Genomic DNA, 57115 nt, shown 5'->3' with positions numbered 1-57115 from the left:
CTGGAGACCTCGCAGCGCTTGCCGACGAAGTGCCGGTCGAACTGGTTCGCGATGCGGTGGACGGAGTGACCCTCGGGCATCGGTCCTGTCTACCCGGCCTACTCGTCGATCTGCCGACCGGCGATGTGCCCCGTCGTCTCGTACTCGGCCAGCTGGGCGATGCGGCGGGCGTGGCGCTCCTCACCGGAGAAGGGCTCGGCGACGAACAGGTCGACGAAGCGCATCGCCTCGTCCTCGGTGTGCTGGCGGGCGCCGATCGAGATGACGTTCGCGTCGTTGTGCTGCCGGGCCAGGAGCGCGGTGGACTCGTTCCACACCAGCGCCGCCCGGATGCCCGCGACCTTGTTCGCCGCGATCTGCTCGCCGTTGCCGGAGCCGCCGAACACGACGCCGAGCGCCGGGACGCCCGCGCGCTGGTCCTGCACGACCGCGTGCGCGGCGTTGATGCAGAACGAGGGGTAGTCGTCGAGCGCGTCGTACTCGGTGGGACCGTGGTCGACGACCTCGTGTCCGGCCTCGGTGAGGTGCTGGGCGAGGGTCTTGGTGAACTCGAGGCCGGCGTGGTCCGTTCCGAGGTGGATGCGCATGCCCCGATCATATTCCCGCGTCGCGGCCAGCTCCGCCGCCCGACGGACCGCCCGACGGGCCGCCGCTCCGCCGGTGCCGACGGTGCCGCTACGCCGCGCGGACCACCACCACGACGTACCGGACCGGCTCGTCACCGGGGTTGCGGTACACGACGTCGGCCGGGTCGCCGAGCTCGATGCGGTCGCCGGCCGCCAACCGGGTGACGTCACCGCCCGCGACGACCTCGAGCACCCCGTCGACGACCCAGATGCAGTGCCGCAGGAAGGCGTAGGCGCTCGCCGGGTACGCGACCTCGCGGCCGGCGGGCAGGCGGACCTCGGTGACGTCCGCGGGGAAGGCGGCGCTCGACACCGGGCGGCGGCGGTACCCGGTCTCCGGGTCGGTCCACGAGTCCGCGGTCGCCCCACGCTGCACACCCCGCGCGGCGTCGGGGTCGGCCGTGCGTGGGACGTCGTGCTCGAGGGACTCGTCGAGGAGCTGGGAGACGGTGAGCCCGAACGCGCCGGACAACCGCCCGAGGATCGTCGCCGTCGGGCTCGACACCCCGCGTTCGACGCGGTTGATCATCGCCCGCGAGACGCCGGACTCCTCGGCGAGCTCGGTGAGGCTCCACCGCCGCTCGGTCCGGAGGCGCTGCAACCGCTCCCCCAGGTGGCGCTGGGCGGCGTCGTCGGCGTTCTCGGACACGTCGGCGGGTTCCGTGGCCGACGCCGAGTCGTCTACGATCTGAGACATGACGACAGCATATGCGACGGACGGAGCAGCCCCGGCCCTGGTCCGCGAATGCACCCCGGCAGACCTCGACGTCGTCCACGCACTGCACGTCGACGCCGTGCTGCACTCGACGGCGATCTGGCAGGACGTCCCGCACCCGCGCGCGTGGTTCGACGGCTGGCTCGCCGAGCGGCAGGGCGACGGGTGGCCCGTGCTCGTCGCCGAGGTCGACGGCCGCGTCGCCGGCTACGCCACGTACTCGCAGTGGCGGCCGCACCCGGGCTACCGGCACACCGTCGAGCACAGCGTCTACGTCGTCGAGGACCTCCGTGGCCGGGGCGTCGCCTCCACGCTCATGGCCGCGCTCGTGGCCCGCGCTCGGAGCGAGGACCGCCACGTCATGGTGGCGGGGATCTGCAGCACGAACACCGGCTCGATCGCGCTCCACGAACGGCTCGGCTTCGCGACGGTCGCCGTGGTCCCCGAGGTCGGCCGCAAGTTCGACCGGTGGCTCGACCTCACCCTGATGCGGCTGCAGCTGGACTGACGGACCGCGGCGCGACCCCGCGACGCGCGCGCGGGTCGCGACGCGACCACGGGACGGACGGGAGGCGCGGTGCCGGTCCGCACCGCGCCTCCCGTCCGTCCGTGGGTCGCGCCGGTCAGCCGGCGGGCTGCTCGACCGTGTCGAAGACCGGGCCGACCGTGCGGGAGCGCTTCAGCTCGAAGAACCCGGGGACCTTCGCGACCGCGACGACGCCGTCCCAGAGGTCGAGCGCCTCCTGGCCCTTCGGTGCCGGCGAGATGACCGGACCGAAGAAGGCGGTGCCCTCGACCGCGATCACCGGGGTGCCGACGTCCTGGCCGACACGGTCGATGCCGTCCTGGTGGCTCGCGCGCACGGCCTGGTCGACCTCGTCGGTCCAGGCGTACTCGAGCAGGTCCGCCTCGAGGTCGAGCTCGCGGAGCACCGCGGGCACGACCTGCTCGGGGTCGGACTCCTGGCGGTGATGGACGTGCTCGCCGAGCGCGTCGTACAGCGGCTTCACGATCTCCTGGCCGTGACGGAGCTTCGCGGCGGTGACGATGCGCGGGTAGAGCTGCCCCTTCACGATCCGCTCGCGGTACTCGTCCGGGATGTCCTGGTCCTCGTTGAGGACGAACAGGCTCATCACCTTCCACGTCACGTCGAGGTCCCGGTGGCGGGCGACCTCGCCGACCCAGCGGCTCGTCATCCAGGCCCAGGGGCAGTTCGGGTCGAACCAGAACTCCACGGCGGTCGGGGTCGTCTCGGTGTTGTCCACAGTCGTCTCGGTCACGATGCGAGCGTACGCGCGCTCGCTAGGCTGATCCCATCGTCCCGACGGCGCACGACGCCGTGCCGGGACTCCCCACACCGCGGACATCGATCGTCCGCGCCGCCAGCGAAGTTGGAGCGTCCGTGCCCGGAGAGAACCTCACCAGAACCGAAGCCCAGGAACGTGCCGCGATCGTCGACGTGCAGACGTACGACGTCGAGCTGGACCTGACCCGCGGCGCCGAGAGCTTCGGCAGCACCACGCGTGTCCGGTTCACCGCGACGCCCGGCGCGTCGACGTTCATCGACGCGATCACGAAGACCGTGCACTCGGTCACCCTGAACGGCACCGCGCTCGACGTGGCCGCGGTCAACGACGGCGTCCGGATCCAGCTCGCCGACCTGCAGGAGCAGAACGAGCTGGTCGTCGTCGCCGACGCGCTCTACACGAACACGGGCGAGGGCCTGCACCGCTTCGTCGACCCCGTCGACGACGAGGTCTACCTGTACTCGCAGTTCGAGGTCCCGGACTCCCGCCGCATGTTCGCGGTGTTCGAGCAGCCCGACCTCAAGGCCGAGTTCACCTTCACCGTGACCGCACCGGCCCGCTGGCAGGTCGTCTCGAACGCGCCGACGCCCGAGCCGCACGTCGACGGCGAGGTCGCCACGTGGGCGTTCCCGCCGACGGCCCGCATCTCGAGCTACATCACCGCGCTCGTCGCCGGCCCGTACGAGGTCGTGCGCGACGAGCTGACGAGCCGTGACGGCCGGACGATCCCGCTCGGTGTCTTCGCGCGCCGCTCGCTCGCCGAGTACCTCGACCCCGAGTACGTGTTCGAGACCACGAAGAAGGGCTTCGCGTACTTCGAGGAGAAGTTCGACGTCGCCTACCCCTTCGAGAAGTACGACCAGCTGTTCGTGCCGGAGTTCAACGCCGGTGCGATGGAGAACGCCGGCGCGGTCACCTTCACCGAGACCTACGTGTTCCGGTCGAAGGTCACCGACGCGATCAAGGAGCGCCGGGTCGTCACGATCCTGCACGAGCTCGCGCACATGTGGTTCGGCGACCTCGTCACCATGAAGTGGTGGAACGACCTGTGGCTCAACGAATCGTTCGCCGAGTGGGCGTCGACCATCGCGACCGCCGAGGCCACCGAGTGGACCGAGGCGTGGACCACGTTCCAGGCGATGGAGAAGTCCTGGGCCTACCGCCAGGACCAGCTCCCCTCGACGCACCCGATCGTCGCGACGATCAACGACCTCGAGGACGTCCAGGTCAACTTCGACGGCATCACGTACGCGAAGGGCGGCTCGGTCCTCAAGCAGCTCGTCGCGTGGGTCGGCATCGACGCCTTCTTCGCCGGCGTCTCGGCGTACTTCAAGAAGCACCACCACGGGAACACCGAGCTCCGCGACCTGCTCGTCGAGCTCGAGGCCACCAGTGGCCGCGACCTGTCCGAGTGGTCGAAGCTCTGGCTCGAGACGGCGGGCGTGAACACCCTGCGTCCCGAGATCGAGGTCGACGAGGACGACGTCATCACGTCCTTCGCCGTGCTGCAGGAGGCCCCGGCCGACCACCCGACGCTCCGTCCGCACCGCCTGGCGATCGGCGTCTACGCCGTCACGCAGGACGCCACGGCTCCGTTCGGTGCCGACGCCGCGTCCGCCGGCGGCAAGCTCGAGCGCGCGCACCGCGTCGAGATCGACGTCGACGGCGCCCGTACCGAGGTCCCCGAGCTCGTCGGCGTGCACCGCGGCGACCTCGTGCTCCTCAACGACGACGACCTGGCGTACGCCAAGATCCGGCTCGACGAGCAGTCCCGCCGCACCGCGATCGAGCACCTCGCGGCGATCGCGAACCCGCTCGCCCGCTCGATCGTGTGGGGTGCGATGTGGGACGCCACCCGCGACGCCGAGTCCGCCGCGAGCGACTACGTCCGGCTCGTGCTCGGCAACATCGCGACCGAGACCGAGTCGACGACGATCCGCACCACGCTCTCGCAGCTGCTGCTGACCGCCCGCAACTACGTGGCGCCGGAGAAGGTCGACGCCACGGTCCGCACGGTGGGCGACACGCTCTGGCAGCTGGCGTCCTCGGCCGAGTCCGGCTCCGACGCGCAGTTCCAGTTCGTGAAGTTCTTCGCGCAGATCGCGTCCACGCCGGAGCACGTCGCGACCCTGCAGGGCCTCCGCGACGGGTCGGTCACGCTGCCGGGCCTCGAGATCGACACCGACCTGCGCTGGGAGCTGCTCGAGGGCCTGGTCCTCGCGGGTGCTGCCGGCGACGCCGAGGTCGACGCCGAGCTGGCCGCCGACAAGACCGCGTCGGGTGAACAGGCCGCCGCACGCGCCCGTGCGACGATCCCCACCGCCGAGGGCAAGCTCGCGGCGTTCTCCTCGCTGGTCGACTCCGACGAGCTGCCGAACGCCATCGTGCGCCAGACGACGATGGGCTTCCAGCACACGAACAGCCCGGTGGTGCTCGAGGGGCTCGTGGCGAAGTACTTCGACGTGCTCACCCGCATCTGGGCCGAGCGCAGCTACCACATGGCCGACACGATCGTCACCGGGCTGTACCCGGCACCGCTCGCCTCGGTCGAGCTCCGCGACGCCGCGACGGCATGGCTCGAGGCGCACCCGGAGACCCCGGCGCTCCGCCGCATCGTGACGGAGAACCTGGCAGGCACCGAGCGCGCGCTGCGCGTCCAGGCGGCCGACGCCTGACCTGCGTCGGACGACCACGCACGGGCGGGGCCTCGGTGATCCTCAGGGGTCGCCGAGGCCCCGCCCTCTAGCATCGATCGGATCATGAACCTGGCTGCGACCTCGACCGACGACGTCCCCAAGTGGATGTCGAACACCTTCACCCAGTTCGTCGACACCTGGCACGTGCCGATCGTGATCGTCATCACCCTGCTCGCGGCGGTCGTCGTCCGGCTCCTGCTGCGGCACACGATCAAGGGCGTCGTGGCGCGGGTGGTGAGCGGGGCGAAGCGTCGGCAGAACGTCGACGACACCCAGGCCCTCATCGCCTCCCCCGTGCAGACCGCCCGCGTCGTGCAGCGCACCCGCACGCTCGGCAGCGTGCTCGAGAACCTGGCGACCGTCATCGTCGTGCTCATCGCGCTCGCGATCATCATCCCGCTCGTGCTGCCGAACGCCGCGGTCGGCATCGTCGGTGGTGCGTCCCTCATCGCCGCGGGCCTCGCGGTCGGTGCGCAGAGCATCGTGAAGGACCTGCTGTCCGGCGTCTTCATGATCCTCGAGGACCAGGCCGGCGTGGGCGACGTCGTCGACACCGGCCCCGCCACCGGTGTGGTCGAGAACGTCGGCCTGCGGGTCATGCAGATCCGCGACGTGAACGGCATCCTGTGGTTCGTCCCGAACGGGCAGATCCTGCGCGTCGGCAACCTGTCGCAGGGCTGGTCCCGCGTGCTCGTGGACATCACCGTCCCGTACGACACCGACATCGACGCCGTGCAGGACGCCCTGCTCGCCGCCGCGGTCCGGATGTCGCAGGAGCCGCGCTGGCGCCAGCGCATCGTCGAGAAGCCGGAGATCTGGGGCCTGCAGTCGGTCAGCGACGCGGGCATGGTCTTCCGGCTCGTCGTCAAGACCCGCGCCTCCGAGCTCGACGTCGTCGGCCGCGAGCTGCGTGTCCGGCTCAAGCGCGCGGTGGACGAGCTCGGGGTGACGCTCCCCGCGATGGCGATGATCATGCCCGAGGGCTGGGAGAACGCCACCTCGATCAACGGGCTCCGCACGGTCCGGACGCAGCCGACGCCCGCGCCGACGAAGTCCCGCGGCAAGCGTGGCAACCTGTTCGGACGCGCGATCCGCACCGACGAGCCGGACGCCGGGAAGGACCACCAGTGAGCGAGCCCACACCCCCGACCGGAGGAACCGGCGGCCTGCCCCTGGCGGGCGGCGGCCCCGGCGGTGCCCTACCCGTGGCTGGCGGCGGCCCCGCGCAGCCGATCACGCTGCGGGTCGGGGAGCACGGGGCGTCGGCGACGGGCTCGCTGTACGAGCGGATCGGGGGTGCTCCGACGTTCGACCGGCTCGTCCGGCGCTTCTACGAGGGCGTCCAGCGCGACGACGTGATCTGGCCGATGTACCCGGCCGACGACCTCGAGGGCGCGATCTGGCGTCTGTCGGCCTTCCTGCAGCAGTACTGGGGCGGCCCCGGCACGTACAGCGAGGAACGCGGACACCCGCGGCTCCGGATGCGGCACAACCCGTTCCGCATCACGCCCGAGGCCCGCGAGCGCTGGCTGCTCCACATGCACGACGCCGTCGGGTCGCTCGACCTCGCACCGCTCGACGAGGCCGAGCTGTGGGACTACCTGGAGCGGGCCGCCCACGCCATGACGAACACGTTCGACTGACCTGCGGGCCGGTGTCGGGTGGCGACCCGAGGGGTCGCTCGCGGATCGCGACCCGACGGGTCCGCTCTCGCGTCGCGACCCGACGGGTCCGCTCTCGCGTCGCGACCCGACGGGTCGACCGGCTCACGTCGTCGACGCGACCGGTGACGGACGGGAGGCGCGGTGCGCGCCCGCACCGCGCCTCCCGTCCGTCGTCTCGTCGCGGTCGCGAGGGATCCGCTCAGCGCACGTAGGAGCCGTCGGTCAGGTCGTCCACGAGCGAGGGCCGCGTCGGGTGCCAGCCGTAGGCGGAGCGCGCGTGCTCCCCGGAGGCCTCCTGGTGCAGCAGCAGCGCGTCCGCGAAGTCGGCCCCGAGCCGCGCCCGCGACGCGTCGACGTCCTCGGCAACGACCGGCGAGCCGTGCGCGCCCGCCTCGGCGATCTCGCGCACGGTCGGGTTGTCCCCGGACGCCGCGACGACGTACCCGTCCTGCTCCGCGCGGTGGACGGCGAGCACGTACAGCTCGCCGAGGTCGTCGATGTGCACCGTCGTCCAGCGCTGCGAGCCGTCGCCGACCAGCCGCACCTCGTGCTCGCCGTCGCCGACGAACATCGCCGGGATGCCCGCGCCCCGGCCGTAGACGATGCCCGGCGCGACGATCGTGGTGCGTACCTCGCTCGCGCGGACCGCCGCCTCGATGGGCGCACGCCACGCTGTCAGTGCGGGTGGGGCGACCGGGGACTCCTCGGTGATCGTCGTCGATGCGCCGAACGTGAAGATGCCGCCCGTGTGCACGAACGGCTTCGGCGTGCCCGCGAGCGCCTCGAGGACGGTCGCGGTGAAGTCGGGGTCGACCCCGGACGCCGAGGCGGTGTGGACCACGGCGTCGGCCTCGTGCGCGAGCCGCCGCACGACGTCGGTGTCCGTCACGTCGCCCACGAGGGCGCGGCCGCCCGCGTCGCGGACGGCCTGCGCCTTCTGGTCGGACCGGACGAGGGCGGTGACCTCGTGCTCGTGTGCGACGAGCGCGCGCAGGACGGAGGAGCCGATGTAGCCGGAGGCGCCGGTGAGGAAGACGTGCATGGCGACACCCAACCACGGCAGCCCTGGGGCGTGGTGGACGGAGGAGCTCAGACGCTCAGGGACCAGGCGCGACGCTTCACGAGCACGTGGCCGCGGGAGGTCGTGAGGCGGCTCCACGGGCCGGTCTCGAACAGCCGGACGGGGTCGTGCCCGAGGAACCCGAGGCTCTCCCCCGCGAACCCGGCACCGGCCGGGACGTGTTCGATGCCGGGGACCGGACGGCCCCAGACCTCGGAACGGATGCGGCGGACGATCGCCTCGCCCGCGTTCGAGGGGACCGCGTCGGCCACCTCGGCGATGCCGTCACGGGCTGCCCGGCGGAGGAGCTCCGGGGAGACGTCGGGCAGCGGCACCCAGCCGCCACGGGGCGGGGAGATCGCCGCCCAGGTCACGGTGTGCACCTCGTGCGGCAGTTCCACCTCGACCGGGGTCGCGCGGGTCGGGTCGGCCCCTTCGGCCCGGTCGGCCTCGTGCTGCTCGCCCAGCAGTCGCAAGCGCTCCTGCAGCGAGGCGAGCGGGACCACCGCGTCGATGCTGGCCGTGCCGGCGAGGGAGAACGTGCGGAGCCCCAGCACCGTCGGCAGCTCGTCGAGGAGGCCGAGCGGGTAGAGGATCGCCGTGTAGACCGCGAGGACACCGGAGTCGGCGACGAGCCGGACGGATCCGTCCTCGATGCGGGCAGCCCGTCCGAGGTAGGTGCGGAGGTCGCCGAGCGAGGCGGCGTCGGGAAGCGTGAACGAGGTGCCCATGTCACCGCCGATCCTACCGGGGCGACGTTCGTAGACTGCGGGGATGCGCGGCGAACCCGACTTCCTCAGCACCCTCCGACTCCAGGACACCGGGGCCAGCACGGGCGAGACGATCCTCACCGGGGCGAGCCACTGGTCGCCCGGCGGCCGGGTCTTCGGCGGGCAGGTCCTGGCGCAGTGCATCGTCGCCGCGCAGCACACCATCGAGGGTCGGGACATCCACTCGATGCACGGGTACTTCCTGCGCCCCGGCGACACCGACGTGCCGATCACCTTCGGCGTGGAGACCATCCACGACGGCCGCTCGTTCGCCACACGACGCGTGCAGGCGTACCAGCGCGGGGTGCCGATCTTCTCGATGATCGCGTCGTTCCAGCGCCCCGACGAGGGCGTCGAGCACCAGGACCCGTTCCCGGTCGACATCCCCGATCCCGAGACCCTGCCGTCGGCGGCGTCGATCCTCGCGCCGATCGACGACCCGGTCGCGCAGGCGTGGGCGGAGCGGTCGATCGACCTGCGGCACGTCGAGGGTCCGGTGTTCGTCGACGTGCAGGGCGAGCACGTGGCGCACCAGGCCGTGTGGTTCCGGGTGCAGGGTGCGCTGCCAGACGAGCCGGCGCTGCACCGCGCGGTCCTCGGGTACGCGAGCGACCTGTCCCTGCTCGAGCCGATCATGCGGCGGCACGGGATGGCCTGGGGCACGCCGGGCGTCAAGCTCGCGAGCCTCGACCACGCGATGTGGTGGCACCGGGACGCCCGCGCGGACGAGTGGGTGCTGTACGCGCAGGAGTCACCGAGCGCGCAGGGCGGGCGGGGGCTCGCGTTCGGGCGGATGTTCGCGCGGGACGGGCGCCTGCTCGCGTCGGTGGCCCAGGAGGGCATGATGCGCGTGCCGCGGTGAGCGGCGGGGCGCGTGGGCGGCGGTGCCGGCGCGTGATTGCGCGGTGCGGTGTGCTCGCACACAACGGAAAGCACCTCGCGCCACGGCGTTCCGTGGCGCGAGGTGCTTTCCGTTGTGCGGAGCCGACCGGGCGCTCGGCCGCGAAGCCTGCGGCGGGCCGAAGCCGGACCGGGAGCGGCGGGCGGCGACCTACGGGCGGGCGAACTCGACCGGAGGCTCGGCGTACTGCTCGCACGCGGCACGCTCGGCGTCGGTGAGACGTCGCGGCCGGTTCGTCTCGGCGTCCACCATGACCAGGGCCGTGGTGGCCCGGGTGTACAGCACGGCCGGCTCGACGCCGGCGGGCGACCAGACCTCGTAGGACACGTCGAGGCTCGCACCACCGATGCGGCCGATCCAGAGGTGCACGTCGAGCGGTCGACGCAGGTACGGGATCGACGCGAGGTACTCGAGGCGCTGGGCCGCGATCACCGTCATCGTCCCGGAACCCGGGCGGCCGTCGATGATCGGATCCGGCAGCTCGCCCGACCCGTCGGCCTCGGACGGTTCGTGCCCCCAGAACCCCGCGATGCGCGCCTCCTCGAGGAGACGCAGCATCGCGGAGTTGTTCACGTGGCCGTACGCGTCGATGTCACTCCAGCGCAGACGGACCGGGACGTGCAGCCTCGCCACGGGTCAGTCGCGCGTGAGCTTGCGGTACGTCGCGCGGCCGGGCTTGGCCGCATCGGCACCGAGGCGCTCGATCTTGTTCTCCTCGTAGGCCTCGAAGTTGCCCTCGAACCAGTACCAGTTCGGCGTACCGTCCTCGTTCAGGCCCTCCCACGCGAGGATGTGCGTCGCGATGCGGTCGAGGAACCACCGGTCGTGGGTGATCACCACGGCACACCCGGGGTACTCGAGGAGTGCGTTCTCGAGGCTGCCGAGGGTCTCGACGTCCAGGTCGTTCGTCGGCTCGTCGAGGAGCAGCAGGTTGCCGCCCTGCTTGAGCGTCAGCGCGAGGTTCAGGCGGTTGCGCTCACCACCGGAGAGGATGCCGGCGCGCTTCTGCTGGTCCGGGCCCTTGAACCCGAACTGCGAGACGTAGGCACGCGACGGGATCTCGGTCTTGCCGACCTGGATGTAGTCGAGGCCGTCGGACACGACCTCCCACAGGTTCTTGTTCGGGTCGATGCCGCCACGGCTCTGGTCGACGTAGGAGATGTCGACCGTCTCGCCGATCTTCAGCGTGCCGCCGTCGAGGGGCTCGAGGCCGACGATCGTCTTGAACAGCGTCGTCTTGCCGACACCGTTCGGGCCGATGACGCCGACGATGCCGTTGCGGGGCAGCGTGAAGGACAGGTCGCTGATGATGACGCGGTCGCCGAACTGCTTGTGGAGCTTCTCGGCGTCGATGACCTGCGAGCCCAGACGCGGGCCCACCGGGATGACGATCTCCTCGAAGTCGAGCTTCCGGGTGCGCTCGGCCTCCGTCACCATCTCCTCGTAGCGGGCGAGACGGGCCTTCGACTTCGCCTGACGGCCCTTGGTGTTGCTGCGGACCCAGTCGAGCTCGGAGGACAGGCGCTTCGCGAGCTTGGCGTCCTTCTTGCCCTGGACCTCGAGACGGGCACGCTTCTTCTCGAGGTAGGTCGAGTAGTTGCCCTCGTACGGGTAGAGACGGCCGCGGTCGACCTCGGCGATCCACTGGGCGACGTGGTCCAGGAAGTACCGGTCGTGGGTCACGGCCAGGACGGCACCGTGGTACTGCTGCAGGTGCTGCTCGAGCCAGAGCACGGACTCGGCGTCGAGGTGGTTGGTGGGCTCGTCGAGGAGCAGCAGGTCGGGCTTCTGCAGCAGGAGCTTGCAGAGCGCGACGCGGCGCTTCTCACCACCGGAGAGGTGGGTCACGAGCTCGTCCCCCGGGGGGCACTGGAGCGCGGCCATCGCCTGCTCGAGCTGCGAGTCGAGGTCCCACGCGTCAGCCGCGTCGATCTCCTCCTGCAGCGTGCCCATCTCAGCGAGGAGCGAGTCGAAGTCGGCGTCCGGCTCGGCCATCAGCGCGGAGATCTCGTTGAAGCGCGTGATCTTGCCGTGGATCTCGCCGACGCCCTCCTGCACGTTCTCGAGGACGGTCTTCGACTCGTCGAGCTCGGGCTCCTGCATGAGGATGCCGACGGTGAAGCCCGGCGAGAGCTTCGCCTCGCCGTTGGACGGCTGGTCGAGACCCGCCATGATCTTGAGGATCGTCGACTTGCCCGCACCGTTCGGCCCGACGACGCCGATCTTGGCGCCGGGGAGGAACGACATCGTGACGTCGTCGAGGATCAGCTTGTCGCCGACCGACTTGCGGGCGCGGACCATCTGGTAGATGTACTCAGCCATATCGGAGTCAGTCTACTGATCGGGCGCGTCTCCGGGGACCCGTGCCGCGATCCGACCGGCGGAGCACCGAGCCCTCCCCGACCCGGGCCGCCGTGAGCACTGCGGCCTCGCGGGTGGCGGGACCCGCCGGCCGCCCGGACCGCCCAGCCGGATCGGGCGCGGCCGTGCACCCCGGTCCCCCCGGACCGCCCCCCATGATCGGGTGCGGCCGGGCGACCGGGGTCCGGGCGGCCGGGCGACCGGGGTCCGGGCGGCCGGGCGACCGGGGTCCGGGCGGCCGGGGTCCGGGCGAGCGGCCTCGGTTGCGTGATCGGTGCCGGAGGGTCGGCGCCCGATCAGGCCGCCGGACGTCCGGTGAGGTGGTCGACGCCGGGCGCTGCTCCGAGACCGCCGTCGGGGTACCCGGCGTCGTCGGGGTCTTCGCCGCCGGGCGGTGCGGACGGCGGCGCGAATTCCCCGTCGAGCGCGACCGCGGTGTGTTCCGCCGCCTCGGCCGGGTCGGGCAGGTCCTCACGGTGGGCGGGTCCGCCGTCGGCCTCGGCGCCGTCGACGGCACCTGCCTCGTCGTGGCCGTGCACCTCGCCCGTGGTCGGGTCGACGGTCGGCGACGTGCCGGGGGCGGCGGTGGTCTCGCTCGCGTGCCGCGGGACGCGGATCCAGTTGCTGATGCCCCACGCGAGGTCGTGGCCGATGCCCTCGGCGTCGATCTCCACCGAGGTGCCGCCGCGCCCGTCCCGCTCCCACGTGCGGATCCGCACCCGACCGGTGACGACGACGCGGTCGCCCTTCTTCAAGGACTTGTACACGTTGGCGGCGAGCGACCGGAACGCAGTCACGGTGAACCAGTTGGTCGCACCGTTGGTCCAGGTCGAGGTGGACCGGTCCCATCGGCGGGACGGAGAGGCCAGTCGCATGCTCGTGATGGCGATGCCGGTGTCAGTGACGAGGTGGCGGGGTTCGGTGGCGATGATCCCGCAGACCGTGATGGTGTCGTTCATGCGTCGATCGTGATCGAGCCCCGGGGCGCGGAAGCGCCCCGGGGCTCGATCTGTGACTGGTCAGTCTTCGGAGGTGACCTGTGGAGGAGAAGTCCCCCGCGCCTCCAGGCCGGTGGTCCGCGACGACGGACCGTTCGCGGTCAGTGCGCCCGGAACTCGGGCCGCTCCGCGAGCGGGCCGAGGGCGGCGTGGACCGCACCCTTCGCGGAGGCGAGGGACGGGTACGTCCCGCCGCCCGGACCGGATCGTCCGTAGAGCTCGACGTGGAAGCCGTCCGCCGCGCGGTGGATGCTGCCCACCGCGCCGGCCGGTCCGACCGCCACCCAGGTCCCGGTGTTGTCCATCATCGTTCGACCACCTCCTCGTGGCCCCGACGCCCGTGCCTCAGGACGCCAGGATGTACTGACTGTAAGCCTTGCGCACCTTGTTCACCTTGGGCAGCGCCACCGCCATGCAGTAGCCCTGACCGGGGTTCTTCGCGAAGAAGTCCTGGTGGTACTCCTCCGCACGGTAGAAGGTACCCAGCGGCTCGATCGTCGTCACGATGCCGCCGTCCCAGATGTCCGATGCGCGCTCGATCGCCCGCTCGAACAGGGCACGCTGCTCGTCGTCCGCGGGGAACATCGCGGAGCGGTACTGTGTGCCGACGTCGGCACCCTGGCGGTTGAGCTGGCGCGGGTCGTGGAGCGTGAAGAAGACGTCGAGGATGACCTCGGCCGGGATGACCGACTCGTCGAAGGTCACCGCGACCGCCTCGGCGTGGCCGGTGGCTCCGGTGCACACGGCCTCGTACGACGGGTTCTCCGTCGCGCCGCCGACGTACCCGGACACCACGTCCTGCACACCCTGGAGCGTGCGGTACACGGCGTCGAGACACCAGAAACATCCACCTGCGAGCACGAACGTCGTCATGGGGGTCAACCTACCTTCCTGGGCTCCGAGCGGAGCCGGTACCGGGGTGTACTTCCTCCACAACAGCAGGCGCGGCCGCACTGTTCCCCAGCTGTCCGCCCGGGGCCCGGCGTGTCGGTGGTCGCCCGTACCGTCGGAGCAGACCACGAACGACGACCACCTGGAGGCTCCCGTGCAGCGCACCACCGAACCCGTGTTCCGACTCCGCACGACGCCGGTCGCGCGGAGCCGTGGGGACCTCCGGGTGCTCGACGTGCGGGACGACCTCAGCCGGGTCACCCGCGCCAACGGCGAGATCGTCGGCTACGTGGACCGGCTCGACGTCGCCGGCGGCACCGCGTACCGCGCGCGCCGCTACGTGGCGACGGAACGCCGCTTCGTCGAGCTGCCCAACGTCTGGTCCGCGGACGACGCCGTCGACTGCCTGCGCTGGGGATGACCGCGCTGTCGCGGGTCGGGCGGAACGCCGTCCGGCCTCCCCGGAGCCTGACCGTTCCGTGAGTAGGGTTCGCGCATGGACTGGTGGAACGAGCTGACCGACTGGACGTCGTCCGACAACGGGTGGCGGGTGCTGTCCGGAGTGATCATCCCCTTCGTCGCCATCGTCGTGGCCGGCGTCATCGCCGCGCTGATCGGCCGAGGGGCGACCAAGCGGGTCGTGTCGCTGCACGAGCGCGAGAGCCGGTACGCCGCGGTCGCGGCCGTCGTCTCCGCGGCGCGCAAGGCCGCGCGCTGGGGGTCGCTCGGACACGACGAGCGTGCATACGCCGACCACCTCGCCGAGGATGCGGACCTCCGGCTCCGGATGCTCCCCGTCAGCGGCGCACCGCTCGCCGCCGACTGGGCACAGCACGAGATCGCCGACATCAAGAAGAATTCGTCGACGTTCACCTCGCAGGCCGGCCAGTCCCTCGGTGAACTCCAGGACCGCATGCTCGAGTGGCAGGCCCGCCCGAACCGCGCTCGCAAGCTGTTCAAGTCCGACCTCGAGCGGTGGAAGTTCGACTCCCCGGACCCCGATGCCGAGCTCATCGCGCGCCAGCAGGACTGGAACGCCGACCAGGTCGACCGGCGCGACGGCACCGCCGATCGCGGTTCCGACGGCCGTGGTGCACGCACCGCGTCCGCCCAGCAGGATCGACCCGCGCCCACCACCACCTCGCTGCGTCCCACCGCCCAGCCTGGAGGCACGGCCTCCCCCGTCACGCCGGCTGCGGCCCCAGCATCGTCGGCCGCTCCCCGCGAGGGTTCCGTCCCGTCGTGGAGCCGCGGTGCAGCGTCCGGCGACCGATCCTCGGAGGGGCGTTCCTCCGACCAGGACGAGACCACGCCGATCGGTGACGATTCCGGCAACGCCACCCGCGCGTACGGCGACGGTGCGACGACGCCGTTGTCGGGTGCTCCGGTCCGTCCGCCGCTCGGCTCGCCGCTCGCCTCGCGCTCCCGTGGGACCGACGACGACGAGTCGCGAGCCTCGACCGACGACGGCACGCGGGTGTCGAGTCCCACGTCGGCGGAGTCGCACGTCAACCGCGCCGCAACGCCCGGCTTCGGCGGCACCGGGACCGGGACCGGCGGATCGGATCGCGCCGGTGTGGGCGACCCTGCGTCGAGCCGTGCCGACCACGAGGACACTGACGACTCCCCCTACACGCAGCCGATCAGCGCGAGCGAGCTGCGTCGTCGCGCCGACGACGACGACTGAGTCCCCGCGAGCACGAACGAGAGAGGCCGTCATCCCCGGGATGACGGCCTCTCGTCGTCGGTGCCCCCGGCAGGAATCGAACCCGCGGCACGGTGGGTAGAAACCACCTGCTCTATCCACTGAGCTACGGAGGCGGACGGCGACGATCCTACCGCCGAGGTCCGCGGAGGCGCTGCACGAAACCGTGGAGCGGGAGCCGACGCAGCCGCACCGTACGGAGGTGCGGCGGTGTCCGGTGCTCGCGATGCAACCGTGCGGGCACCGGCCTTCGTTCGAGCAGCTCCCCCTTTCCGGCGGAGAACGCGGGCGGCCGGGACTCGGCGCTGCCAGCCGTGCCGATACGGTCCGCGTCCTCGAGTCCGGCTGGGCTCCGCCGCACGCGGCCCCGAGCGGGCGGAACCGGCGCGCTCCTGCACGCCGCTCGCGCTGGAAGAGCCCGCTCGCGGCACTCGACCTTCGCCGACGAGTCCCTGCCTCCGCCTCAGGATCCCGAGCGGGCGGAAATGGCATCAAGCCGCCGACGGCCTCGCGGAAAGAGCCCGCTCGCGGAAGCGGCACCACCTCCCCGGCTCGGACGCACCCCGAGCGGGCGGAACGGGCACGCGATCTGCCGCGGGGTGTGCACGAAGCGCCCGCTCGGGGTCCGGCGGAGAGAACGCCGCGGGCGTCGCGGGAGGAGCCCGCTCGGGGAAGCGGGTCCACCTCCCCGGCTCGGACACACCCTGAGCGGGCGGAACGGGCACGCGATCCGCCGCGGAGTGTGCAGGAAGCGCCCGCTCGCGGAAGCGGGCTCGCCTCCCCGGCTCGGACACACCCCGAGCGGGCGGAACGGGCACGCGATCCGCTGCGGGGCGTGCAGGAAGCGCCCGCTCCGGGTGCAGTGGGGAGCCGCTCGCCGCTCGCGCGCGTGTCGCCCGGGCCCGTGCGACGCGCGCCCGGCGCCGCGAACGCCCGGCGCCGCGAACGCCCGGCGCCGCGAACGCCCAGCGCCGCGAGCGCCCGGGCGGCGGACCTCCCGTTCCGGCGGGGTTCGGCGGGCGGCAGCCCCGAGTTCTCCTCCGGGACACCGGCGCTCCGTACCGTCCCGGACATGCGCTCCCCCGGAACCGTCGTCGCCGTGGTGCCGGCCCGCGCGGGGTCGAAGGGTCTGCCGGGCAAGAACCTCCGCACGGTCGGCGGGCGCTCGCTCGTGCGTCGCACCGTCGAGTCGCTGCTGCGCGCCGAGACCGTCGACCTCGTGGTCGTGTCGACCGACGGGGACGCGATCGCGGCCGAGGCGGAGGCCGCCGGGGCACGGGTCGTCCGACGTCCGCCGGAACTGTCCGGCGACGAGGCGTCGTCGGAGTCCGCGGTGCTGCACGTCCTCGACCTCCTGGCGGACGGCGCGCGGCGCGAGGAGAACACGGGCACGGGCGCTCCCGTCACCCGGGCGACGCCCCCGCCCTCCTCGATCCCGCCGGCCGTCGTGCTCCTCGTGCAGGCGACCTCGCCGTTCATCGACCCCGCCGACGTCGACACCGCCGTGCGCCGGGTGCGCGACGGTCACGCCGACGCGGTGTTCGCCGCCACGCCCTCGCACGCGTTCCTCTGGCGGACCGCCGAGGACGGCACCGCCCGCGCGGTGAACCACGACGCCGCTGTCCGACCCCGTCGCCAGGACCGGGAGGCCGAGTACCGCGAGACGGGTGCCTTCTACGCCCTCGCGCACGACCGGTTCCGTGCGACCGGCCACCGGTTCTCGGGCCGGGTGGAGTTCGTCGTGGTCGATCCTCGCGGCGCGGTCGACGTCGACGACGCGGCGGACCTGGAACTCGCGGCCACGCTCGCCGAGCGTCTCGACCGCCCCGACCCACGCGACGACCAGCACCGAGACCAGCTGCCCCCAGCCGAGCAGCACCGAGACCAGCTACCCCCAGCCGAGCAGCCCCGACCCGAACAGCACCGAGACCCGCTGCCCCCAGCCGAGCTGCCCCGGCCCGAACAGCGACCAGCCGGACAACCGCCAGCCGAGCAACGACCAGCACCCTCCGACCGCCCCGCCCCCGCGCGGTGGCCCCTCGCACCGACCCAGAACGGAACACCATGACCGTCACCATCGGCACGTCCACCATCGGCGCCGGCCACCCCGCGTACCTCATCGGCGAGATCGGCCTGAACCACAACGGCGACGTCGACATCGCCAAGCGCCTCGTCGACGTCGCCGCCGACGCAGGCCTGCAGGCCGTCAAGTTCCAGAAGCGCACCCCGGCGATCTCGACCCCGGAGCACATGAAGCAGACCCCGCGCAGCACCCCGTGGGGCGAGATGACCTACCTGGAGTACCGCTACCGCGTCGAGTTCGACCGCGAGCAGTACATCGAGATCGGCGACCACGCGACGATGCGCGGCCTCGACTGGTTCGCATCGCCCTGGGACGAGCCGAGCGTCGACTTCCTCGAGGACCTCAACGTCGTGGCCTACAAGATCGCGTCGGCGTCGGTCACCGACGTCGCGCTGCTCTCGGCCGTCGCGGCGACGGGCAAGCCGGTGATCCTGTCGACCGGCATGTCGACGCTCGAGCAGATCGACCGCGCGGTCGCCACGCTCGGCACGGACCGGCTGGTGCTCATGCACGCGACGTCCACCTACCCCCTCCCCGCCGAGGAGGCCAACCTCCGCATGATCGACACCCTCGCCGGTCGCTACGCCGGGGTGCCGGTCGGGTACTCGGGCCACGAGCCCGGCCTACAGATCTCGCTCGCCGCGGTCGCGCTGGGTGCCACCGCGGTCGAGCGGCACATCACGCTCGACCGCACGATGTGGGGCTCGGACCACGCGGCGTCGCTCGAGCCGCACGGACTGCAGACCCTCGCCCGCGACGTCCGGATCATCGAGACCGCGCTCGGCGACGGGGTCAAGCGCATCTTCCCCGGTGAGCGGGCTCCGATGGCGAAGCTGCGCCGCGTCGGCGCGTGAGCGGGGACGCGGCGGACGGGCCGGCCCCGGCGGTCGACCCACCCGACGCGCGTGGTGCGTCACGGGACGGACGGGAGGCGCGCCTCCCGTCCGTCCCGTCGGCTCGCCGACGGCGCGTGGTCGGCCTGGTCGACACCGACTCGTTCGCGAAGTGGGGCGCCCACCTGCTCGCGACCGCCCCCGCGCACTGGGACCTGGAGCTGCTCGTCGTCGACACTCCGCGCTCCGCGAGTCCCGGGCAGCTCCGGGCGGCGTTCCAGGGGCTCGACGGCCGACTCGCGCACCTCGCGGCCGAGCCGCCCCGGCCGGTGCCGGTCGCGGAGGTCGTCGCGCGAGTCCGGGCCGAGCCGCCGGACGCGCTGCTCGTGGCGTGCATCGGGCCGGTGGCGGAGCTCGTGATCGACGAGGTGGTCCGCCGGGTCCGTCCCCGTCCGGTCCTGCTGACGGGACTCCCGGGCATCTCGTTCCCGGCGAAGTGGAAGGGCGTGTTCTTCCGCGCCCGCGCCGACGTGTTCGTCCTGCACAGCCACCGCGAGGTCCGCGCCTACCGCGACCTCGCGCGAGCGGGCGGGATCCAACCGGCGTTCGCCCTCGCGACGTTGCCCTTCGCCCGCTCGCGGGGTGGGTCGTCCCGGACGCAGGACACGGACGTCCCCGCAGCTCCCCACGGTGGGGGCGGTCCCCGTCGGGACACCGTCGTCTTCGCCGCGCAGCCGAGCGTCCCCGCCGACCTCGACGACCGGCGCCGTGTGGTCGGGTGGCTCCTCGCGACCGCCCGGCGGCACCCGGAGTGGCGCGTCGTCGTGAAGGTCCGCGCGGCTGCCGGCGAGCACCAGACCCACCGGGAGCAGTACCCCTACCCGGAGCTGCTGCCCGACGACCGGCCGGCGAACCTCGTCGTGGCGAGCGGTCCGATGGCACGGCACCTCGACCGTGCGGTGGCGCTCGTGACGATCAGCTCGACCGCGGTCCTCGAGGCCGTGGCTCGCGGCGTCCCGGCCCTGACACTGACGGACTTCGGGGTGTCGCGGTCCCTCATCAACGAGGTGTTCGTGGACAGCGGGCTCGAGGGCGACGCGACCGACCTGGTGGACGGGCGGTTCGGGACGGTCCGCCCGGAGTGGTTGCACGACAACCACTTCCACCCGCCCGGCGACGACGACTGGTCCGACCGGGCAGAGGCGCTGATGACCGCACGCGACTCCGGTGGGCTGGTCGATCGTCCGGCGGCACGGCGGAGTCGAGGCGGGGCGCTGCGCCGGTCCTGGGAGCGGCGGCACGCGCTCGGGTCGGCGGACCGGTCGGTGGCCGGCCTCGTGGCGCTGCTCGTCGGGACGCCGGTGCGCGCGCTGAAGCGGATCGCTCGACGTGCGCGGCGGACGGTGGCGCCCCCGACGGTGCCGGTCGTGCTGCCGCCACGCTCCCAGCGCGAGCTGCGGGGCGGGGACGACCACGGCCCTGGGCCGGGCCGCACGGACGGGGCGAGCGATGCGGCGGGGGTGGGACGCGCCTCCCTACCGGCACCGCACGACCGGGTGACCGACGTGGCGGGGGCGGGACGCGCCTCCGGACCGGTCGTCGGCCGGACGACGGACTAGAGCGCCTTCGCGACCGCGAGCAGCAGCTGGTCGCGCGAGGGGACCCCGGGCGAGCGGAAGACCTCGGTGCCGTCGTCCCGTCGGACGATGATCGTCGGCGTCGACCGGATGTCGAGCGTCTCGGCGGTCTCGGGGTGCGCGGCCACGTCACGTTCGTGGACCCGGAGGCCGGGGACCAGGGCCGCGGCCTCACCGGTCACGCGACGGGCGGCCGCGCACGGCGCGCAGAAGGCGGAGGTCCAGAGGTCGAGCTGCACGCGGGCTGCAACGCGGCGAGCGCCGCGTGCACTCCCGATCGGCTCGGGGCACGCGGCGCTCGCGGGGTGGTGCGGGTGGGACTACTCGCGGTCGAACTCGCCGCTGCGGTCGCCGCGGTCCTGCAGGTCGTCGACCGGGTCGGAGTCTCCGGGGGCGTACTCGTACTCGACGGAGGTCTGGTCGAGGACCTGGCGGGTCTTCGTCGCCTTGTACGCGAAGGCGGTCTGGAGGCCCTCGAGGTCGGCGTAGACGGTGACCTCGTCGTCGATCGCGTCGCTCGTCGCGGTGCGGGTGTCGGTCGTCCCGTCGAAGGGCCCGCCGTGGAAGATCGCGGTGTACTCGTCGCCCTCGTGGATCGTGATGTCACTCATGCATCCCTTGTACCAGGGGGCGCCTGTTGACGGATGCATAGCCCGGCTATACAGTTCCGGCATGGAACAAGATCGGGCTGCCACGATCGAGACGCTGCTCGTGTCCGTGAACCGGCTCATCCGGGCTGCGGCGCAGGCGACGGGCAACCCCACGTCCGCCGCCGTGTGGCGGACGCTCGGGATCCTCGAGACCGACGAGCGACTGCGGATCGGCGAACTCGCCGCGCTGTCCCGCGTCGCGCAGCCGACCATGACGAAGCTCGTCGCGTCCATGCACGCCGACGGCCTGGTCACCCGGACCGTCGACCCCGACGACTCCCGCGGGCAGCGCATCGCGATCACCCCCGCCGGGCACGACCGGCTCGCCACCTGGCGCGCCACGATCACCGAGACCGTCGGGCCCGTGTTCGCCGACCTCGACGACGACGAGTGGGCCACCCTGCGGGACGCGGCCCACGTGCTCGCATCGCGCACCGCCGCCCACACCCTCACCACCACCAGAACGGAGACCACCGCGTGAACGCCCACGCACCCGCTGCGTCCGGCAGCATCCTCAAGCAGTCGTCCGCGGTCTGGGCGATCGCCTTCGCCTGCGTCGTCGCCTTCATGGGCATCGGCCTCGTCGACCCGATCCTCCCCGCGATCGCCGACTCCCTGCACGCCACCGCGGCGCAGACCGAACTGCTCTTCACGAGCTACCTCGCGGTCACCGGTGTCGCCATGTTCTTCACGAGCTGGGTCTCGAGCCGCATCGGCGCGAAGAACACCCTGCTCATCGGCCTCGCGCTCATCGTCGTGTTCTCGGTGCTCGCCGCGACCTCGGGCAGCGTCTGGAACATCATCGGCTTCCGCGCCGGGTGGGGCCTCGGCAACGCGCTCTTCATCTCCACCGCGCTCGCCACGATCGTCGGTGCGGCGTCCGGCGGGACCGCCTCGGCGATCATCCTCTACGAGGCCGCGCTCGGCCTCGGCATCGCGGTCGGCCCGCTCGTCGGTGGCCTGCTCGGCTCGGTGAGCTGGCGCGGACCGTTCTTCGGCGTGACCACCCTCATGGCGATCGCGTTCATCGCGGTGGTGGTGCTGCTCAAGTCCTCCGGCCTCGAGCAGCCGACCCCGACGAAGCTCTCCGCCCCGTTCCGCGCCCTCGGTCGGCCGGCGCTCGCCGCGCTCGCCGTCACCGCGCTCTTCTACAACATCGGCTTCTTCGTCCTGCTCGCCTACACGCCGTTCCCGCTCGGCTTCGGCGCGCTCGGCATCGGCTTCACGTTCTTCGGGTGGGGCGTCGGACTCGCGATCACCTCGGTCTGGGTCGCGCCGATGCTGACCGCGCGGATGCGACGCACGACCGTGCTCAAGATCGCGCTGCCGTTGCTCGCGCTCGACCTGTTCGCCGCCGCCGTCGTGGTGCGGTCCCAGCCCGGCCTGATCGTCTGCGTGGTGATCGGCGGACTCGTGCTCGGGGTCCTGAACACCGTGCTCACCGAGTGCGTCATGGAGGCGACGGACCTCCCCCGCTCGGTCGCGTCGAGCGCGTACTCGGCCGTGCGGTTCATCGGCGGCGCCATCGCCCCGCCCGTCGCGACCCTGCTGGCCGACGACTTCTCGCCGAGTGCGGCGTACGTGTTCGCCGGGGTCTCCGTGGCGATCGCGTTCGTTGTGGTCGCGCTGACCACCAAGGTGCTGCGGCGCGTGGACGAGGGCGCGGCGCCCGAGCCCGAGCGCGTCGAGGCCGAGGCGATCTCGGCGGGCGAGATGCTCTGACGCGGAGCGGCCCGGTCGGGCGGCCCGGGGTGCTTCGGCGCTCCGGGCCGTTCGTGTGTGGGCTGCGCTGAGCGCGAGCGGGAGCGCGAGCGCGAGCGGGAGCGCGAGCGGGAGCGCGAGCGGGAGCGCGAGCGGGAGCGCGAGCGGGAGCGCGAGCGGGAGCGCGAGCGGGAGCGCGAGCGGGCGATGTGTGCAGATCCCGCCCGGCATCAGTTGCCGGATTCGCCCGCTCGGCGCCGTGCGCCGTGCGCCGGAGCGGAGCGGGGCGCGGAGCACGGGGCACGCACGCGAGCGGGCGATGTGTGCAGGCCTTGCCCGTCGTTGGTGTGCGGATTCGCCCGCTCGCCCGGACCTGCGCGGGCGTCGGAGCGGAGGCGCAACTCACCTCCGCCTCACCCGTCACCGACCGCGGACTCCCGGCCGGACGCCTCCAGACAGGAGGCGCAACCCACCTCCGCCTCGCCCGTCACCGATCACGGGCTCCCGGCACGACGCCGCGAGCGGGCGAACTCGTCGCGCACACGCCGGACTCCGTGCACACATCGCCCGCCCGAGTCACCGCACCGGCCGATGCGCATGGCTGCCGGGCCGCCGGGCCGCCGGACTGATGGGCTGCCGGACTGCCGGGCCGCCGGACCGATGGGGCGGGCAGCGCAGCCAGGGGGGCGATGCCGAGCGGGGCGGCAGTCCACAGGGCATGCACCGGGCGCAGCAGCGTCACACCCGCGGAATAGGATCGTCGGCATGGCAACTGCGAACGACCGCCTCGTCTGGATCGACTGCGAGATGACGGGCCTCGACGTCGCTGTCGACGAACTCGTCGAGGTCGCGGTCGTCATCACCGACTTCGACCTCACCCCCGTGCACCCGGGCTTCGACATCGTCATCAAGCCCGACCAGTCCGCGCTCGACAACATGAACGAGTTCGTCACGAAGATGCACGAGACGTCGGGCCTCAGCGATGAGATCCCGAACGGCGTCTCGCTCGCCGACGCCGAGTACCAGGTGCTCGAGTACATCCTCCAGCACGTCCCGGCAGCCGGGACCGCGCCGCTGGCCGGCAACACGATCGGGACCGACCGCGCCTTCCTGGCCAAGTACATGCCGCGCGTCGACGGTCACCTGCACTACCGCAGCGTCGACGTGTCGAGCATCAAGGAACTCTGCCGCCGGTGGTTCCCCCGCGTGTACTTCAACGCACCGGAGAAGCACGGCGGCCACCGCGCCCTCGCCGACATCCTCGAGTCGATCCGCGAGCTCGAGTACTACCGCCGCGCCGGGTTCGTCGCCGAGCCGGGCCCGACCACCGAGGACGTCCGGGCCGTCGCAGCCGAGGTCGTCGAGCAGTGGGAACCGCGGCTCGCGCAGCCCGCCGCCGAGTAGTGGTCCACAGCGCCGCCAGCGTGTACTACTATTGAGTGGTCGCCCGGGTAGCCCCGGAGCGAACATGGTGGATATAGCTCAGTTGGTAGAGCGCCTGGTTGTGGTCTAGGAGGTCGCGGGTTCGAGACCCGTTATTCACCCCGTACGAGAAGGCCCCCGTCGCGAGACGGGGGTCTTCTTCGTTCGCCGCGAACCCGGGCCGATCCACGTTGCGCGCCACGCGGGCAGCTCGCCGACCCCACGGAACCGCGGCGCTCGCGCACCGGCCTCCCGACCAGCCCGCTGTGCGACGATCGACGCGTGATGGAGATGTCCGCCGACGAGTTCGAGCAACTCGTGACCGACGAGCTCGACCTGCTCCCCGACGAGATGGTCGACGGCCTCGACAACGTCGTCTTCGTCGTCGAGGACGAGCCCGAGGACGGTGCCGAGCTGTTCGGCGTCTACGAGGGGGTCGCCGCAACCGAGCGCGGCCAGTACGGCTTCGGTGAGCTCCCGGACCGGATCGTCGTGTTCCGGAAGCAGCACCTCGCCGAGTGCGACACCGTCGAGGAACTCCGTGACGAGGTGCACACCACCCTGGTGCACGAGATCGGCCACTTCTACGGCATCGACGACGAACGCCTCCACGAACTCGGCTGGGCGTAGCCCGACACCCAGGCACGACCGCAGCACGCCGGATGAACGACGAACAGCGCCGCACGCCGGACGAACGACGAACACCGCCGCACGCCGGACGAACGACGAACACCGCCGCACCCTGGACGCCTCAGGTCCGAACGACCACGTCCGCGAGTGACGCCGGGTCCTCCGCCGCGATGAACGCCGCCTCCTGCGCCGCCCACCGGTCCCACTCCCGCGCGAACACCTCGCCGTCGCGGCCGATGGCCCGCTCGTGCCGGACCGCGTCGTCGGCCTCGAGCCAGACACGCAGCGATGCCAGCGGAGCCGACCGCCGGGACAGGGCACCGCACCCCTCGACGATGAGCGGGCCGGCCGGGCCCACCGGCACCCACTCGGCCGGACGGGACGCTGCCCAGTCCCAGCGGCGGTACCCGGAGGGTGCGCCGAGGACCTGGTCGACGACCGCGTCCGATGCGGCGCGGAGACCGTCCCAGCCCGGGTAGACGTCGTCGAGGTGCAGGACGGTCGCACCGAGCCGCGCCCCGAGGGCTCGCCCGAGGGTCGTCTTGCCGGTGCCGGACCGCCCGTCGACGAGGACGACGAGGCGCCCCACCGGCCCGGTACCGGCCGCCGACGCGGCCTCGACGAGCTCGTCCACCAACCCGGGAACGGGCCCGGGTCCAGGTCCGGACCTCAACCCGGGAACGGGCCCGGGCCCAGGTCCGGACCCCAACCCGAGAACGGGCCCGGGTCCAGGTACGGACCCCACCCCGGGCACGGGCCCCGGCCCACGTACGGACCCAACCCCGGGCACGGACACCGACCCGGTCACGAGCTCCGACCCGATCGCCGACGCCGTCCAGCCCAGGGACGCCAGCGCATCCGACGCAGGCGCGCCGGACACCCCAGCCGCCCCACCCGCGACGCCCCGGACCACGTCCCCCTCAGACACGCCACACCCCCGCCGCGACGGACACCCCGATCGACACCACCCCGACCCCGGCGAGCACCGCCAGCATCGCCCACTCCGGTCCGGCGAACCGCGCCGCCCGAGCCCACGTCCGCCGACCCGGCGCGCCGAACCCCCGCGACTCCATCGCGACCGCGAGGGTCGTCGCACGCCGCAGCGCCAGGACGAGCAACGCGAACGCCATCGACGCACCGCGTCGCAGCCGCCCGGTGTCCGCGACCCCGCGGGCACGCCGCGCGGCGCCGAGCTGGCGCCAGTCGTCGCCCAGCAGCGTCATCATCCGGATCGCGGCGAGCGCGCCGAGTACGAAGCGCGCCGGCAGCCGGAGGAGCTGCGCGAGCCCGTCCGCCAGGTCGGTGGGGTCGGCCCGGACGAACAGCGCGACGGCGGGCAGCCCCACGGCGAGGACCCGGAGGGCGGTCGCGAGCGCGAGTCCGAGCGACCCGTCCGTGACGTGCGCGAAGCCGAGGTCGAACCACTCCCGCCCCGACGGCCGTCCGTACAGCGCGATGCTCAGGGCGGTCAGCGGCACGGCGGCCAGGAGCGGCGCGGTCCGCAGCAGCAGGGTCCGCCAGGGCAGGCGGAGGAGCGGGAGCAGCAGGACCTCGAGCGCGAGGGCGACCGCCGCCGACACCACGTCGAGGCTGAGGACCAGGCACGTCCCGAGTGCGAGCACCCCGAGCAGCGACGCGACGGGCTGCACCCCGCGGATGCCGCGGGGTCGGACGGGAGGCGCGGCTCGCGTCCCGGACACCGGCTCGCCGCCGCCGGTGGTCGCCCCCACCGCCGTGCCCACCTCGTCCGCGGAACGGCCGGGAGCGCACAGGGGCGCAGCTGCGGACGCGGGTGCCTCAGCGGCACCGGCACCAGCACCGGCCACGCCCTCGGGCTCCGCCGTCCCGAGGCCGGCCGGTCGCAGCCCGTCCTCCCGGAGCACGACCTCGTCCGCGTCGAGCGCCCGGACGAGGTCACGGTCGTGCGTCACCGCCACGATCGCGGTCCCGGCGTCGGCGAGCGCACCGAGCCGGTCGACCACGGCCTGCCAGGTGGCCCGGTCCTGACCGGACGTCGGTTCGTCGAGCACGAGGACCGACGGCTCCGCGGCGAGCACGGTGCCGATCGCGAGGCGCCGCTGCTCACCACCCGAGAGCGTGAACGGGTTGGCGTCGGCGAGGTGCTGCAGCCCGAGGTCGTCGAGGACCCGCTGCACCCGCTCGTCGACGTCCGTCCGGCCGAGGGCTCGCGGACCGGTGGCGAGTTCCTCGCGGACGGTCCGGGCGACGAACTGGTGCTCGGGGTCCTGGAACACGGTGCCGATGCGGGCGGCGAGCTCGCGACTGGTCCACGCCGACGGAGCGGGACCGACCGCGCCCTGCCCGGCGCTGTCGCCGCCCCGCAGCGTGTCGGTCGCGGCGAGCGACCCGGCGGCCGGCGGCAGCAGGCCCGCGAGCGTCAGCCCGAGCGTCGACTTGCCGACGCCGTTCGGGCCGGTGATCGCGAGGACTCGTCCGGCTCGGACCTCGACGTCGATGCCCGTGCCGACCGGGTGGTGTCGGCCCCGTGCGGTGCCGAGGTCGCGCGCGACGAGCAGCGGCGCACCGAGGACACCCCCGGAGGCTCCCGCCCCGGACAGCCGGAGCACCGCGCCACCGGACCGCGCCGCGTCACCGGACCGTGCCGATCCCCGCGCCGGCTCCGACCCGGGCACCCACACGCCGGCCGCGCCGAGCGCCGCACCGTGCTCGGCGAGCACCTCCGCGGGCGGCCCGTCGGCGACGACCCCGCCCTCGGGCTCGAGCAGCACGAGCCGGTCGACCAGGTCGAGCCACGTGCCGATCCGGTGTTCGACGACGAGCAGGGTGGCGCCGGTCTCGTCGAGCACGGCCCGGACCGCGTCGTGGACCTGGGCGACCCCCGCGGGATCGAGGTTGGCGCACGGCTCGTCGAGCACGAGGGCGCCCGGACGCATGGCCAGCACGCCGGCGAGGGCGAGCCGCTGCCGCTGCCCGCCGGACAGCGCGGTCGTCGAGCGATCGAGCGGCAGGTCCAGTCCGACGACGTCGAGCGCGTGGCGTACCCGGCGCCAGGTCTCGTCCCGCGGGACACCGGTGTTCTCGCAGCCGAAGGCCACGTCGTCCCCGACCCGCGACATCACGGTGTGCGCCTCGGGGTCCTGCATGACGAGCCCGACACGCCCGCGCACCGATCCGGGCGGCCGGTCGTCGACGAGCACCGTGCCCTGCACCGCGGCGGCGGTGTCGTCGTCGGGGTCGGGTTCGTCGGGCAGCACGGCGGCGACCGCACGCAGCAGCGTCGACTTCCCCGCGCCGGACGGCCCGACGACGGCGACCCGCTCCCCCGGGCGGACCACCAGGTCGACGCCGCGCACGGCCCACCTGTCGCGCGCCGCGTAGCGCCAGCCCCAGTCACGGAACTCGATGCCGGCCGCGCCGCTCGACCCGGAGGGCGCACCCACGGCCTCGACGGCGCCGGCGTCCGCGGGCCCCGCCGCGGTGTGACCGGCGCCCGCGGACACGGTCGTCACGCTCGGGAGGCCGCGCTCGACCGCTTGGTGTGCTCGCGTCCCGCGGCGAACTGCGACAGCACCCCGGTGGCGGCGAGCGCCCGCACGACCAGCCACGACCCGGCACCGGCGATGACCGCGCCGGAGACGATGCCGCAGACGACGTAGACGACCTTGAAGCCGGCGTCCAGGCCCGGGTACCAGAGCACCGTGTCGTTCAGGCCCATCGCGAGGCCGGCTGCGGCGCCCGCGAGGACGACCACGGGCAGGCGGTAGGCGCGGTACAGGAACAGTGCGAGGACGAGTTCGGCGCCGAGGCCCTGGACGAGTCCGGCCTCGAGGGTGAGCCATCCCCACTGGGTGCCGAGCAGCGCCTCGACCGAGGCAGCGACCATCTCGGCGTACAGTGCGGCGCCGGGCTTCCGCACGATGATCGCGACGACCGGTCCGGCGAGCAACCAGACGCCGCCGAACAGCGACTGCGAGCCCGGCAGGACGAGCGCGCTCACGGTGCTGAGGGGCTCGTAGCCGAACTCCCAGAGCTTGAAGACGACGCCGATGGCGACCGCGAGGACGCTCGCGACGACGATGTCGACGACGCGCCAGCGCAGCGAGCGCCCGGTGGTCGTGGACGGTGCGGTGGACTGCATGGTTGCAGGCATGGTGCTGACTCCTCCCTGCGCCGGCATGATCCGGATCAGGTTCGACGGTCGGAGCGCCGTTCGCTCCCTCTCAGCCCGGTGGACCCGGACTCCCGTGTGTGTAGGCGTCAGTCTAGACGCGCGCCGGTCGCGCGACGCGACCCGTGCGCAGTCCGGTCGCGTCGGCCGCGTGACGCGACCACGGACGCAACGGGAGGCCCGTGGCGGCGTCGCCACGGGCCTCCCGTCCCGTCACCTGGTCACTTCTTGAGTGCGCGCACCAGCTTCGCGAGCGCCTTGCCGGTCACCCAGATGGTCGGGATGCTCACCGCGAGCAGGGAGATGAGGTTCGGCTCGAACTGCAGGTCCTGTCCCGGGCGGCGGACGTACGCGCCCACCGGGATGGAGAGGCCGCCGCCCCCGCCGCCGCCGTTGTCGCCGTCGCCGCCGGCACCGAAGCCGTACCAGCCGAGCGACACGGGGATGAGGGTCTGGTCGCCGACCTCGATCGGCTCGCCGTAGTTGGTGGAGACGCCGACCGGGCGCACCTTGTCCGCGATCTGGCTCACGATGTCAGTCATGCGCGCGAGGCTACTCGGCCGTTCCTCCACAGCCCGTGGCGCGCGCGCTGCTGTCCACTGCGGGGCCTCGTCTGCGGACGCGGGCAGGTCACGCCGATATGTTGGCGGGACCCACCACTGGAGGACCGTTTGCACACCTGGCCCGGCAATCCGTACCCACTCGGCGCGACCTACGACGGCAGCGGCACCAACTTCGCCCTGTTCAGCGAGGTGGCAGAGCGGGTCGAGCTCTGCCTGTTCGACGCCGCGGGGAACGAGGAACGCGTCGACCTGGTCGAGGTGGACGCGTACGTCTGGCACGCCTACCTGCCGAACATCGCCCCGGGACAGGAGTACGGCTTCCGTGTGCACGCGCCGTACGACCCCGAGAGCGGGGTCCGGGGCAACCCGTCGAAGCTCCTGCTCGACCCGTACGCCAAGGCGACGAGCGGCGACATCGACTGGGACCAGTCGCTCTTCTCGTACACGTTCGGCGACCCCGACTCCACGAACGACGACGACTCCGCCTCGCACATGATGAAGGGCGTCGTCATCAACCCCTTCTTCGACTGGCAGGGCGACCGGGCACCCGGGATCCCCTACGGCGAGACGGTCATCTACGAAGCGCACGTCAAGGGCCTCACCGAGACCCACCCCGACGTGCCCGAGGAACAGCGCGGAACGTACGCGGGCGTGGCGCACCCGGCGGTCATCGAGCACCTCAAGCGCCTCGGCGTCACCACGCTCGAGCTCATGCCCGTGCACCAGTTCGTGAACGACTCGACCCTGCAGGAGAAGGGGCTGTCGAACTACTGGGGCTACAACACCATCGGGTTCTTCGCCCCGCACTCGCACTACTCGGCCTCGGGCGACCAGGGCCAGCAGGTACAGGAGTTCAAGGCGATGGTGCGCGAGCTGCACCGCGCCGGCATCGAGGTCGTGCTCGACGTCGTCTACAACCACACCGCCGAGGGCAACCACCTCGGCCCGACGCTGTCGTTCCGCGGCATCGACAACGCCGCGTACTACCGGCTCGTCGACGACGACAAGCGCTACTACATGGACTACACGGGCACCGGGAACTCGCTCAACGTCGGGCACCCGCACTCGCTGCAGCTCATCATGGACTCGCTGCGCTACTGGGTGACCGAGATGCACGTCGACGGCTTCCGCTTCGACCTCGCGGCCGCGCTCGCCCGCGAGTTCTACGAGGTCGACCGGCTCGCGGCGTTCTTCGAACTGGTGCAGCAGGACCCGGTGGTGTCGCAGGTGAAGCTCATCGCCGAGCCCTGGGACGTCGGCCCCGGCGGCTACCAGGTCGGCAACTTCCCGCCACAGTGGTCCGAGTGGAACGGCAAGTACCGCGACACCGTGCGCGACTTCTGGCGCGGTGAACCGGCGACGCTCGGCGAGTTCGCGTCGCGCATCTCCGGTTCGGCCGACCTCTACGAACACGACGGCCGCACGCCCAAGGCGAGCATCAACTTCATCACCGCGCACGACGGCTTCACGCTGTACGACCTCGTCGCCTACAACGAGAAGCACAACGAGGCCAACGGCGAGGACAACAACGACGGCGAGAGCCACAACCGGTCCTGGAACTCCGGGGTCGAGGGTCCGACCGACGACGACACCGTGAACGCGCTCCGACTGCAGCGTCGACGCAACTTCCTCGCCACGCTGCTGCTCAGCCAGGGCGTGCCGATGATCGCGCACGGCGACGAACTCGGCCGCACCCAGTCGGGCAACAACAACGTGTACGCGCAGGACTCCGCGATCAGCTGGATCGACTGGGAGCACGCCGACGACGACCTCGTCCAGTTCACGGCCGACGTGGTCAAGCTCCGGCACGACCACCCGACGTTCCGCCGCACGCGGTACTTCAACGGCCGCCCGGTCCGGCGCGGCGAGGGCGAGCCCCTGCCCGACGTCGTGTGGCTCACGCCCTCCGGCGAGGCCATGGACCCCGAGGACTGGGACTCCGGCTTCGGCAAGAGCGTCGGCATGTACCTGAACGGCGACGGCATCCGCGGCCGTGACCGCTGGGGCGAGCGGGTCACCGACGTCGCGTTCCTGACGTACTACAACGCCCACGACGACGTCGTGACGTTCATCCTCCCGCCGGAGGAGTACGCGCCCGGCTGGACGGTGCGGATCGACACCGCCGAGCCCGGCGCCCGCGACGAGGTGCACGAGGCGGGCACACCGCTCGACGTCCCCGCGCGCTCGATGATCGTGCTCCGCGCCGAACCCGACCACGTCGTCTCGACCACGCCGGTCGAGATCGGCTCGGACGCCGTCACCGGAGCGGGCGCCACGACCCCGACCACCGCCAACCCCGCGGGTGCGCCCGTGGCGTCGGCCTCCGAGGACGGCACCGACGCCGCGGGCGCGGATGCTGCTGCGGCTGCGGATGCCGCTGCCGCTGCCGCTGCCGACACGGGCGCAGACGCGGCCGAGGACGCGGACCCGACCGTCGCCGCTCCCGGCACCGCGCCGGGGGCCGAGGCCGGGGCGGACGCGCCGGTCGCGGGCTCGAGCTCGAGCCCGAGCTCGGACGCACCAGCGGCCCCGTCCGACGAGCACGACACCAGCACGACGAACGACGAGCACGACGGACCCGACGCGCTCGACGAACCCGACAGCACAGGAGCACCCGCGTGAGCACCCGACGCGTCCCCACCTCCACCTACCGACTCCAGGTCACGGCGGACTTCGACCTGACCCGGGCAGCCGAGGTGGTGGACCACATCCGCGAGCTCGGCGCCGACTGGGTGTACCTCTCCCCCGTGCTGCAGGCCGAGCCCGGCTCACAGCACGGCTACGACGTCGTCGACCACGGGCACGTCGACACCGAGCGCGGCGGCGACGAGGCCCTGCGCGGTCTCGCCGAGGCCGCGCACGCCGCCGGCCTCGGCGTCCTCGTGGACATCGTGCCGAACCACGTTGGCGTCGCCACCCCCGAGGTGAACCCGTGGTGGTGGTCCCTCCTCGAGCAGGGCCAGGGCTCGCCCGTCGCGTGGGCGTTCGACGTCGACTGGGACGCCGGCGACGGCAAGGTCCGCATCCCGGTGCTCGACGACCGCCTGCTCGACGCCGTGGCCCTCGACCGGTCGGACGCCGACCGCCCCGTGCTCCGCGTCGGCGAGACCGCGTACCCGACCGCGGCCGGGTCCGTGCAGGACGGCGACGACGTGACCGCCGTGCACGCCCGCCAGCACTACGAGTTCGTGCACTGGAAGCGCGCCGACCACGACCTCAACTACCGCCGGTTCTTCGCGGTCAACACCCTCGCCGCGATCCGAGTCGAGGAGCCCGAGGTCTTCGCCGCGTCGCACGCCACGATCGGCGGCTGGTTCCGCGACGGGTTGGTCGACGGCCTGCGGATCGACCACCCGGACGGCCTGTACGACCCGGCTGGCTACCTGCAGGACCTGCACGAGCTGACCGGCGGCGCGTACACGCTCGTCGAGAAGATCCTCGAGCCCGGCGAGCAGCTGCCCTCGTCGTGGCCGGTCGACGGCACGACCGGGTACGACGCCCTCGGCCTGCTCGACCGCGTCCTCGTCGACCCGGTCGGCGAGGAAGCCCTGACCGCCGCCTCCGGTGCGGAGCCGGGCGACTGGAAGCAGCTCACCCACGACACCCGACGCGGCATCGCCGACGGGATCCTCGGCAGCGAGGTCGCCCGGCTCGCCCGGCTGCTCGCGCCGACCGCTCCCGACGTGCCGCAGGAGCGGATCGTCGACGCGGTGGCCGAGATCGTCGCCTCGTTCGACGTCTACCGGACCTACCTGCCCGAGGGCGTCCACAACCTCATCGACGCCCTCGAGGGAGCCGCCGAGGCACGCCCCGACCTCGACGACGTGATCGACCGGATCGCCCCGGCGCTCGTGGACCCGCAGCACGCCGCCGCGATCCGGCTGCAGCAGACGTCCGGCATGGTGATGGCGAAGGGCGTCGAGGACACCGCGTACTACCGCACCTCGCGCCTGAGCTCGCTGAGCGAGGTCGGCGCGGACCCGAGCGTCTTCGCGGTGTCCGTGCGGGACTTCCACCAGGCGCAGCGCGACCGCCAGGGCAGCTGGCCGCACACCATGACGACCCTGACGACGCACGACACCAAGCGGAGCGAGGACACCCGTGCGCGCATCGCGGTGCTCGCCGAACTCGGCTCGGAGTGGTCGGCGGCGCTCGAGCGGCTGAACACGCTGGCACCGCTGCCCGACGCGGTCCTCGCCGACCTGCTCTGGCAGGCGATCGTCGGGTCCCGCCCGGCGAGCCGTGAGCGCCTGCACGCCTACGCCGAGAAGGCCTCGCGCGAAGCGGGCGACAGCACGACCTGGACCGAGCCCGACGAGGCCTTCGAGCGGCAGATGCACGCCCTCGTCGACGCCGCGTTCGACGACCCCGAGGTGGTCGCCGTGCTCGACGAGCTCGACCGCACGGTCGACGCCGCCGGCTGGTCGAACGGCCTCGCGCAGAAGCTCGTCCAGCTGACCATGCCGGGCGTCCCCGACGTCTACCAGGGCACCGAGGCGTGGGACCGCTCGCTCGTCGACCCCGACAACCGTCGACCGGTCGACTACGCCGAGCTCCGGCACGTCCTCGCCACCCTCGACGGGCCGGAGGACGCGGGCCCCGAGCACCTCCCCGCGGTCGGGATCGACGGCGCCGCGAAGGTGCTCGTCACCAGCCGCGCGCTGCGTGTCCGCCGCGACCACCCCGAGCTGTTCACCCGGTACCTCGAACTCGAGGCGACCGGGATCGCGGCCGACCACGTCCTCGCGTTCGACCGCGGCGGCGCGGTGACGGTCGCGACCCGGCTCCCGGTCGGGCTGGAGCGTGTCGGCGGCTGGGGCGACACGCTGGTGCACCCGGTGCCGCTCGAGCGTGTCGACCTGCTCACCGGCCGACGCTTCCCGGCCGCGCGTGGCATCGCCCTGTCCGAGCTCCTCGCCGACTACCCGGTCGCGCTGCTCGTCCCGGCCGACCTCGCCGAGCGTGACGACACCGCCACCACGGCGACCACGTCCACCACCACGGACGGTTCCGGCACCCGGGACCGCTCCGACACCGCGGCGGAAGCCGACGGCACCGTCCTCGACCAGCAGGCCGAGATCGAGATCCTGGAGGGTCACGCATGACCGTTCCCGCACGCTACGGCGTCTGGGCACCCAACCCCGAGCGCGTCCGACTCGTCGTCGACGGTGTCGAGCACGCGCTCACCCGCGGCGACGACGACTGGTGGACGACCGACGAGGTCGTCCCCGTCGTGGGCGCCCGGTACGGGTTCCGGATCGACGACGACGACGCGGTCCGTCCCGACCCGCGCAGCCGCTACCAGCCCGAGGGGGTGCACGGCCCGTCCGAGGTCGTCGACCCCGAGCGCTTCGCCTGGACCGACGACGCATGGACCGGTCGTCCGGCCCGCGGCGGCGTCATCTACGAGATGCACGTCGGCACGTACACGCCCGAGGGCACGCTCGACGCCGCCGCCGCAAAGCTCGACCACCTGGTGGAGCTCGGCGTGGAGTTCGTCGAACTCCTCCCGGTGAACGCCGTCAACGGCGAGTGGAACTGGGGCTACGACGGGGTCGGCTGGTTCGCCGTGCACCACCCGTACGGCGGCCCGGACGCCTACGACCGGTTCGTCGACACCGCGCACTCGCTCGGGCTCGGCGTCATCCAGGACGTCGTCTACAACCACCTCGGCCCGAGCGGCAACTACCTGCCGCTGTACGGTCCGTACCTGCTGCAGGGACTCGGCAACACCTGGGGTGACTCGGTCAACGTCGAGCACCCCGAGGTCCGGCGCTACGTGCTCGACAACGTCCGCATGTGGTTCCGCGACCACCACGTCGACGGGCTGCGCCTCGACGCGGTCCACGCGATCCGCGACACCACCCGCCCGCACGTGCTGCAGGCGATGGCGTCGGAGACCGAGGCCTACTCGGAGTTCGCCGGCCGCCCGCTGTCGCTCATCGCCGAGTCGGACCTCAACGACCCGGTCATGTTCCGCTCGCAGGAGGCCGGCGGGTACGGGCTCGCCGGACAGTGGTCCGACGACTTCCACCACGCGGTCCACGTCGCCCTCACCGGCGAGACGAACGGCTACTACGCCGACTTCGCCCCGCTGTCGGCGCTCGCGAAGGTCCTCGACCACGGGTTCTTCCACGACGGCACGTGGTCGTCCTTCCGCGGGAAGCGCCACGGGCGTCCGATCGACCGCGGCACCTCGCCGGCGACCGCCCTCGTGGTCGCGAACCAGAACCACGACCAGATCGGCAACCGTGCCGCCGGCGACCGTCTCGCCGCCACCCTGGACGACGAGTCCCTCGTGATCGCCGCCGCCCTGACGCTGCTCGGTCCGTTCACGCCCATGCTGTTCATGGGCGAGGAGTTCGCCGCGACGACGCCGTGGCAGTTCTTCACCTCGCACCCCGAGCCGGCGCTCGGCAAGGTGACGGCAGAGGGACGCATCAAGGAGTTCGCCGAGCACGGCTGGGACGAGTCGACGGTCCCGGACCCGCAGGACCCGTCCACGTTCACGAACTCGAAGCTCGACTGGGCGGACGCCTCGTCGGACCGCGGGTCCGCGATCCTCCGGGCGTACCGGGTGCTCGTCGCGCTCCGCCGCACCGACCAGGCGTTCGTCGACCACCGCTACGAGGCGAACGCGGTCCGCTTCGACGAGCACGACCGGTGGCTCGTGCTGACGCGCGGGCTCCTCGGGCCGGACGCCGCACCGGTGCACGTGGTCGTCAACTTCGCCGACGACGCCGCCGAGGTCCCGGTGCCCGACGCGGCCGGCGAGGAGCTCTACCGCTTCGGTGAGGCCTCGGTCGAGGACGGGCTCGTCCGCTTCGCGTCCCGTGGCGTGGTCGTGGTGCGCTGACGACCGTCTGACGGTCCACACGACGGACGGGAGGCACGGGTGCCCAGCGGCACCGCGCCTCCCGTCCGTCGTGTGGTGGGTCGCCGCGCTCGTCGCGCCGGACGCGATCCGCACGGCCGCCGTCCGCGACCCGCGGGGCGGACCACGATCCGCGGCGCCGGTGCGGCCCCCGGCGCGACGCGCGGCGCGGGTCACCGGGCCGGAGCCCGGGTCACCACCCGCGGCGTCGCGCCGCTCCGCACGGGACTGCTCAGGCCGGTCAGGTCCGGTCGACGGCGACGTGCGCGTTCGTCCGGACGGACGGCAGTCGGCGGTGGTCCTTCACGAGCGACCGGACCTCGCGCAGGCGGCGGTCGATCCCCCACTTCGTGACGAGGGTGAGGCTCTCGCGGACGATGTTGCCGCTCATCTTCGAGACGCCGAACTCGCGCTCGGTGAAGACGATCGGCGTCTCGACGACGTGCAGACCGGCCTCGAGAGCGCGCCAACACAGGTCGACCTGGAAGCAGTAGCCCTTCGACGCGATGCCCGACAGGTCGATGCGCTCGAGCGCGCTCGACGTGAAGACGCGGAAGCCACCCGTGGCGTCACGGACCGCGATGCCGAGGGCCATCCGCGTGTAGAGGTTGCCGCCGCGGGACAGGAACTCGCGGTACCACGGCCAGTTCTCGACCTCGCCGCCCCTGATCCACCGGGAGCCGAGCACCAGGTCGTTCGTGTCGGCGAGCTCGAGCATGCGCGGGAGGTACTCCGGGTGGTGCGAGCCGTCCGCGTCCATCTCGACGAGCTTGCCGTAGCCCCGCTCGAGCCCCCACGCGAAACCGGCGAGGTACGCGCCGCCGAGGCCGTCCTTCACCGTGCGGTGCAGCACGTGCACGCGGTCGGTCTCACGGGCGATCGCGTCCGCGATGTCACCGGTGCCGTCCGGGGAGTTGTCGTCGACGACGAGCACGTGGACGTCACCGTCGGTCGCTGCCAGCGTGCGTGCGACGATGGGACGGACGTTCTCCGCCTCGTCGTAGGTCGGGATGATGACCAGGGACTTGCTCATGATGCTCCTTGTTCGCACCACGACCGTACCGGTCCCCGCCCCCGAACCTCCTCCGCACCGCTGCGAAGCCGGTCAGGGTGCGTGTCGCGGCCGCCACCACGCAGCGGACGGGAGGCGCGGTGCCGGCTGGCACCGCGCCTCCCGTCCGTCGGGTGGTCGCGTCAGGCGGGACGCTGCGCCGGGCTGACCGACTTGGATGCGTCGCGCTCCGGGATGTCACCCAGGGCCTCGTCGATGGCGGCGAGTGCATCCGCGTCGAGCGTCACGCCCGCGGCCTTCACGTTGTCCGTGACCTGCTCGGGACGCGAGGCGCCGACGATGGCGCTCGCGACGTTCTCGTTCTGCAGGGTCCACGCGATCGCGAGCTGGGCGAGCGTGAGGCCGGCCTGCTCGGCGACGGGCTGCAGGCGCTGCACGGCCTCGAGGACCTCGTCGCGCATGAACCGCTTGATCATGTCCGCGCCGCCCTTCTCGTCCGTGGCGCGGGAGCCCTCGGGCAGCGGCTGGCCCGGCTTGTACTTGCCGGTCAGCACGCCCTGGGCGATGGGCGACCAGACGATCTGCGACAGGCCGAGCTGCTTCGAGGCCGGCACGACCTCGCCCTCGATGACGCGCCAGAGCATCGAGTACTGCGGCTGGTTCGAGATGAGCTGGAAGCCGAGCTCCTTGGCCAGCGCGGCACCGGCGCGGATCTGCTCGGCGTTCCACTCGCTGACGCCGATGTACAGCGCCTTGCCCTGCCGCACCACGTCGGCGAAGGCCTGCATGGTCTCCTCGAGCGGGGTCTCGTGGTCGTAGCGGTGGGCCTGGTACAGGTCGACGTAGTCGGTCTGCAGGCGCTCGAGCGAGCCGTTGATCGACTCCATGATGTGCTTGCGGCTGAGCCCGACGTCGTTGTGGCCCTTCGGCCCGGTCGGCCAGTAGACCTTCGTGAAGACCTCGAGCGACTGGCGACGCTCGCCCTTGAGGGCCTCGCCGAGGACGGTCTCGGCCGCCGTGTTGGCGTACGTGTCGGCCGTGTCGAAGGTGGTGATGCCGGCGTCGAGCGCTGCCCGCACGCACTGGGTGGCGACGTCGTTCTCGACCTGCGAGCCGTGCGTCAGCCAGTTGCCGTAGGTGATCTCGGAGATCTTGAGACCTGAGTTGCCTAGGTACCTGAATTCCATGGTGCTGACGCTAGCGGGGTCTGCGCGCGGGTGAGAGGTCGTGTGAGTACCTGGTTGCCGGGGGCGGGCTCGTTCGTCTGTCCGCGCGGCGGGGCGGGGCGGCTGGTCTTGCTCGGCCGCCCACCCGCTCGTTCGTTCGGCCGCTCGTCTGCCTGCTCGTTCGTCCGCTCGTCCGCCTGCTCGTCTGCCTGCTCGTCTGCTTGTTTGCCTGCTCGTCTGCTTGTCTGCTCGTCTGCTCGTCTGCTCGTACGCTCGCCCCCGTCGCGAGCGGGCGATGTTTGCACCCCGCACCGCGCGCCCCAGCCCGAATCCGCCCGCTCGCCCGCTCCCGCTCGTCCGCCCGCTCGTCGGCCCATTCGTCCACTCCTCAATCGCGAGCGGGCGATGTGTGCACCCCGCCCCGCGCGCCCCAGCCCGAATCCGCCCGCCCGACCCCGACGGGCGAATCGTGCACCTCGCCCCACGCGCCCCAGCCCGAATCCGCCCGCCCGCCGCACCCACACCGCCACCACCGCCGCCGGACCATCGACGCAAGGCGCACCCAACCCCTGCCGATTCCTCCACAACGTCACCCCCGCTGCGACTCTCCACCGCCGCCAGCGAACCCCACGTCACACCGGTCTCGCACTGCCACGCTGCCGCCATGGAGTTCACCGCCCGGTTCCCGACAGCCCTCCGCAACCGCCCCTTCCGCGTCCGCGAAGCGATCCAGCGCGGCGTCCCGGCATCGACGCTCCGCTCCCGCCGACTCGTCCATCCGTTCCACGGGACGCGCACATGGACGACTCCCCGCACGCACGAGGACCTCGCTCGCGCGGTCGCCCCGCGTCTCCGCCCCGACCAGGCGTTCAGTCACACGACCGCCGCGCTGATGCTCGGGATACCGCTCCCCCGACGGCTCGAAGACGACCCCCGCATCCACGTCACCACGATCGGGAAGGACCAGGCACTCCGCGTCCGCGGCACGGTCGGCCACCGTGCACGCACCAGCCGCGCCCGCGTCGTCTTCTCGGGGACCGCTGCCGTCGTCCATCCCGCCGACACGTTCGTGATGCTCGCCCGCTCCCTCACCGTCGACGAACTGGTCGTCGCCGGCGACGCCATCGTCGGGTGGCTCAACTGGTGCACGGTCGGCGAACTCGTCCGTGCTGTGCGACGCCACCGAGGATCGCGAGGCCTCCGCCGCGCACGGGCAGCCCTGTCCTTGGTGCGGCCCGGTTCGAGGAGCCCGGGCGAGACCAGGCTGCGTCTCACGCTCATCCGTCGAGGCCTGCCCGAACCCGAGCTGAACCACGACGTCGTCGCGCAGGGCAGGTGGGTCGCCTGCGTCGACCTGGCCTACCCCGGGGCACGGATCGCGATCGAGTACGAGAGCGATCTCCACCGGACCGACGCACTGGCGTTCCGGAAGGACCTGACGCGGGGCGAGCGGTTGAAGGACGTCGACTGGTGGCTGGTGCGAGCGACGGCCGACGACGTCGGCCCCCTCGCCGACGAGTTCGCGAGCCGCATCCGTCGACTCCTCGACGCAGGAACGGCCGGGAGGCACGACACGCGTCGACGGGGTCGGCTCACGTCCGCGAGATGAACGTTGGTTGACGCTTCAACCAATCAGGTGCAGAATGGGCTACCATCGGGTTCGATGCAGGCGCATGAAACTACTGCGTCGCTCGGGAACCGCAGACCAACGCTTCAGAAGGAGTCACCATGACGCTCACCGCCTCCGCCATCCCCGGCTACCAGACCGGCACCTGGAAGATCGACCCGACGCACTCCGAGGTCACCTTCTCGGTCCGGCACCTCGCCATCAGCAAGGTCAAGGGCTCGTTCGAGCGCTTCGACGCGACGCTCGTGACCGCCGAGAACCCGCTCGACACCAAGCTCGAGGCCTCGATCGACGTCGCCAGCATCAACACCAACCAGGCGCAGCGCGACCAGCACCTCGCCACTGGTGACTTCTTCCTGACCGAGGAGCACCCGCAGATGACCTTCGTGTCGACCGGCATCCGCGAGGACGGCGACCACATGCTCATCGACGGCAAGCTCTCCCTCCGCGGCGTCACCAAGGACGTCACCCTGAAGACCGAGTTCGGCGGCGTCACCACCGACGGCTACGGCCAGGTCAAGCTCGGCGCCGAGGCGACGACCAAGATCGACCGCACCGAGTTCGGCGTGAACTGGAACGCCGCACTCGAGGCCGGTGGCTTCACGCTCGGCAACGACGTGACCATCAACCTCGACGTGCAGTTCGTCCTCCAGGCGGCCTGAGCTCCCCAGCTCTCGAAGCACTCCGTCACCGGGACCGCCCCGAGCGGTCACGGTGCGCGGGGACACTGAACAAGCGCACTGCAGCACCCGGCGAACGGCCCGGCTCCTCCCCCACGGAGCCGGGCCGTTCGGCGTTCCCGCCCCGGGTTCGACTCCCGAGGCCCCGCCGTCCCGCCGTCCCCCGCCGGCCCGCTCTCACCCCCGTCCCCGGTCATCACCGACACGCGCCCCACCCGCGAACGGGCGATGTTCGCACCGGACCTCGACCTCGCTGTGCCGAATCCGCCCGCTCACGTCCCGCTCGTACGGGCCGCTCCGGTGGTCTGCTCGACGGCAGCCAGGTTCAGCCACGCGCCGCGCCGCGCCATGCCAAGCCGCACCACGCCCGCGAACACCGCCATGGCCCCGGACACACCCAAACCCCGAGCGAGCGAGATGTGCACGGCACCAGCTGAACCGATGCGAACATCGCCCGCCCGCAGGACCAACAACGCAGCCTGAGGACGACCGCCTCGTGCAGACGGACAGCAGACCGGACGGCCTGCTGAACCGAGCGATCACGACCTCCACGCCGACGTTCGGGCGGACGCGCACGCGGGAATCGCCCGCCCGATGCCCTCGTTGCACCCGATGCCAGCACGGCGAACACTCACGCGGAAGTCCGACGGGCAGAATCGGTGCGAGCACGACTCACGGACGTGCACACATCGCCCGCCCGCGCGCGAAGCTGAGCGCGCGCGGCCGACGACGGCACCACACCCCCACCCGCCAAGCACCAAGCACCAAGCACCCCCCACCCACCGCGCACCCAACCACCGCCCCCGCCCACCGCGCACCCCACCGACGAACAGGAGCACCCCATGGCCACCGACTGGATCGCGATGCAGGAGCTCGCCGCCGCCGAGTTCGGCCGACGGGTCGCCGCCGTCACCGACTGGGACGCAGCGACCCCGGACTCCGAGTGGACGACCCGCGACCTCGTCCGGCACGTCGTCGACGAGCAGCGGTGGATCCCGAAGCTCCTCACCGGCTGCGACTACGCCCAGGCCGAGGCCGACATCGATCCGATCGGCGACGACCTGCCGGCCGAGTGGGCGAAGTTCGCGTCCGAGGCCTCGCGGGCCTGGCGGAATGCGCCCGCTGACACCCCGGTGCACCTCAGCACGGACGTCGTCAGCGCCGGGGAGTACCTCACGGAGCAGACGAGCGACATCACGATCCACACGTGGGACCTCGCCCGGGCGACCGGGACAGACGAGACCCTCCCGGAGGAACTCGTGCAGGCCGTGTGGGAGTACTTCGAGCCGCAGGTCGAGGATCTCGCAGCGACCGGGCTCTACGCGGCCCCGGTCGAGACCGGGGCGGACGCGCCCCTCCAGGTCCGCCTGCTCGCCGTCACAGGGCGCGATGCCAGGGTGGACGCATGACCAGCGACGAGACCCCGACGGTCCCCACCACACGCCTCGGCGCCTCCGGCCTCGAGATCAGCCGGATCGTCCTCGGCATGATGTCCTACGGCGACCCCGAGCGCGGCGCCCACGCCTGGAGCGTCGACATCGACCAGGCGCGCCCGTTCGTCCGTCGTGCGTTCGAGGCCGGCATCACGTCGTTCGACACCGCGAACGTGTACTCCGCAGGCTCCAGCGAGGAGATCACCGGGCAGCTCCTCAAGGAGATCGCCCCACGCGAGGACGTCCAGGTCTTCACGAAGGTGTTCAACCGGATGCGCCCCGGACGCAACGGCGCCGGCCTCTCCCGCGCCGCGATCATGCACGAGATCGACGCCTCGCTGACGCGCCTCGGCACGGACTACGTCGACCTCTACCAGATCCACCGTTTCGACCCGGCCACCCCGGTCGAGGAGACGATGGAGGCCCTCCACGACGTCGTGAAGGCCGGCAAGGCCCGCTACATCGGCGCGAGCAGCATGTGGACGTGGCAGTTCGCGCAGATGCAGCACGTCGCCGAGCTGCACGGGTGGACGAAGTTCGTCAGCATGCAGGACCAGTACAACCTCCTCGAACGCGAGGAGGAGCGCGAGATGCACCCGTTCGCGCAGGCGACAGGCGTCGGCGTCATCCCGTGGAATCCCCTCGCCCGCGGCCGCGTCACCCGCCCCTGGGACGCGCAGGGCTCCGGCAGCCGCGCGGACACCGACGAGTTCGGCAAGACCCTCTACCGCCAGGACGAGGACGCGAACCGCGCGATCGTCGGCGCGGTGCAGGAGATCGCCGAGGCGCGCGGCGTGAGCATGGCCCAGGTCGCCCTCGCGTGGGTGGCCGGCAAGCAGGCCGTCAGCGCGCCGATCATCGGCGCGACCAAGGAGCACCACATCGACGACGCGGTCGCCGCGACCGCGATCGAGCTCACCGCCGACGAGGTGTCGCGACTCGAGTCGCCCTACACACCCCGGGTGCCGTCCGGTTTCTGACGCACCACGAGACGGACGGGAGGCGCGGTGCACGCTGCCACCGCGCCTCCCGTCCGTCCACGGGTCGCGTCGCGACCCGGATCGTCCCTCGGCCGCGTCGGTCGCCGGAGCGTCCCGCGGTCAGGCCGGCGCGCCGGCCGCCCGCCGTTCGCGCTCGAGCCGCTCGATCCGGGCGAGGGCCGCGCGCTCCGTCCCCGGCTGGTTCCCCAGGACCGCACCGATGCCGTCCAGCACCAGGCCGGCGGTCCGCCGCACGGGCAGTTCGACCGGCCCGATCGCGGGTGTCCGCAACCGGAGCATCGAGCGGTGCCGCGGATCGAGGGTCGCGACCGCGCCGTCGAAGACCGCACGGTAGCCCGGTCGGAGCAGGCGGGCGAGCGGCGGGTCCTTGATGAACCGCACGACGTCGTGGGTGCGGGCGTCGGCCTGCAGCTCGCCCCGGTCGAGGTACCCGTTCATCTGCTCGCGGAGCTCCGTCTCGGACTCCGGCGCGTCCTCCACCCCCATGAGCCGCCCGGCGGTCGCCCACTCGCGCACGTAGGCGTCGGCGCCGCCCGGGATGTCGGAGCCCCAGACCTGCGCGCTCCGCAGGAACGCGTCGGTGAAGGCGAGGTGCACCCACCGCGCGAGGTCGGGGTCGTTCGCCGCGTACGGCCGCGTGACGCCGTGCCCGTCGACGTACTCACCGACCACCCGCTCGTGCAGCTTCCGCACCCACTGGCTGGCGTGCGTGGCCTGGGCGGTGTCGCCGTGCGAGACGGTGTAGATCCAGCGGATGGTGCCGGCGAGGCGTCCGAACGGGTCCTCGCGGTAGCGGGAGTGGTCGGCCACCCCGGCGAGCGCGCCGGGGTGGAGCGCCTGCACCAGGAGTGCACGGACGCCGGCGAGCACCGTGTGGTTGCCGCCGTGCACGGCCCAGGTGGCGGAGCCGGGCCCGAAGAACCCGGCGTCGGAGCCCTGCTCGAGCGCATCGATCCACTCGGGGCGCTCGGTAGCGCCGTTGGTGAAGGTGTCGTTGAGGCGGGAACGGAACGCGGCGGACACGGAAGGCATGCGTCCATCGTCCGTCGCGCCCCTGACAATGCGCACTGCCCCGCCGGTAGGTTGGCCGGGTGAGCATCGACACGCCTCGTCCCTGGCTTGCCTCGTACGCCCCGGGGGTCCCGCACGACATCGAGGAGCCCACGGGCTCCCTCGCCGACATCGTGGAGCAGTCCGCGCAGCGCTTCCCGGGGAGGGTCGCGCTGGAGTTCTTCGGACGGACGACGACGTACGCCGACCTCCAGGAGCAGATCACGCGCGCCGCGAACGGCCTGCGCAAGCTCGGGGTGACGGCCGGGGACCGCGTGGCGATCGTCCTGCCGAACTGCCCCCAGCACGTCGTGGCCTTCTACGCGGTGCTGCGGCTCGGCGCGATCGTGGTCGAGCACAACCCGCTCTACACGGCGCGCGAGCTCCGCCACCAGTTCGAGGACCACGGCGCGAAGGTCGCGATCGCGTGGGACAAGTCGGTCGCCACGCTGCAGGACTTCCCGGCCGACGTCGCGCTCGACGCCATCGTCTCGGTCGACATCACGCGCGCCATGCCGCGGTCGACCCGCATCGCCCTCGCGCTGCCGGTCGCCAAGGCCCGCGAGTCCCGCGCCAAGCTGACGACGTCGGTCCGGGGCACGACGCGCTGGGACGACCTCGCGTCGAGCCGCAAGCTGTCGAAGCGCCACCCGCGCCCGACCGTCGACGACGTCGCGCTCATCCAGTACACGTCCGGCACCACGGGGGTGCCGAAGGGCGCGGTCCTGTCCCACCGGAACCTCATCGCCAACGCGGCCCAGGCCCGGGCGTGGGTGCCGCAGATCCGTCAGGGCGACAACACCGTGTACGCGGTGCTGCCGATGTTCCACGCCTACGGGCTGACGCTCTGCCTGACCTTCGCGATGAGCATGGCGTCGCGCCTGGTGCTCTTCCCCGCGTTCGACCCGGCGCTGGTGCTCAAGGCGATGAAGAAGCACCCGCCGACGTTCCTCCCCGCCGTGCCGCCGATCTACACGCGGCTGCAGCACGCCGCCGACTCCGCCAAGGTCTCGCTGCAGGGCATCGAGATCGGCATCTCGGGTGCGATGCCGCTGTCCCAGGACGTCGTCGAGCCGTGGGAGGCACGGACGGGCGGGTACCTCGTCGAGGGCTACGGTCTGTCCGAGTGCTCCCCCGTGCTCATGGCCAACCCGGTGTCGCCCGAGCGTCGACTCGGGGCGATCGGACTGCCGCTCTCCTCGACCGAGGCCCGCGTGGTCGACCCGGACGACTCCACGAAGGTCCTCGGCACCGGCGAGGCCGGCGAGCTCCAGGTCCGGGGTCCGCAGGTGTTCCGCGGCTACTGGGGCAAGGCCGAGGCCACCGACGAGGTGTTCACGCCGGACGGCTGGTTCCGCACCGGTGACGTCGTCTCGATCGACGCGGACGGCTTCGTCAGCATCGTCGACCGCCTCAAGGAGCTCATCATCACCGGCGGCTTCAACGTCTCGCCGTCCGAGGTCGAGGACGCGCTCCTCAAGCACCCGAGCGTCCGCGAGGTCGCGGTCGTCGGCATCACCCAGGCCGGGAACGAGCAGGTCGTTGCGGCGGTCGTGCCGAAGGACCCACGGACGTTCGACGCCGAGGCGCTCCGGGCGTGGTCCCGCGACCAGCTCGCCGCGTACAAGGTGCCGCGCCGGGTCGTCGTGGTCGAGGACCTGCCCCGCTCGATGATCGGGAAGGTGCTGCGCCGCAAGGTGCGGGACCAGATCACCGGCAAGTAGCAGCGCACGGACCCGGGACGGAGCAGCGCGCAGACCGCTCGCTACGCCCCGGGCCCCGCGCGGCCGCCCTTGCCCGCGCCGGCCGGCACGGCGAGCACCGCCAGACCGACGACGACGAGCGCGATGCCCGTCCACCCGGCGACGCCGAGGCGCTCCCCCACGACGAGGACCGCGAGCACCGCTGCCACCACCGGTTCGAACAGCGACAGCAGGGTGGCCGCCGACGCGCTCGTGCGCCGCAGGCCGAGCGCGTACAGCGAGTGTCCGAGCACGGTCGGGACGAGTGCCAGGTACAGGAACACCGGCCAGTTCGCCCCGACGGCGAGGTCGTCCCGCCCGACGACCACCGCCAGGACCGTGAGGGGCACGGCGGCGAGCCCGAACACCGCGCCGACGATGCCGCGCCCGTCCGACGCCGTCACGACCGGGAGCGCAGCGGCCCCGGCACCCGCACCGCCTGTCGTCGCGCCCACGACGGTCCCGGCCCCCAGCCCCCGGGCGACGGCCCACGAGTACGTCGCGTAGGTGAGGCCCGCCAGCAGCGCGGCGCCCAGGCCGGCCAGCAGACGCTCGTCGCCGGTCGCCCCGGACCGCGCGAGCGTCACCACGACCATGCCGACGACGCTCACCACGGTGGCGACCACCCAGCGCCGCGTCACCCGCCGCCGGTCAGCGGCCCACTCGACCAGCCCGGCGAAGAGCGGCGACGAGCCGATCGCGACCGTCGTACCGAGGGCGACCCCGGCGTCGTCGAGGGCCCCGTAGAAGGCGACCGCGTACACGACGAGCGACGCCGCCCCGAGCGCCACCCAGCGCCGGCCACCCGGCCGCGTCACGGCACGCACGGCGCGACGCCCTGTGAGCGCCGCGAAGACCAGTCCGCCGAGGCCGAAGGTGACCGCGCCGAACACGGCCGCCGGGACGCCGGGCGCGAAGTGCGTCGCGGTGCCGGTGGTCCCCCAGACCGTCGCGGCGACGAGGACCGCCGTCACGCCGCCGGCGGACCGGGAGGCGCGGGCCGACCCCGCCGCGTCGCTCACGACACGTGGACGGTGGGACGCCGGGCCACGTCGGGTTCGGCTTCGCGCAGGACCTCGCGGGTGACCGGGGCGACGTCGCCGACGCCCGTGAACACGAAGCGGATCGCGTTGCGGATCGGGTTCCCCTCGTTCCACTCGAAGTAGATCCCGGGCACGACCCCGGCGATGTCGCGGATCGCGAGCAGCGTCGACGCGATGGTGTTCGGCACGTTGCCGGACCGGACCCGGAGCACACGGTGCCCGTGGACGACGTGGCCCTCGACCAGCAGGTCCTCCTCGAAGTCGGACGAGTCGGCGGGCAGGACCTCGAGGAACATCGTCGGCACGCGTGCCGGGATGCCCGAGTCACGTCGCTCCTCGCGGCCCTTCGCACGGTACGCGGCGGCGGTCCCCGCACCCGGCTCGTTCGCGATGATGCACACGGCACTGAACTGGTCGGCATCGGCCTCGATGAACTGCCGGGCGACCGCGTCGAGCTCGATCGACGAGGCGCGGAGCTCGAACGACCGCCGGACGCGGGACACGAGCGACACGACGACGATGGCGATGATGAACACCGCCGCGATGCGGACGCCGTCGGGGCGCTCGATGACGTTCGCGACCGTGGTGTAGACGAACACGACGGTGATGACGCCGAACGCGACCGTGCGCTTCCGCTGCTGCTTCCGGCGCGCCGACAGGGTCACGGCGAACGCGGCACTCGTGATGAGCACGAGCACGCCGGTCGCGTAGGCACCGCCCTGTGCGTCGACGTCGGCCTGGAACAGGATCGTGATGGCGAAGGCGATGAGCGTGAAGATGATCACGAGCGGCCGGGTCGCCCGTGCCCACTGCGGCGCCATGCCGTACCGGGGCAGGAACCGCGGCACGAGGTTCAGCAGGCCCGCCATGGCGCTCGCACCGGCGAACCACAGGATCGCGACCGTCGAGAAGTCGTAGACCGACCCGAACACGTTGCCGAGGTACTCGTGCGCCAGGAACGCGAGCGCGCGGCCGTTCGCCTGCCCGCCGGGCTGGAACTCGTGCTGCGGGATGAGGAACGTCGTCACGATCGACGACGTGATGAGGAACGTGCTCATGATGACCGCGGCCACGGTGAGCAGGCGGCGGGTGCCGCGGATCCGTCCCTCGGGTCGGGCACTGGTGTCGTCGGTGGCGTCCCCGCGGACCTGTGGCATCACCGCGACGCCGGTCTCGAAGCCGGACAGGCCCAGGGCGAGCTTCGGGAACACCACGAGCGCGATCCCGATCATGACGAGCGGGTTGCTGTGCTGCGTCGTGAGGCTCGTCCACCAGTCGCCCACCACCACGGGGCGCTCGAACACGTGCCACAACGCGACGCCCACGACGACCGCGTTGAGCGCGAGGTACACCGCGACGAGGCCGACCGCGATGCCGATCGCCTCCTTGAAGCCGCGCAGGAAGACCACCCCGAGCAGGAGCAGCAGCGCCAGGGTGAGCGGCACCGGGATCTCGGTGAACCACTCGGGCGTGAAGGGGTTCTCGGCGATGTGCGCGGTCGCGTCGGCGGCGGACAGCGTCATCGTGATCATGAAGTCGGTGACCGCGAACCCGAGCAGGACGAGCACGAAGAGCTTCCCCGCCCACCAGGGCAGGAGCTTCTCGAGCATCATGATCGAACCGGCGCCCTTGAAGCTGTCCTGCGCCACACGGCGGTACACGGGCAGCGCGCCGAACAGCGTCACGAGCACGAGCACGACCGTGGCGATCGGTGAGAGCAGCCCGGCGGCGAGGGCCGCGATCGCCGGCTGGTAGCCGAGCGTCGAGAAGTAGTCGACGCCGGTCAGGCACATCACGCGCCACCACGGGTGGGTCTTCTCGACCTCGACCTGGTGCGGGCCCTGGTGGGTAGCCCCCTGGTCGGCGCCGTGCAGCATCCACCGGCGCAGCCGGTCGCTGCGGTCGGCGGGTCGCTCGGGGGCGTCGCGTCGAGCGGCGGGCTCGGCTTCGGTCGCGGTCACGGTCACGGTCACGAGAGACGATGGTAAGCGGTCGCGGGCTGTCCCGGGAGCGCGGGACAGCCGGGTGTGGACAACCGCAGGTTCCACGTCCGCCCGGCGGCTACTTCGCGCTGATCCGCGTGTACTTGTTCACCGCCCACGGCACGAACACGACGAGCATCACGGCGATGCCCACGAGCACGGTGAGCACCGGGTGCTGCATCGTCCACACGTCCGGCACCGGCGCGGACCCGACGTTGCCGAACAGCTCCCGCGCGGCCTGCACGAGGGACGACACCGGGTTCCACTCGGCGAACACCCGCAGCACGAGCGGCATCGTCTCGCTCGGGACGAAGGCGTTCGAGATGAACGTCAACGGGAACAGGATCATGAACGAGGCGTTGTTGATCACCTCGGGTGTCTTCACGCTCATCCCGAGCAGCGCCATCACCCAGCTGAACGCGTAGCTGAACAGCAGCAGCAGCGCGACCCCGGCGAGGAACTCGTGCGGCGCCGACTGCACCCGCCACCCCACCGCGAGCCCCGTCAGCATCATGATCACCATCGAGATGCCGTTGAGCACGAGGTCGGAGTTGGTCCGCCCGACCAGGACCGCCGACGCCGACATCGGCAGGGTCCGGAAGCGGTCGATCAGCCCCTCCTTGAGGTCCTGCGCCATCGCCGACCCCGAGAACGTCGCGCCGAACACGACCGTCTGCGCGAAGATCCCGGCCATCAGGAACTGCGTGTAGTCCGTCCCACGCACCTGGATCGCACCGCCGTACACCTGGCTGAACAGCAGGACGAACATGATCGGCTGCAGAACCGCGAACACGAGCATGTCCGGCGACCGCTTGATCTTCACCAGGTTGCGCTTCGTGACGGTCCAGCCGTCCTCGAACCACACCGCCACCGGAGACGTGACCGCGACGGGCAGCTGCCGGCTCGTCGCCGTGCCGACGGCGGTCACCGGACCGACTCCGAGGTCGCGCCCGCGGCGTCGGCACCGTCCGGCGGGTCGCCACCACCCGGCCGGGAGGCGCGGCCCGCCTCCGCCCCGTCGGCCCGGCCGGACGTGTCGGCAGCGTCCGTCGCCCCGCCGCGGCGACCACGTCGTCGCGAGCGCGCCGGACCGCCGTCGCCGTCCTCGTCGTCGCCGGTCGCCACGTGGCCGGTGAGCCGGAGGAACACGTCGTCGAGCGTCGGCCGGCGCATCCCGGCGTCGTGCAGCGCGATGCCGGCCTCGCCGAGGTCGGCCAGGACCCGCTGCAGTGCCGACGGCCCCGCCTCGACCGCGATGCCGAACGTCCGGCCGTCACCCGAGGACTCGACGTCCCCGACCCCGTAGCGGCGCAGCGCCGTCGTGGCGGCGTCCCCGTCGGCCGGGTCGACCAGGGTGACGACGACCCGGTGCCCGCCGACCTGGGCCTTGAGCTGGTCGGCGGTGCCCTGCGCGATGACGTGCCCGTCGTCGATGACGGCGATGTCGTCGGCGAGCTGGTCCGCCTCCTCGAGGTACTGCGTGGTGAGCAGCACGGTCGCTCCGTCCGCGACGAGCCCCTCGATGATGCCCCAGAGCGCGAGACGGCTGCGCGGGTCGAGCCCGGTCGTCGGTTCGTCGAGGAACAGCACCCGCGGGTTCATGACGAGTGCCCCGGCCAGGTCGATCCGGCGTCGCATGCCGCCCGAGAACCCCTTCACGGGGCGGTCCCCCGCCTCGGACAGGTCGAACACGTCGATCAGCTCGCGCGCCCGGTCCCGCGCGGTCCGTCGACCCAGGTGGTAGAGCCGCCCGATCATCTCGAGGTTCTCGAACCCGGTCAGGTTCTCGTCCACCGCGGCGTACTGCCCGGAGACGCCGATCGAGCGCCGGGTGGCCTGCGGGTCGGCGACGACGTCCACGCCGTCTATCGTCGCCGTCCCGCCGTCCGGTACGACGAGCGTGGTGAGCACCTTCACGGTGGTGGTCTTGCCCGCGCCGTTCGGCCCGAGGAGGGCGGTGACGGTGCCCTCGGGGACGGACAGGTCGAGCCCGGCGAGGGCGTGCACCGGGCCCGACTTCGACCGGTACGTCTTGGTCAGCCCGGAGGCTTCGATGATGGCCATGGCGGTCCTCCTGCGGTCGTGCAGTACGTCAGGTGCCCCGGCGACCCCGCACGTCACACGTCGAAGTCGCCACCGAGGTCGCCGAAGCCGCCACCACCGAGGTCGCCGCCGCCGAAGTCGCCTCCGCCGCCGCCGCCGGTGCCGTCGTCCCAGCCCGCGTTCTCGTACCCGCCGCCGTCGCCTGCGCCGTCGGCGGGATCGCCACCAGTGTCCTCCTGACCACCGTCGCCCGCAGCATCGGTACCGCCGTCGAACGATCCGGGGTCGGGCAGGAACGCGCTCATGATCGTCGACCCGATGACGTAGCCCGCCACGGTGCCGAGGACCGACGCGCCGACCATCCGGCCGAACGAGGGCCCACCACGCTGGCCGAACCCGCCCGCGCCGCCGCCCATCCCGCCGAGCGAGCGCTCCATGAAGCCGGGCTGGCGGATCTCGGACCGCGTCGCTGCCTGGGCCAACGAGCGCGGGTCGTCGCCGCGCGGGGCCTCACCGGCGGGGGCGGTGCGGGTGAACTCGTCGTAGACCATCCGGCGCTGCTCGGGCGTGAGGGTCGCGAACGCCTCGGCGTGCACCTCCTCGATGCGCTCCGGCGGGGCCGTGCGGAGCAGGTAGCGGTACCGCTCGACCGCGCGCTCGTCGTCGGTCGTCGCGCCGGCGCCGGACTGCCCACCCGGCTGGCCGCCGCCCTGCGGACCGCCCCACTGCGGAGCGCCGTACGGGTCCGCAGCCCCGCCCTGCTGCGGTGTCACCTGGTACGACTGCTGCCCGTACCGGTACCCCTGCTGCTGCGGTGCGGCCGGCTGCTGTCCCCACTGGTCCTGCTGGGGACGGTCGCGGTCCGGACGGCCGAGCAGACGGTCGAGGAATCCCATGGCGATGCTCCTTCGTGCGCGGTCCGCCCCGGTCGGGACGGTGCGTCGGGTGCCACCCTAGGCAGCCCCGTCGCGCCCCGGCTGAGCGGCTGCACAGAGTCGGCCGGGAGCCCCCGGGGCGTCGCCCGACCGCGCGCTCCACGCTCGGTCCCACGCGCATCGCCCGTGAGGAGCGCCGGTCGGCCCGGGTGGGAGCTCCCACCCACCGGACGGGAGGCGCGTGGCGGGGCCGACCCGCGCCTCCCGTCCTACGCGTCGCGGGACGCCCTGCCGGGCCGGTGCGGCGGCCTCCACCACACCGGGTCACCGAGCCGGACGGGAGGCGCGTGGCGGGGCCGACCCGCGCCTCCCGTCCGACGCGTCGGCGTCGACCGCCCGCGCCACGCAGCCCGGACCGGTCACCGGTTCGCGCTGCGCCCGGGGGTCAGCCCGCGGCGAGCGCCGCGGTCCACACCGCGTGCAACTCGTCGGCCGCGCCCGGGTGCGCGACCAGGAACGGCTCACCCTCCCCGGGGAAGCCGTCCACCGGGCCCTCGCGGGTCATGACGACACCGCCGGCCTCGTGCACGAGGAGCACGGCCGCGCCGTGGTCCACCGGGTCGAACGCCGGGACGCACCCGCCGACCCCGCGGCCTGCGGCGACCTGTGCGATCGTCAGCGTGCTCGAGCCCATCACGCGGAGCGCACAGGAGCGCTCGGCGAGGGCCTCGACCAGCGCGCCGAACGACCGGCGGTCGCGCCGTCCGCCGAACTCCGCGCCCACGACCGCGCCGGCGAGCGGACGCGGGCCGTCGTCGAGCAGCAACGGCGTGTCCCGCAGGACCGCCCCACGGCCGCGTCGGGCCTCGAGCACGTCGCCGCGCCACGGGTCGGCGACGACGCCCACGAGCGGACGACCGCCGCGGGTCAGGCAGAGCGACATCGCGGTCCACGGCACGCCGTTCACGAGGTTCGTCGTGCCGTCGACGGGGTCGAGGTACCACCGGTACCGGTCGCCCGGGGCGTCGCCGTACTCCTCGCCGGTGAAGCCGTGGGTCGGGAAGGCCGCACGGACCCGGGCGCGGACGAGTCGCTCGACCGCGCGGTCGACGTCCGTGACGAGGTCACCGGGGGAACGCTTCGTCGACACCCGACCGACCGGGTGCTCGCGGGTGAAGGCGACGACCTCGTGCGCGATGCGGTGCGCGAGGGCCTGCGCGCGGGTCGCGACCTCCTCCTCGGTGGGCTCCCGCTCTGGACCCGACCAGCCGTCCCGCTCGCCGCCGACCAGGGCCGCGCGGGTCGAGGCCACGTCGTCGGTCGCGATCAGGTCGACGCCGAGCCGGGCGGCCCAGCGGACCGGTTCCGGCTCGTCGACCGTGTGCACGGCGACGCGGAGCCCGAGGTCGTGGGCGGCGGCCAGGGTGGCGGGGGTCAGGAAGACGTCGTCGAGCACGAGGGTCGAGGGGCGGGGTGCGGGGGCCGCCGCGGTCGGGGTGCCCGCGGCCGCCGCGGTGCCCGGGCGGGCCGCGGCCGCTGTGCCGGCGGCCGCCGCGGTCGAGGTGTCGAGGTCGGCTGCGGTCGGGGCGTCCAGCGACTCCCACGGCAGCCACGTCTCGGCGGCGGGGAGCACGGTCCGGACCACCGCGAGCGCCTCGCGGGACCCGTTCCAGGCGACCGCGGTCGTCGCCGACGTCGCCGCGACCGTGCGGGCCGCGACCAGGGCGTCGGCCGGGTCGACGACGTGCAGGAGGAGCGTGCTCCGGCAGTCCTCCAGGCGTTCCAGCACGGCGTCGAGCCGCGGGATCCGGTCGAGGCCGTTGCCGAGTCGCGCGACCTCGCACCACGGCACGTCGGCGACCCGGCGGGGATCGCCCCACAGACGACCGAGGGTCTCGTCGTGCAGCAGGACGGCGACCTCGTCCGCGGTGCGTCGGACGTCGACCTCGACCACGTCGGCGCCAAGGGCCTCGGCGACCGCGATCGCGGGCAGCGTGTCCTCGCGTCGGACGCGCGGGGCACCGCGGCGGGCGACCAGGCGTGGGACGGGCCGGACCGACCGGGCCGCGGCTGGTGCTCCGGCGGGGACGGGTGCGGTGGTCGTCATCACGGCATGGTGCCCGCGGCGGGTGGCGTCCGGGTGACGGCCGGGTGAACGGGGCGGTGCCGGTGCGGGTGGTGCGGCGGTCCGGGTGCGCGTCGGAGCGGTCAGGCGCGCGGGCAGGGGGGCGGGCGACCGCCTGCGCGTCGGAGCTGGCGAGCGAGTGCGGGGCGGGACCGTCAGGCGCGCCCGCGCGGGCGTCGCTCCACCAGGGGCCGGACGATCGCCCGCCACCCGACCAGGAACAGGCCGAGCACCACGGTCGCGACGATCACGAACGACAACGGGAGCGGGTCGCCGGCGACGTCCCCCTGCCCGGTGAGGACACGGAGCAGCATCCCGACCGCGACCGTCGCCACCCACACGACGACGCCGGTCGGCCAGATCCGGAGGGGCCGCTTCCACGCGAGGCTCACGAGGGAGCCGACGGCCCAGCCCGCGAGGAACGGGTACGCCGTCGTCCAGGTGCCCGCGACGGAGGACGCCTCCGCGTGCGAGGAGCGCCCGATGAGGGCGAAGGCGACGATGAGGACGATGTCGACGACGGCTGCGAGCCAGCCCCAGGTGCGAGTCACCCGACCATTCTCCCGCGTCCCGGCAGCTGCTCGTCCCCACGCTGCCCGGCCCCCGCTCTGCCCGCCGCCGCGGTGCCCGGCCGTGCCGTGCTGTGCGGTGCCGTGCTGTGCCGCCGCTCGGCCGTGCCGTGCCGTGCGGTGCGGTGCTGTGCCGTGCCGTGCCGCTGGGACGGCGGCGCGGATCGGCTCAGAACAGGCCGTCGCGCAGGTCGTCGTCGGGGCCGTCGAACCCCCGGAACATGTCGGACACGAGCGCGGCGATCTGCGGTTCGACCAGGCGGTCGACTGCCTCGGCGATGCGCGGACGGTGCTCCACGAGCGCGAGGCACACCGCCGTCCCCGTCGCACGGGCGCACTTGTCGGACAGGGCGATCTCGTGGCGGAGTGCGGCCTTCGCCTCGTCGGAGAGCGGCTCGCGTGGCGTCTGCTCGGCCGCACCGGTGCCGGTCAGCTCGCCGAGGGTGAACAGGAACGGCTCGCCCTCGGACGGCTCCGGGTCGACGTCGAGGCCCTGGAACTCCGGCGACAGGCCCTCGGTCGGCTGGTACCCCGCGTGCCGTTTCCGGGCGGCCGCCCGCTCGAGTTCGCGCTGCAGGAGCGGGAGGTTCTTGGCGGTGTACTCGTCGACGGCGTCCTCGATGATCGCCGACATGCGGCCGATCAGAGCGTGCTGGACCGCGTGCGGCACGTCCGGACCGAAGCCCGCGGCGCTGGCGATGGGCGACCCCGTGCACTTGCGGCAGATGCGGGTTCGAGGCCGCGCGCTGCCGATCTGCCACCGGGGCAGCCACCGGAGCCAGACGTCGACGGCGACCCGTACGCGCCCGTCGATCCCGTCCATGCCCCAACAGTAGGCGGCAGCGGGCGCTCGGTCCCGGGCAGCGCGCGCGAACGGGCGGATTCGGCACCCGCGCGCGCGTCCCGGTGCGGCTTCCGCCCGCTCGCGCACGGTGGCTCGCCCCGGCAACACCCCGCTTCCGCGAACGGGCGGAACCAGCACCCGACACGAACGCGCGCCTGCACACATCGCCCGCTCGCGTACGGCGGCTCAGCCCGGCGACACCCCGCTTCCGCGAGCGGGCGGAACCAGCACCCGACACGAGCGCGCGCCTGCACACACCGCCCGCTCGCGCACCGGCGGCAGCCCGGCAACACCCCGCTTCCGCGAGCGGGCGGAACCAGCACACGACACGACCGCGCACCCGCACACATCGCCCGCTCGGGGATGGGCACACGGGCACGCGGGCACGGGCGTCGGCACGGGCACGGGGGGGCGGATGGGCACGGACGGGAGGCGCGACCCGCCCCCGCCCCGCCCGTCGCGAGCGCGAGTGGCCGGGCTGGTCAGCCCTGCGGCTCGGTGACGAAGTCGATGAGCTCCTCGACGCGCCCGAGCAACTGCGGCTCCAGGTCGGCGAAGGTCCGCACCTGCCCGAGGATCCGCTGCCACGCGCGCGCCACGTCCGCCTGGTCGTCGGCCGGCCACCCGAGGTGCTGCAGGATGCCCTTCTTCCACTCGATCGAGCGCGGGATCGTCGGCCACGCGGTCAGCCCGAGTCGCGACGGCTTCACCGACTGCCAGACGTCGACGAACGGGTGTCCGACCACGAGCACGTGCGCACCCCACTTCCCGCGCATCACGGCCTCGGCGAAGCGGGACTCCTTCGACCCCGGCACGAGGTGGTCCACGAGCACGCCGACCCGACGCTCCCGCGTGGGGCGGAACTCCTCGAGCACGTCGGCGAGGTTGTCGACGCCCTCCAGGTACTCGACGACGACGCCCTCGACGCGGAGGTCCGCGCCCCAGACCTTCTCGACGAGCTCGGCGTCGTGCCGGCCCTCGACCATGATCCGGGAGGGCAGCGCGACGCGTGCGCGCTGTTGCTCGACGGCGAACGAGCCGGAGGCGGTGCGGAGGCGACCACCGTCGGACGCGTGCCGCACCGGCGGGGCTGCACCGGGCCTCCCGTCCGATCCGGCGCGAGCCGGGGGTGCAGCCGCGGCAGACCGCCCGCCGACACCAGCGGCACCAGGACCGGACCGACCGCCTGCGCCCGCGGCACCGCCCGCCGACCGGCCGACCGGCGCCTGCGGCCGACCGAGCGTGACCAGCTTGCCCTCGAGCAGGAACTGCCCGGTGAAGGGGAAGGCGCGGACGCGACCCTTCCAGTCCTCCAAGGAGACGTTGCCCGCCTCGAGCCCGACCACGGCGCCCGCCCACCCCGAATCCGGGTCCTCGAGCACCATGCCGCGCTCGAGCGGCACCTGCTGCACCTTCTCGACGCCCCTCGAGCGCCAGTCGCCCGAGAGCACGTCGCTGCCGTACCGGTCCTCGTCCACCCGGGAAGCGTAGTGTCGACCAGTCCCGCAACGGCGCCGGCACCCGCGGCGCGTCACGCACACGCCGCACCCATCCCGAGCACGGTGCATCCCCGGACACGTCGTGCTCTCCCCCGGCCGCACGCGTCACCGCACGCCCCGCGGCCACCCCGAACGGAAGGCCACACCGTGCGCGCAGCAGTCATCCACGCTCCCCGCGACGTCCGCG

The 57115-nt window shown here is 72.8% G+C and carries 53 protein-coding genes, 2 tRNA genes and 1 riboswitch (2 of these 56 running past the window's edge); of the genes, 24 read left to right on the top strand and 31 right to left on the bottom strand.

All coding sequences use genetic code 11. The features are described 5' to 3' along the window. From QOL16_RS05400 to QOL16_RS05390, 3 genes are all read right to left on the bottom strand, one after another. Positions 1–80, bottom strand: partial view of an Fpg/Nei family DNA glycosylase gene (locus QOL16_RS05400; RefSeq protein ID WP_065960161.1) — the 5' end (the start) only. Its footprint begins 850 nt before the window's first position; the window shows 80 of its 930 coding nt (coding positions 1–80); the start codon lies at positions 78–80; its stop codon lies beyond the left edge, outside the window. 18 nt (positions 81–98) lie between these two features. Next, entirely contained in the window at positions 99–587 is a 489-nt protein-coding gene (locus QOL16_RS05395) for a ribose-5-phosphate isomerase (protein ID WP_065960159.1), read from the bottom strand. Between the two features lie 88 nt (positions 588–675). Continuing rightward, the gene (locus QOL16_RS05390; RefSeq protein ID WP_071245788.1) at positions 676–1323 is read right to left on the bottom strand and encodes a helix-turn-helix domain-containing protein; all 648 of its coding nucleotides are present in this window, start codon (positions 1321–1323) and stop codon (positions 676–678) included. Between QOL16_RS05390 and QOL16_RS05385 the strand changes: the two genes are divergently transcribed. Next, positions 1322–1849, top strand: coding sequence for a GNAT family N-acetyltransferase (locus tag QOL16_RS05385; RefSeq protein WP_071245786.1), 528 nt, complete (start codon positions 1322–1324; stop codon positions 1847–1849). The genes QOL16_RS05390 and QOL16_RS05385 overlap by 2 nt on opposite strands. A 115-nt stretch (positions 1850–1964) precedes the next feature. Here QOL16_RS05385 and QOL16_RS05380 read toward each other — a convergent pair whose 3' ends face one another. Continuing rightward, entirely contained in the window at positions 1965–2606 is a 642-nt protein-coding gene (locus tag QOL16_RS05380; protein WP_071245785.1) for a DsbA family protein, read from the bottom strand. A 137-nt stretch (positions 2607–2743) separates the two neighbouring features. On the opposite strand from QOL16_RS05380, the gene pepN reads away from it, so the two are divergent. The 3 genes from pepN (at position 2744) to QOL16_RS05365 (ending at position 6987) form a co-directional block, all read left to right on the top strand. Beyond that, positions 2744–5323, top strand: a complete 2580-nt coding sequence (pepN, locus tag QOL16_RS05375; RefSeq protein WP_071285624.1) for an aminopeptidase N — start codon at positions 2744–2746, stop codon at positions 5321–5323. A gap of 84 nt (positions 5324–5407) precedes the next feature. Beyond that, positions 5408–6475 (top strand): mechanosensitive ion channel family protein, encoded by a 1068-nt coding sequence (locus tag QOL16_RS05370; protein ID WP_071285622.1) that lies wholly within the window; start codon positions 5408–5410, stop codon positions 6473–6475. Between the two features lie 107 nt (positions 6476–6582). After that, positions 6583–6987: a globin gene (locus tag QOL16_RS05365; protein ID WP_065960262.1), complete on the top strand. Its 405-nt coding sequence runs from the start codon at positions 6583–6585 to the stop codon at positions 6985–6987. 220 nt (positions 6988–7207) lie between these two features. On the opposite strand, the gene QOL16_RS05360 is transcribed toward QOL16_RS05365, so the two are convergent. Both QOL16_RS05360 and QOL16_RS05355 read right to left on the bottom strand, forming a co-directional pair. Then, entirely contained in the window at positions 7208–8050 is an 843-nt protein-coding gene (locus QOL16_RS05360) for an NAD(P)H-binding protein (protein WP_071285620.1), read from the bottom strand. Between the two features lie 47 nt (positions 8051–8097). Continuing rightward, entirely contained in the window at positions 8098–8799 is a 702-nt protein-coding gene (locus QOL16_RS05355; protein ID WP_065960144.1) for a hypothetical protein, read from the bottom strand. 43 nt (positions 8800–8842) lie between these two features. Between QOL16_RS05355 and QOL16_RS05350 the strand changes: the two genes are divergently transcribed. Beyond that, positions 8843–9700, top strand: a complete 858-nt coding sequence (locus QOL16_RS05350; protein ID WP_065960143.1) for an acyl-CoA thioesterase II — start codon at positions 8843–8845, stop codon at positions 9698–9700. Between the two features lie 189 nt (positions 9701–9889). Here QOL16_RS05350 and QOL16_RS05345 read toward each other — a convergent pair whose 3' ends face one another. From QOL16_RS05345 to msrA, 5 genes are all read right to left on the bottom strand, one after another. Further along, positions 9890–10372: a thioesterase family protein gene (locus QOL16_RS05345; RefSeq protein WP_065960141.1), complete on the bottom strand. Its 483-nt coding sequence runs from the start codon at positions 10370–10372 to the stop codon at positions 9890–9892. A gap of 3 nt (positions 10373–10375) precedes the next feature. Continuing rightward, the gene (ettA, locus tag QOL16_RS05340) at positions 10376–12061 is read right to left on the bottom strand and encodes an energy-dependent translational throttle protein EttA (RefSeq protein ID WP_065960139.1); all 1686 of its coding nucleotides are present in this window, start codon (positions 12059–12061) and stop codon (positions 10376–10378) included. A gap of 335 nt (positions 12062–12396) precedes the next feature. Beyond that, complete coding sequence (locus QOL16_RS05335) at positions 12397–13059, bottom strand: single-stranded DNA-binding protein (RefSeq protein ID WP_065960136.1); 663 nt, start codon at positions 13057–13059, stop codon at positions 12397–12399. 140 nt (positions 13060–13199) lie between these two features. Beyond that, complete coding sequence (locus tag QOL16_RS05330) at positions 13200–13406, bottom strand: hypothetical protein (protein WP_065960133.1); 207 nt, start codon at positions 13404–13406, stop codon at positions 13200–13202. A 37-nt stretch (positions 13407–13443) separates the two neighbouring features. Then, positions 13444–13971, bottom strand: a complete 528-nt coding sequence (msrA, locus tag QOL16_RS05325) for a peptide-methionine (S)-S-oxide reductase MsrA (protein ID WP_065960131.1) — start codon at positions 13969–13971, stop codon at positions 13444–13446. Positions 13972–14143: 172 nt separating this feature from the next. Between msrA and QOL16_RS05320 the strand changes: the two genes are divergently transcribed. After that, positions 14144–14410 carry a hypothetical protein gene (locus QOL16_RS05320; protein WP_083230028.1) on the top strand — a complete coding sequence of 89 codons (267 nt, stop codon included), beginning with the start codon at positions 14144–14146 and terminating at the stop codon, positions 14408–14410. 75 nt (positions 14411–14485) lie between these two features. Continuing rightward, positions 14486–15676 carry a hypothetical protein gene (locus QOL16_RS05315; RefSeq protein WP_071285618.1) on the top strand — a complete coding sequence of 397 codons (1191 nt, stop codon included), beginning with the start codon at positions 14486–14488 and terminating at the stop codon, positions 15674–15676. 61 nt (positions 15677–15737) lie between these two features. Here QOL16_RS05315 and QOL16_RS05310 read toward each other — a convergent pair. Further along, a tRNA-Arg gene (locus tag QOL16_RS05310) sits at positions 15738–15810 on the bottom strand. A gap of 956 nt (positions 15811–16766) precedes the next feature. On the opposite strand from QOL16_RS05310, the gene QOL16_RS05305 reads away from it, so the two are divergent. The 3 genes from QOL16_RS05305 (at position 16767) to QOL16_RS05295 (ending at position 20229) form a co-directional block, all read left to right on the top strand. Beyond that, positions 16767–17762 (top strand): cytidylyltransferase domain-containing protein, encoded by a 996-nt coding sequence (locus tag QOL16_RS05305; RefSeq protein WP_071285616.1) that lies wholly within the window; start codon positions 16767–16769, stop codon positions 17760–17762. Further along, complete coding sequence (locus QOL16_RS05300) at positions 17759–18631, top strand: N-acetylneuraminate synthase family protein (RefSeq protein WP_065960126.1); 873 nt, start codon at positions 17759–17761, stop codon at positions 18629–18631. Before QOL16_RS05305 ends, QOL16_RS05300 begins: the two co-directional genes overlap by 4 nt. A gap of 116 nt (positions 18632–18747) precedes the next feature. Continuing rightward, on the top strand, positions 18748–20229 hold the full coding sequence (locus QOL16_RS05295; protein WP_071283263.1) for a DUF6716 putative glycosyltransferase: 1482 nt from the start codon (positions 18748–18750) through the stop codon (positions 20227–20229). On the opposite strand, the gene QOL16_RS05290 is transcribed toward QOL16_RS05295, so the two are convergent. Then, entirely contained in the window at positions 20226–20486 is a 261-nt protein-coding gene (locus tag QOL16_RS05290) for a co-chaperone YbbN (protein WP_083230027.1), read from the bottom strand. The genes QOL16_RS05295 and QOL16_RS05290 overlap by 4 nt on opposite strands. Positions 20487–20567: 81 nt before the next feature. Then, complete coding sequence (locus tag QOL16_RS05285; protein ID WP_071245771.1) at positions 20568–20858, bottom strand: hypothetical protein; 291 nt, start codon at positions 20856–20858, stop codon at positions 20568–20570. A 61-nt stretch (positions 20859–20919) separates the two neighbouring features. On the opposite strand from QOL16_RS05285, the gene QOL16_RS05280 reads away from it, so the two are divergent. From QOL16_RS05280 to QOL16_RS05260, 5 genes are all read left to right on the top strand, one after another. Then, positions 20920–21378, top strand: a complete 459-nt coding sequence (locus QOL16_RS05280; RefSeq protein WP_065960116.1) for a MarR family winged helix-turn-helix transcriptional regulator — start codon at positions 20920–20922, stop codon at positions 21376–21378. After that, positions 21375–22619, top strand: coding sequence for an MFS transporter (locus QOL16_RS05275; protein ID WP_065960114.1), 1245 nt, complete (start codon positions 21375–21377; stop codon positions 22617–22619). Before QOL16_RS05280 ends, QOL16_RS05275 begins: the two co-directional genes overlap by 4 nt. Positions 22620–23363: 744 nt before the next feature. Then, positions 23364–24002 carry an oligoribonuclease gene (gene orn, locus QOL16_RS05270; RefSeq protein WP_065960113.1) on the top strand — a complete coding sequence of 213 codons (639 nt, stop codon included), beginning with the start codon at positions 23364–23366 and terminating at the stop codon, positions 24000–24002. A gap of 67 nt (positions 24003–24069) precedes the next feature. Continuing rightward, positions 24070–24142: transfer RNA gene (locus tag QOL16_RS05265), tRNA-His, on the top strand. A gap of 163 nt (positions 24143–24305) precedes the next feature. Next, positions 24306–24650: a metallopeptidase family protein gene (locus QOL16_RS05260; RefSeq protein ID WP_065960110.1), complete on the top strand. Its 345-nt coding sequence runs from the start codon at positions 24306–24308 to the stop codon at positions 24648–24650. 121 nt (positions 24651–24771) lie between these two features. Here the strand turns inward: QOL16_RS05260 and QOL16_RS05255 are convergent, their stop codons facing one another. From QOL16_RS05255 to QOL16_RS05235, 4 genes are all read right to left on the bottom strand, one after another. Next, positions 24772–25284, bottom strand: a complete 513-nt coding sequence (locus QOL16_RS05255) for an ATP-binding protein (RefSeq protein ID WP_254780183.1) — start codon at positions 25282–25284, stop codon at positions 24772–24774. Positions 25285–25570: 286 nt separating this feature from the next. After that, a complete protein-coding gene (locus tag QOL16_RS17250) occupies positions 25571–28132 on the bottom strand; it encodes an ATP-binding cassette domain-containing protein (protein ID WP_370692559.1) in 2562 nt (853 codons plus the stop codon). Between the two features lie 5 nt (positions 28133–28137). Further along, positions 28138–28782, bottom strand: coding sequence for an ECF transporter S component (locus QOL16_RS05240; protein ID WP_253181708.1), 645 nt, complete (start codon positions 28780–28782; stop codon positions 28138–28140). Further along, a riboswitch (TPP riboswitch) is annotated at positions 28777–28888 on the bottom strand. (Overlaps the previous gene by 6 nt.) A 133-nt stretch (positions 28889–29021) precedes the next feature. Next, positions 29022–29342: a hypothetical protein gene (locus QOL16_RS05235; protein ID WP_065964529.1), complete on the bottom strand. Its 321-nt coding sequence runs from the start codon at positions 29340–29342 to the stop codon at positions 29022–29024. Between the two features lie 129 nt (positions 29343–29471). Between QOL16_RS05235 and glgX the strand changes: the two genes are divergently transcribed. From glgX to treZ, 3 genes are read left to right on the top strand one after another with little or no spacing between them, the layout of a single operon-like run. After that, the gene (gene glgX / locus QOL16_RS05230; RefSeq protein WP_175473053.1) at positions 29472–31985 is read left to right on the top strand and encodes a glycogen debranching protein GlgX; all 2514 of its coding nucleotides are present in this window, start codon (positions 29472–29474) and stop codon (positions 31983–31985) included. Further along, complete coding sequence (gene treY / locus QOL16_RS05225) at positions 31982–34468, top strand: malto-oligosyltrehalose synthase (RefSeq protein WP_065964531.1); 2487 nt, start codon at positions 31982–31984, stop codon at positions 34466–34468. The genes glgX and treY overlap by 4 nt, the downstream gene beginning before the upstream one ends. Then, on the top strand, positions 34465–36219 hold the full coding sequence (gene treZ, locus QOL16_RS05220) for a malto-oligosyltrehalose trehalohydrolase (protein WP_065964533.1): 1755 nt from the start codon (positions 34465–34467) through the stop codon (positions 36217–36219). Before treY ends, treZ begins: the two co-directional genes overlap by 4 nt. Positions 36220–36478: 259 nt before the next feature. Here treZ and QOL16_RS05215 read toward each other — a convergent pair whose 3' ends face one another. Beyond that, a complete protein-coding gene (locus QOL16_RS05215) occupies positions 36479–37270 on the bottom strand; it encodes a polyprenol monophosphomannose synthase (RefSeq protein ID WP_071283268.1) in 792 nt (263 codons plus the stop codon). Positions 37271–37431: 161 nt separating this feature from the next. After that, positions 37432–38436: an aldo/keto reductase family protein gene (locus QOL16_RS05210; protein WP_065964539.1), complete on the bottom strand. Its 1005-nt coding sequence runs from the start codon at positions 38434–38436 to the stop codon at positions 37432–37434. A 643-nt stretch (positions 38437–39079) separates the two neighbouring features. Here QOL16_RS05210 and QOL16_RS05205 point away from each other — a divergent pair. Together QOL16_RS05205 and QOL16_RS05200 are read left to right on the top strand one after the other, a co-directional pair. Continuing rightward, positions 39080–40024, top strand: a complete 945-nt coding sequence (locus QOL16_RS05205) for a hypothetical protein (RefSeq protein WP_083394936.1) — start codon at positions 39080–39082, stop codon at positions 40022–40024. Between the two features lie 119 nt (positions 40025–40143). After that, positions 40144–40704: a YceI family protein gene (locus tag QOL16_RS05200; protein ID WP_065965211.1), complete on the top strand. Its 561-nt coding sequence runs from the start codon at positions 40144–40146 to the stop codon at positions 40702–40704. 290 nt (positions 40705–40994) lie between these two features. On the opposite strand, the gene QOL16_RS05195 is transcribed toward QOL16_RS05200, so the two are convergent. After that, positions 40995–41147 carry a hypothetical protein gene (locus QOL16_RS05195; protein ID WP_175473054.1) on the bottom strand — a complete coding sequence of 51 codons (153 nt, stop codon included), beginning with the start codon at positions 41145–41147 and terminating at the stop codon, positions 40995–40997. Positions 41148–41564: 417 nt separating this feature from the next. On the opposite strand from QOL16_RS05195, the gene QOL16_RS05190 reads away from it, so the two are divergent. Together QOL16_RS05190 and QOL16_RS05185 are read left to right on the top strand one after the other, a co-directional pair. After that, positions 41565–42131: a TIGR03086 family metal-binding protein gene (locus QOL16_RS05190; RefSeq protein ID WP_071283270.1), complete on the top strand. Its 567-nt coding sequence runs from the start codon at positions 41565–41567 to the stop codon at positions 42129–42131. Next, positions 42128–43135 carry an aldo/keto reductase gene (locus QOL16_RS05185; protein ID WP_071283272.1) on the top strand — a complete coding sequence of 336 codons (1008 nt, stop codon included), beginning with the start codon at positions 42128–42130 and terminating at the stop codon, positions 43133–43135. The genes QOL16_RS05190 and QOL16_RS05185 overlap by 4 nt, the downstream gene beginning before the upstream one ends. Before the next feature lie 120 nt (positions 43136–43255). On the opposite strand, the gene QOL16_RS05180 is transcribed toward QOL16_RS05185, so the two are convergent. Continuing rightward, on the bottom strand, positions 43256–44188 hold the full coding sequence (locus tag QOL16_RS05180) for an oxygenase MpaB family protein (RefSeq protein WP_065964582.1): 933 nt from the start codon (positions 44186–44188) through the stop codon (positions 43256–43258). 59 nt (positions 44189–44247) lie between these two features. Here QOL16_RS05180 and QOL16_RS05175 point away from each other — a divergent pair, with 59 nt between their 5' ends. Then, positions 44248–45930 carry a long-chain-fatty-acid--CoA ligase gene (locus QOL16_RS05175; RefSeq protein WP_071283274.1) on the top strand — a complete coding sequence of 561 codons (1683 nt, stop codon included), beginning with the start codon at positions 44248–44250 and terminating at the stop codon, positions 45928–45930. A 41-nt stretch (positions 45931–45971) separates the two neighbouring features. Here the strand turns inward: QOL16_RS05175 and QOL16_RS05170 are convergent, their stop codons facing one another. The 9 genes from QOL16_RS05170 to QOL16_RS05130 all read right to left on the bottom strand — a co-directional run bounded on the left by QOL16_RS05170 (position 45972) and on the right by QOL16_RS05130 (position 56907). After that, complete coding sequence (locus QOL16_RS05170; protein WP_071283276.1) at positions 45972–46970, bottom strand: DMT family transporter; 999 nt, start codon at positions 46968–46970, stop codon at positions 45972–45974. Further along, entirely contained in the window at positions 46967–48868 is a 1902-nt protein-coding gene (locus tag QOL16_RS05165; protein ID WP_254780197.1) for an amino acid transporter, read from the bottom strand. Before QOL16_RS05165 ends, QOL16_RS05170 begins: the two co-directional genes overlap by 4 nt. A gap of 184 nt (positions 48869–49052) precedes the next feature. Continuing rightward, entirely contained in the window at positions 49053–49901 is an 849-nt protein-coding gene (locus tag QOL16_RS05160; RefSeq protein ID WP_370692462.1) for an ABC transporter permease, read from the bottom strand. Next, the gene (locus QOL16_RS05155) at positions 49898–51037 is read right to left on the bottom strand and encodes an ATP-binding cassette domain-containing protein (RefSeq protein ID WP_254780185.1); all 1140 of its coding nucleotides are present in this window, start codon (positions 51035–51037) and stop codon (positions 49898–49900) included. Before QOL16_RS05155 ends, QOL16_RS05160 begins: the two co-directional genes overlap by 4 nt. A 53-nt stretch (positions 51038–51090) precedes the next feature. Continuing rightward, a complete protein-coding gene (locus QOL16_RS05150; RefSeq protein WP_071283296.1) occupies positions 51091–51912 on the bottom strand; it encodes a hypothetical protein in 822 nt (273 codons plus the stop codon). A 424-nt stretch (positions 51913–52336) separates the two neighbouring features. Beyond that, positions 52337–53998 carry an inositol monophosphatase family protein gene (locus QOL16_RS05145; protein WP_083394938.1) on the bottom strand — a complete coding sequence of 554 codons (1662 nt, stop codon included), beginning with the start codon at positions 53996–53998 and terminating at the stop codon, positions 52337–52339. 173 nt (positions 53999–54171) lie between these two features. Next, a complete protein-coding gene (locus QOL16_RS05140) occupies positions 54172–54567 on the bottom strand; it encodes a DUF3054 domain-containing protein (protein ID WP_071249653.1) in 396 nt (131 codons plus the stop codon). Between the two features lie 187 nt (positions 54568–54754). Further along, positions 54755–55408: a spermidine/putrescine ABC transporter substrate-binding protein gene (locus tag QOL16_RS05135; RefSeq protein ID WP_071283302.1), complete on the bottom strand. Its 654-nt coding sequence runs from the start codon at positions 55406–55408 to the stop codon at positions 54755–54757. Between the two features lie 503 nt (positions 55409–55911). Next, positions 55912–56907: a DUF3097 domain-containing protein gene (locus tag QOL16_RS05130; RefSeq protein WP_065964805.1), complete on the bottom strand. Its 996-nt coding sequence runs from the start codon at positions 56905–56907 to the stop codon at positions 55912–55914. A 168-nt stretch (positions 56908–57075) separates the two neighbouring features. Here QOL16_RS05130 and QOL16_RS05125 point away from each other — a divergent pair, with 168 nt between their 5' ends. Beyond that, positions 57076–57115, top strand: the beginning of a protein-coding gene (locus QOL16_RS05125) for a zinc-dependent alcohol dehydrogenase family protein (RefSeq protein WP_065964804.1). Its footprint extends 1013 nt past the window's final position; the window shows 40 of its 1053 coding nt (coding positions 1–40); its start codon is at positions 57076–57078; its stop codon lies beyond the right edge, outside the window.

Source organism: Curtobacterium sp. MCBA15_004, from assembly GCF_001865055.2.
In the GTDB taxonomy this organism is placed as follows: Bacteria; Actinomycetota; Actinomycetes; order Actinomycetales; family Microbacteriaceae; genus Curtobacterium.
This window is presented reverse-complemented; position numbering and strand designations above follow the sequence as displayed.

What these genes read in the sequence shown, in the direction of transcription:
- QOL16_RS05395 (WP_065960159.1), bottom strand. Translation starts at nt 587, where the DNA reads ATGCGCATCCACCTCGGAACGGACCACGCCGGCCTCGAGTTCACCAAG.
- QOL16_RS05385 (WP_071245786.1), top strand. Translation starts at nt 1,322, where the DNA reads ATGACGACAGCATATGCGACGGACGGAGCAGCCCCGGCCCTGGTCCGC.
- QOL16_RS05390 (WP_071245788.1), bottom strand. Translation starts at nt 1,323, where the DNA reads ATGTCTCAGATCGTAGACGACTCGGCGTCGGCCACGGAACCCGCCGAC.
- QOL16_RS05370 (WP_071285622.1), top strand. Translation starts at nt 5,408, where the DNA reads ATGAACCTGGCTGCGACCTCGACCGACGACGTCCCCAAGTGGATGTCG.
- QOL16_RS05360 (WP_071285620.1), bottom strand. Translation starts at nt 8,050, where the DNA reads ATGCACGTCTTCCTCACCGGCGCCTCCGGCTACATCGGCTCCTCCGTC.
- QOL16_RS05355 (WP_065960144.1), bottom strand. Translation starts at nt 8,799, where the DNA reads ATGGGCACCTCGTTCACGCTTCCCGACGCCGCCTCGCTCGGCGACCTC.
- QOL16_RS05350 (WP_065960143.1), top strand. Translation starts at nt 8,843, where the DNA reads ATGCGCGGCGAACCCGACTTCCTCAGCACCCTCCGACTCCAGGACACC.
- ettA (WP_065960139.1), bottom strand. Translation starts at nt 12,061, where the DNA reads ATGGCTGAGTACATCTACCAGATGGTCCGCGCCCGCAAGTCGGTCGGC.
- QOL16_RS05335 (WP_065960136.1), bottom strand. Translation starts at nt 13,059, where the DNA reads ATGAACGACACCATCACGGTCTGCGGGATCATCGCCACCGAACCCCGC.
- QOL16_RS05330 (WP_065960133.1), bottom strand. Translation starts at nt 13,406, where the DNA reads ATGATGGACAACACCGGGACCTGGGTGGCGGTCGGACCGGCCGGCGCG.
- msrA (WP_065960131.1), bottom strand. Translation starts at nt 13,971, where the DNA reads ATGACGACGTTCGTGCTCGCAGGTGGATGTTTCTGGTGTCTCGACGCC.
- QOL16_RS05315 (WP_071285618.1), top strand. Translation starts at nt 14,486, where the DNA reads ATGGACTGGTGGAACGAGCTGACCGACTGGACGTCGTCCGACAACGGG.
- QOL16_RS05305 (WP_071285616.1), top strand. Translation starts at nt 16,767, where the DNA reads ATGCGCTCCCCCGGAACCGTCGTCGCCGTGGTGCCGGCCCGCGCGGGG.
- QOL16_RS05300 (WP_065960126.1), top strand. Translation starts at nt 17,759, where the DNA reads ATGACCGTCACCATCGGCACGTCCACCATCGGCGCCGGCCACCCCGCG.
- QOL16_RS05285 (WP_071245771.1), bottom strand. Translation starts at nt 20,858, where the DNA reads ATGAGTGACATCACGATCCACGAGGGCGACGAGTACACCGCGATCTTC.
- QOL16_RS05280 (WP_065960116.1), top strand. Translation starts at nt 20,920, where the DNA reads ATGGAACAAGATCGGGCTGCCACGATCGAGACGCTGCTCGTGTCCGTG.
- orn (WP_065960113.1), top strand. Translation starts at nt 23,364, where the DNA reads ATGGCAACTGCGAACGACCGCCTCGTCTGGATCGACTGCGAGATGACG.
- QOL16_RS05260 (WP_065960110.1), top strand. Translation starts at nt 24,306, where the DNA reads ATGGAGATGTCCGCCGACGAGTTCGAGCAACTCGTGACCGACGAGCTC.
- QOL16_RS05240 (WP_253181708.1), bottom strand. Translation starts at nt 28,782, where the DNA reads ATGCCTGCAACCATGCAGTCCACCGCACCGTCCACGACCACCGGGCGC.
- QOL16_RS05235 (WP_065964529.1), bottom strand. Translation starts at nt 29,342, where the DNA reads ATGACTGACATCGTGAGCCAGATCGCGGACAAGGTGCGCCCGGTCGGC.
- treZ (WP_065964533.1), top strand. Translation starts at nt 34,465, where the DNA reads ATGACCGTTCCCGCACGCTACGGCGTCTGGGCACCCAACCCCGAGCGC.
- QOL16_RS05215 (WP_071283268.1), bottom strand. Translation starts at nt 37,270, where the DNA reads ATGAGCAAGTCCCTGGTCATCATCCCGACCTACGACGAGGCGGAGAAC.
- QOL16_RS05210 (WP_065964539.1), bottom strand. Translation starts at nt 38,436, where the DNA reads ATGGAATTCAGGTACCTAGGCAACTCAGGTCTCAAGATCTCCGAGATC.
- QOL16_RS05205 (WP_083394936.1), top strand. Translation starts at nt 39,080, where the DNA reads ATGGAGTTCACCGCCCGGTTCCCGACAGCCCTCCGCAACCGCCCCTTC.
- QOL16_RS05200 (WP_065965211.1), top strand. Translation starts at nt 40,144, where the DNA reads ATGACGCTCACCGCCTCCGCCATCCCCGGCTACCAGACCGGCACCTGG.
- QOL16_RS05190 (WP_071283270.1), top strand. Translation starts at nt 41,565, where the DNA reads ATGGCCACCGACTGGATCGCGATGCAGGAGCTCGCCGCCGCCGAGTTC.
- QOL16_RS05185 (WP_071283272.1), top strand. Translation starts at nt 42,128, where the DNA reads ATGACCAGCGACGAGACCCCGACGGTCCCCACCACACGCCTCGGCGCC.
- QOL16_RS05180 (WP_065964582.1), bottom strand. Translation starts at nt 44,188, where the DNA reads ATGCCTTCCGTGTCCGCCGCGTTCCGTTCCCGCCTCAACGACACCTTC.
- QOL16_RS05165 (WP_254780197.1), bottom strand. Translation starts at nt 48,868, where the DNA reads ATGCTGCACGGCGCCGACCAGGGGGCTACCCACCAGGGCCCGCACCAG.
- QOL16_RS05155 (WP_254780185.1), bottom strand. Translation starts at nt 51,037, where the DNA reads ATGGCCATCATCGAAGCCTCCGGGCTGACCAAGACGTACCGGTCGAAG.
- QOL16_RS05150 (WP_071283296.1), bottom strand. Translation starts at nt 51,912, where the DNA reads ATGGGATTCCTCGACCGTCTGCTCGGCCGTCCGGACCGCGACCGTCCC.
- QOL16_RS05145 (WP_083394938.1), bottom strand. Translation starts at nt 53,998, where the DNA reads ATGACGACCACCGCACCCGTCCCCGCCGGAGCACCAGCCGCGGCCCGG.
- QOL16_RS05135 (WP_071283302.1), bottom strand. Translation starts at nt 55,408, where the DNA reads ATGGACGGGATCGACGGGCGCGTACGGGTCGCCGTCGACGTCTGGCTC.